Source organism: Acinetobacter haemolyticus CIP 64.3 = MTCC 9819, from assembly GCF_000369065.1.
In the GTDB taxonomy this organism is placed as follows: Bacteria; Pseudomonadota; Gammaproteobacteria; order Pseudomonadales; family Moraxellaceae; genus Acinetobacter; species Acinetobacter haemolyticus.
This window is the reverse complement of sequence record NZ_KB849804.1, coordinates 1-57671: the sequence shown is the minus strand read 5'-3', so window position 1 is coordinate 57671 and position 57671 is coordinate 1. Positions and strand designations below refer to the sequence as shown.

The window sequence follows — 57671 nt, the reverse complement described above, 5'->3', positions numbered from 1 at the left end:
GCAAAATAAAATTGAAAGTGTTAAAAACCAATTAATTGGTAATAATTTGGAGTTACTGCAAGCTTTATCTAATGAGGTTCCTGCAGGTAATTTTATTTTTAGAGATTACGGTATTTGCCCTTTTGCAGCTTCAAGATGTGAGGATGGTGGTGAGTTAATAAAAAGTAGTTCATTCTATACCCCTACACCCCAAGGTTATTTAGGAACTCAGAATTGTATCCGTTGTAGACATTTTATAACTGGGCCTGCCTTTATTGGTGGTTTATTGGCAATTACAAATGAGATCTTACTCCAATCCAATGATCAATCTGAAATATGTTCGAAACTACAAATTAAAATCAATCAGATTAATCAAGATATTGATAATATTGAAAAAGAAGAATATATAGCCAATTTGAAGAAAGAAAAATTTGAAGGCACAGCAAACAGATCCAAGCTTGAGACTGAACTTCGAAATTTCGAATCTGAATATGAAACAGCCGCTAAAAAATTGGATATGCTTTTATGCGATATCCAATCGGCTTATAGTCATATTACGAAATGCCACAAGCTCATCAACAACAATCCCCTTATAGAGAGCGATGAAAAACTTTCCTTAATTACAGCCCCTAATGCTGAATTGATATTAGAAATGGAAGAAGTGAGCCATTATCAACAATTACAAGAAGTCTGTGAAAATGCAGCCATTTATAAATCTTGTAATGCAGATCAAGCTATTTATCCAAGAACTCAGCTCATTGATAAAATGGCAATGTTTAATGAAATTATGCCCGCTTTATTCATGTTATCTAAAGAACAGCAACTTTCAGCAGGCAATCAAATTTTCAAGTTATTGATGAGTCGTCTCAAATCTTGGGATAAAGTGCAAAGTGTTATAGATGGAAAGCTTAAACTAATAGAACTTTCTGAAACTGAACAAATTTCAAAATCAGAGATTGAACTCATTCTACATAATTCACCAAATTTAATTGAGGTAAGTCGTGAATCCTGAAGAGTTATTACATAAGTTAAAACATGGATCATCACTTAAAATCCAACAGTCACTCGATGCAATCTATGAAGTATGTATGGAGCAACAGGAACGTGGAATTCAGGATTTTTCTGTAAGTACGATTGCTAATTTAGGATTTAACAGAGGTGTTCCTAAAGCGCAAAGCATCAGGAATAAGACAGGTGAGAAATATAGAGCATTGATTCAATGTTTTGCAGATGCTTCATCACAGAAACCTAAATTGTCTAAACCATCTCAAACAGACAATGCGTGGATTGAAGAAATTCAAAACCCCAAACATCAGTTGCTTGTCCGTATTATGGCATCTGAGTTAAAGGAAGCTCAACAAATGATCCGTGAAATCATTCCACCTAAACAAAGGATTGATATTTATGATCATAAGAATATGATACCCGATGAATCTTTTAAGCTTTCTGATCAAGAAGTACGGGCATTACAATATTTATTGTCTACAGATTTCCAAAAAAAATGGAATTTAAAGCCTACACATTATGGTGAGCTTGTAGATGAGTCAAATAAGCCTGTTTTTAAAGTGTCAACATTGGATGCCTTACGCAAGGCTTTGGAGTATTTGTCTTGAATCGTAAATTATTAACGGTTGAAGGTTATCAACGTTTACAAGATGAGTTAAATGATTTAGTTCGTAAAGAACGTCCTGAAATTACTAAAATTGTGTCTTGGGCAGCCAGTCTAGGCGATCGATCGGAAAACGCTGATTACATCTATAATAAAAGAAAGTTACGTGAAATTGATCGTAGAATTAGATACTTAACCAAGCTTTTTGAGGTGGCACATAAAGTTGAATATAGCCCTGAACAAGATGGAAAGGCTTATTTTGGTGCTTGGGTTGAATTAGAAAATGATGTAGGTGAAACCATCAAATTTCGTATAGTTGGTGATGAAGAAATTTATGGGCGTAAAGACTATATATCCCTTCAAGCTCCTATAGCAAAAGCTTGTTTAGGGAAGTCAGTAGATGATGAGATTCAAGTACATACGCCTACAGGAAAAAAAACTTGGTATATCTGCAATATTTCGTATATTAAGTAAATAATTTTTAATGAAATTCCTGATTTATCTACTCACACTAACCCTAGTTGACAAAAAACATATATAGCAATAAATATTGGTTGACATAATTTAATTATAGCAATAAATTTAAGTTACCCCAACATTTCACAATTTATCGCGGATTTATTTATGGAATTACGTCATCCTTCACTTTTTGAACCACAATTAACCGATGAAGTTATAAGTTTTTTCGCCAAGCATATGCTAGACATCTATCGAGATATTAATTATCTATTGAGTACTGATGATGACTCAAACTATGGACGTGGAACTAGTATCTTCGATAGATGATGTGTGCTTAAAAAACAGGAGGGTTTAACTTGGTAAACTATACATACTCATTAGGAGTTTACCATGAGCAAGAAACAGAAGACTTACACCGCAGAATTTAAAGCTGAAGCCATAAAAGCCATTGAAGAGAACCAAGGTAATGTATCGGAATCCGCTAGACAACTTGGCATTTCAATGCAAACCCTTTCGAACTGGAATAACAAAGCAAAGGCTGGAACTTTAGCAGGCACAAAACAGTATTCGCCCGATCTAAACGCCTTACTCGAAGAAAATAAGAAGCTTAAACAACAGCTCAAAACAGCTGAAATGGAACGTGAATTTTTAAAAAAGGCAGCAGCGTACTTTGCCAAAGAAAGTCAGTGAGGTACGCCTATATGAAATCGCAAAGCCACTTATTTCCGATTATTTTAATGGCTCGATTACTTCGTGTATCCGTTTCTCGCTTTTATGATTGGCTAAAGCGAGGCATGAGTAAAAGATCAATTCAGCGAAATCAGCAGACAATTTTGGTCAAAATAGCCCATGAAGAAACCAAACAAAGCTATGGCTATGTTCGATTAACCAAGCATTTACAAGCGCAAAGTATCAAAATAAGTATGTATGCTGTGCGCCAAATAAAAAAATCAAATCAGTTGTATTGTAAGCGCCATAAGCGTTTCAAAAGAACCACGGACAGTGATCACAACCGTTCTATTTATGACAATTTACTCAAGCAACAGTTTTCAATGACGAAGCCTAATCTTGCGTGGTCGAGTGACATTACCTACATTTGGACGGCTGAGGGCTGGTTGTACTTGGCAGCTGTCAAAGATCTTTACACGAAACAGGTTGTTGGCTATAGCTTAAATGAGCGCATGACAGCCAAGCTTGTTTGTGATGCATTGAATATGGCTATTCGCAATCAGAAACCTGCTAAAGATCTCATTGTACATTCAGACAGAGGCAGCCAATATTGCAGTAATGAATATCGAAACTTACTTGAGAAATTTGATTTTCAGGGTTCAATGAGCAAAAAAGGCGACTGCTTCGATAATGCACCGATAGAGAGTTTCTGGGGCATACTCAAAAATGAACTAGTCCATCATCGCAACTACAAAACAAGGGAAGAAGCCAAAGCGGATATTACAAAATATATAGAGTTATTTTATAATCAGCGAAGAATTCAAAAAGGCTTGGATTTTAAGACACCAAATCAAATGGCAGAAGACTTTTATCGGTTAGCTGCCTAGAATCTCCCAAGTGAAAGTCTCCTGCTAATTCAGCACACATCAAGAACTCGTAATCGCTTTTTAAATTTAATTGTTAGAAAACAATGTCCGGTAGATGTTCACTTAACTAATGGTTCATTAAAGTTTATTTTTCAAATAGGTAATGCCTCTATACGTTTTTTAAAAGATGATTTTGAAAAACCTAAAAAGAAAAAATTCCTCATGCAACAAATACAAAGTTTTAGCCTATTTCCTTTAGATGATCACCAACCACATTTTTGGCGATTCATTCTAAATGAACCTAAAACTCTTGATGATGAACCACTTGTTGTATTTGCTGGCTATAACTTAGCAAATGATGTTGTTGCATATTGGGATTCAAATAGTATTACTGATATCAACCATATTCATTTGGTTGAGCCAGAAACCCCCGCATCTGTCGAGTTAGGCTCCCCATTGGTCGAAGATCTTGATATCGAAGATAAAGATGATGAAGATTCCATAGCTGTAAATAACTAATTGTACGATGACTAAACATGACAACACAGTTTAATGGCTTGGAACTAAAACTTTTAAGGCAATTCAATGAATTATCACTAGAAGATTTAGGTATCCAGCTAAATTTAACACGTCAATATCTTCATAAAGTTGAAACTGGGCAAACTATACCCAATGATCAATTTATTGATAAAGTGGCGCACTTTTTTAATGTGCCACAGACTTTTTTTATGCAGCTAAAACCTGTTTTACAGGAAGATCAGATTCATTTTAGAAGTAATCGTACCGCTAAAGTTTCGTTTAAGCAGATTGTTATCGCAAGAGGTGAATACATAAAACGATTAATTGAATATTTGGATTCAAAACTCAGATTACCTAAATATGATATTCATACTTTATATGACGAACCAATTGATCAAAATCCAGCAATTGAATCTATAGCTGAGCAATGTCGTGAAAAATGGGGATTAGGTTTAGGCCCTATTAGTAGCATGGTGCGACTCTGTGAAACACATGGAATTATTGTGACCACTTTCTCTAGTATATCAAAAGAAGTGGATGCTTTATCCCTTGCCACAAAACGCCCGATTTTTGTACGCAATGAAGCAAAAGAAAGTGTATGTCGTCAACGTTTTGACTTAGCTCATGAACTTGGCCATCTTGTACTTCATGATGGACTTGTTACCGGTGATAGACTAACAGAGTCACAAGCTAACCATTTTGCATCTGCTTTATTAATTCCACAGGTGATGATGCGTACGCACTTCCACACTTGGCATAAAAATGGACGTTATAACTGGTCTAAATTAAGTGAATTTAAGCAAACTTGGAAAGTTAGTAAAGCTGCAATTTTGTATCGTGCTAGACAATTAGGTTTATTAACTCCCGAACAATATACTAGTGGTGTTATCTACTTGAAAAAAACAGGTGAAGGTCTTACTGAAAAAGAAGATCATTTAATTCCAAGTGAAAAACCTGAATTACTAAAAGTTTGTTTCTCTGCACTCTCCAAAAAGAGAATTTTTGCTGAAGATGTTGCAAACTCTTTGAATATAAATGTCGATTTTTTAGAAAACTTAGTTGGCATGAGTATTCCTAGAAAACCTAGTACATTAAAAATCGTTGAAGAAAGCACCTAAAGGTGCTTTCTTCAACTTTGGAAAAATAGAAACTATGACTAATTTATCTTTTACTTCCTACCCGATCAGAAATAAATACGAATATTATTTACCTGAATTACAACTTTTTAGTTCATATAACGTTGGTGGAATAGCTTTAAAAGATTTAAACATTTATACAGAACCATCTTACCATGATTGTCATTCTGATGATCATAGATTCAATACATTTCATTGTAATAGCATCACAAACCATGATGAAGCTTGGGCAATTGGATTAGAACTTATAAGTCTTTTGAGAGGGCTGGTAACGATTTTTTTTGGTGAAAATGAACAGAGATTTGTTCGGTTGGAAAAAATGAAAATAGAAGGACAGCCTCTTGAATATCCAACATATCAAATGAATCACAATATTAAAATTTTGTTAGGTTTCTACCAAAGATTAGGAAGTAATCTAAATAGTAATTTAACTTTTACAGAGAGAAGAGATTATAAAGAAAGTGCTAAGGCTAATGTATTTGCTAGTTCCTTTTACATAGCACAAACACATATTGGAGTTTATTTGATTTTGAAATATTTTTCCGAACCATTAACGTGGATGAGTCTATATAAAATAATGGAAACATTTATGACTATTGAAGCTCATCATGATACAGGTTGGAAAATACCTTATAGCAAAGCTGACAAAACTAGATTTACCAATCCAGCTAATGATTTCAGCATGGTAGGAATTGATGCTCGTCACGGATTTAAAAAAGATTCGTTAATGCCAAATACTGGACCTAAAATGGAAATTAATGAAGCAAAAGAGATGTTTATTAATTGTGCTAAATCATATTTAAATTTTAAGCTCGACGAATTAAGAAAAGCACCTTAAGGTGCTTTTCTAATAACCAATAAATTAATTGGTTAAAGCTTGATTTATCTGCTCTTCCAAACTACGTCCAACTTCATCCTGATTTTTAGCCATTAAGAAGAGTCGTTTTCCATGACTATCTTTAGCCCATTGCTTACCAATAGCATTCTTGATTCGAGCATCATCAGCTGTATCTAAATGTCCGCCCTTATACTCCAAAACAAAAATTGAACCATCGACTAGCTCTGCAATAAAATCAGGATAAAAGTAATCTTTCTCAGTTGGTAACCAGAATGAAGTATGTGGTTGCTTAGGAATATTACGTATCCAATATTTTACTTTAGGATGCATGTCCAAGAGCTGAGCACATTTAAACTCTTCAGAAATCTTTCCTGATTCTGTCTTTTCTTTTAAATCATCAATCTGAGCATAGAAATGCTTTTTAAACTTATAGCTACCACGATAAGGCTTTCTGACTGGGTAGATTCCACGCTTAAACTCAAAACTATTTTCTAGTTTTGATTCTTCTGCTACCTTCAACTCCGCAAACAAATCACTTTGGAATGCTTGTTTACGAGCAAATTCAAAGAGTCGATCAAGCTCACGAGAAACAGCTAGTGACAATTGGAATTGAGCACGATGTAGTTGCGTCAGTGTAAATCTACGCTCATTCAACAAGTGACTAATCAGCTTGGTTAAATACGCTCTGAGCTGGATTTGCGTTAATCCTGCTCTTCTTGTTTTTCGATCTAACCAATTCAACAAATCATTTTCGGTGATTGGTGTTGGCATATCGTTAAATTGGATCTGTTGGCTATTGAGTAATTCATAACTCAACTGCTCTTTTTCAAGATTTAGATCAATCGCAAAGCTATTCACAGTTTCACGTATGTTAAAACCTTCCAATTGAACTGGATAATCTAATAGATTCCATTCAACCGAATCTTCTATTGTTTCTTTGTCTGCAACTTGCCATTCACCATCAACGAATAAACCTAGCTGCGGAATAAGCACAAATGTTGCATTCCAATTTTCAGGTGCTTGATGTGCTTGTCGCTCAGCACGAGCTTCTTTGAATACTTCTTGTATTTGAGTCTTTTGTTTTGGTGTTGCTTTTTCAATTACAGCTTGTTCAATTTGATCAAACTCTTCGTCAGTCGTCCCTTTATGAATAATCAAGGACGTACCTTGGCTATTTTCTCTCGTTTGAATCGCTGGTTGCAAATTAGTTGGAATAAGTTCAGGTGTAACCACAAATGGAATAGAGACCATGACTTCAGGAGTCTTTGGTTGAGTAGTCGCTTGACATGTAGTACCTAGATCTAACTCAGGTTGTGGATTTGCCACAATCGAGGCTTCAGCTTCCCACTTATCGAAGCCCATATTCTGCACCATACGGTCTTTAAGAAGCATAGTGGCTTGAGCGATTGAACTTGATACAACGTGTGCATATGCTTTATTGAGTTCGTCATTCTTACGTAGTTTCGCATAAGGCATACGTAATACACGTCCTAACAACTGCTCTACATCAGTTGCAGAGTTGATATTTTGCAAACTCGCAAGTACATAGGCAAATGAGCAATCCCAACCTTCTTTCAGTGCTTCGACTGTAATCACTATTTTGACTTTACTTTGAGGACTAAAGAGATTTTCATCTTCAAGCTCTTTGGTTTGTCCTGTAGAGATCGCAATCCAGTCTTCAGTTATATTTTCATATTCGCTTAACAAATGCTGTTTAACAGCTTCTACATTCGCTTCACCATTTTTATCTTGGGCTTGAATCAATAATATTGGGCGAATATATTCTTTTTCACTTTGTGCAAGCACTTCTAAGTTTTGTCGTTGAATCAGCGCATCACTAATACAATCTTGCCAACTATTTGGATGTTCAGTCAGTACGACTGGCAGCTTAATCATGTGATCAACTTTTAACTGTGCAGCAGAAACCGAGTAAAGAACATTATTGTCTTTTGGTGTTGCTGTCAGCTCTACCAAGCAACTTGGGTTGAGACGCTTCAAGGTTGGAAAGAATGTTTTTCCACCACGGTTTTTATGCGCTTCATCCACAACAATAATTGGTCTATGCAAGTTAAAGAAATTGACCAACGAATGCTTCACTCGACCAATATCTTTTTCAGTTAGGAATGGTTGATACTGCAAAGTATCAGCCGTTACTTTATCCATACTTTCGGCTTGGTGTGGAGTCAATTGAGTAAAGTGTTCACTCAAGGATTCATCAAAAGCATAGGCATTGCGCTGATAGGTCTTTTCTTTATCAATATTAAAGATCTGAATAGTGGTCACAATGACAATACATGACCGTCCAACATCATGCTTGTTGAGCGATTGAAGCCCTTCAATGTCACATATTTTGATGCGATCGCCATAATAGCTTTGTAAGGCTTGTCTATAGGGGTGATTTACATTAGCAAGTGCAGCAAGAGTTTGCTGTCGAATCATATCTGTTGGTACAAGCCACAATACAATAGGGCTCTCAGTATTCACATAACTCTGTGCCACTTTAGGAATACTATGTGCTGCAAGCAGTGTTTTACCACCGCCTGTAGGTACACGCAGGCATACACTTGGTATTCCCTCTAATCGGTCGTTATAAGCAATATTTACGCCTACACAGCGTTTAAATGCCTTCTCTGCCCCTAATGATGCTGCCAAAGTAAAGAATTGCTCTAATGCTTTTAAAGAATCTATTTGATACTGTTTTAATTTAAGTGACATACGCAATCCTTACTGAGTTTGGTTGCCATAAAGCGAGTATGGAATTTGTTTAAACTCAATGTCTAGAGCTTCAAGTCGGGCATCCCCAAGTCGTGATGCTTCGCCTATAACGACTCGTTTACCTTCATGTGCATGACATTCATTTAAGTAATTTAAAACAGATAGGGTTAATACATTACCGCCATTCGGACGTCTATCACCTAAAATGCCGTTATAGAGAAGATAGTAAGCAACCCCATCATGTGTGCCTAAATATGGATTATCAAAGCTCTCCGTTTGATTTAGAGCTGTTTTTGTTTCAAGCCACCAAACATAGCTTGCAAGGTCTTTAAATTTCACATCGGCATTTAAAAATCCTTGATCATCAAATACGGGACTACCTAAGCTAAAGAAGCTAAAACCGCCACCACCTTTCCAATTTACAGATTTAGAAATACCTCCTTCTTCACCGCCAATAACATTTCTAAGACGTGGGATTACATGTGTATTTGCTTGTGATCCCATTTCAATACCTATATATCGGCGCCCCATTTTGTGAGCAACAGCAGTAGTTGTTCCTGAGCCCAAAAAGCTATCTAAAACTAGATCATTTTGCTGTGTACAGAGCTCTAAGACTCGCTGTATCAACGCTTCTGGTTTTTTGCCATTCGGAAATCTTACCCCTCCCTCTTTTGTTAAATTATTAAGAGGAAAACCGTCCCAATACGTTCCAAGTTTAGATAGTTTGACTAATCTATTACCTTTTTTATAGGCTATATCACTTAACCATGCTATTTGGTCGTAAGCGTCCGCTGAATCCCATACCTATTTTTTAATTCGATTTAGGTTTCCAGCAGTGCGGCAGCAATTCTTCAATTTGGGTCACTTTGTGTGTCGGTAACCTTTTCAGCACATCACTTAAATAGGCATACGGATCCAAGCCATTCAGCTTTGCTGACTGGATTAAAGTCATGATGTTTGCCGCTCGCTGACCACTGCGCAGCGAACCTGCAAACAGCCAGTTCTTGCGTCCCAACGCCCAGGGACGCATCTGATTCTCTACCCAATTGTTGCATATCGGTAGATTGCCATCATCCAGATAGCGGCTTAAGGCTGGCCAACGCTTCAGAGTGTAATTGATAGCCTTGGCGGTGGGAGAACTCGATGGCACTGTCAGATGATGTTGGTTGAGCCATTCATATAGTTGTTGCATCACTGGTTGACTATGCTGTTGTCGGTATTCGCGGCGGTCTTCCGCTGTACCATCGGTCTTTTTCCTGAGTTCTGCTTCTATCGCATACAGTTTCTGAATCAGCACTAAGGCCTGTTCAGCAACCTGACTTTTCCCAGTTACATGCAGTTCATGGAATTTACGACGTGCATGGGCCATGCACCCCACCTCAATCACCTGGCCTGATTTAAAACGTGCTTTATAACCACTGTAATCATCACAGACTAGATAGCCCTGCCAGCCTTTCAAGAACTCTTCAGCATGCTGGCCTGAACGACTATCCTGAAAGTCATAGATCACCGCCTGAACTGGATTATACTGTGTGGTGGCATAGGCCCAGACATAACCTTTCTTCGGTTTTTTATTATTCTCACCCATCCGCATGATGGTGACCGGTGTTTCATCTGCATGCAGCACCCGCTGTTGCAGCACCACCTCTTTTAAGGCATTGGCCAGAGGTTCCAGTTCTACACCGCAGCGACCTATCCAGTCAGATAAAGTGGATCTGGACAGATCAATGCCAGCCCGCTGATAGATCAGGCGCTGACGGTACAGCGGCAAATGATCGGCATACTTCGATACCAGCACATGGCTGAGCAATTCAGGTGAAGCAATGCCTTTATCAATCACATAGGCGGGCATCGCTTGCTGAGTTAGAGTGTCACACTGATCACAGACCCATTTACCACGCACATGCTGTTCCTTATAGAACTGTGCCGGTCTGAAATGCAGTTTTTCACTGACATCTTCGCCGATACGACGGAGTTGGCAGCCACAAGCACATTGGGTTGATGCAGGTTCATGCTCAATACGGATGGTGTGTAGATGATCTGGCAGTGGTCGACGTTTAGGTTTATTGGTTTTGGCTTTCTGTGTCGCTGCATTGGTTTTATCTGCATTTAGCCGTTCCAGTTCTAGATCAACCGCGGCAATATCTTCTTCAACCGCTTCATCCCACAGATGGATTTGTTTTGCCGTTAAGTGTTCATTCTTTTGGGCGAATTTGTGCTTTTTAAACAGCGCCAGTTCATGCTCGTATTTTTGATTGAGAATAGAAAGATGTTGAACTTTGGCATCCAATTGTTGGTTTGATTGTGCTAGAGACTGATGCTGCAGCGCCAACTGCCTGGTGAATTCCAGCAGTTGTTCATGGGTCAGTTGGCTTAAGTCAGGCAGCGTATTCATGACCGCAGTATGCCTGAGGTCATGAGAAGAATGAAATAGAACGTTTGGAGAATAGCAGAATGGTCGAGCCTGGTTTAAAGCATCGTCACCACCTGCTGTCGTCCAATGCGCTGCCAGGGCAAACCTTGGATCAGTGCCTGTAACTGTTCCGGGCTGAGGGCCACGGTTTCACCTTGGTGAACTTGAGCCCAGTGAAATTTGCCCTGTTCCAGCCGCCGGGCACACAGCCAGATGCCCAATCCATCATGTACCAGCACTTTCATGCGATGGCCACGTTTATTACAGAACAGGTAAGCACAATGCGGTTTGATGTAGCCAAAGGCTCTCACCACCTGAGCCATGGTCGTATCCATACCTGCACGCATGTCCATGGGCTGAGTAGACAACCAGATTTCATCAATGCGGATCATGTTGCAAGTGCCTTGAGTAATTCTGCCAAGGCAGGTATTTCTGATGTCTGCCATTTTAGCTGAATATCATTATTCGTATGAGGCACGGTGATACACAACGTGATCCTCTCATCAATAGGTTGGCTGATTGCAGCAGTGTAAGGCAAAGCAATAAATGCTGGATTCACATGAGTAGGATCCTGCACGGCACCCTCATGATGGCTGAAGATCCTGATCCAACGACTGACAAGGTTGGCATTAATACTATGTTGCAGTGCGACCGAAGCGATCGAGGTATTAGGATTTTTGCAGGCATTGACAATACTGAGTTTGAATTCTTTGCTGTATTTTCGGCGTTTTTTAGCAACAGGAGGTGTTGCTGAATATATATCCATGTTCATGGATTAAGTCCCCACTTGTTTTTAGGTGGGAACTAAATTAAGGCTTATAGGATCGCTTGGTAAGGCTGTGTTAGCCGGATGCTTACATTTGGTCACAATTTCTACCTTTGTAATAAACAGTCGTCATATTCCCTTTAGATCTACCAGATTTAGGTACATACTCAATACTAACTAGATCTTGTTCTACTTCTAAAGACTCCATAACCCTTGTTCTAATTGAACTCTGCGCATTTGTATCTCGAAAAACTTTCTCAAAATACTTAATGTATACTTGCTGTTCAGAAATACCTTCTCTTACAGCTATTACACTAATAGGAGTAAAGATTGCATTAACGTGTTGAAAAACTTTTATTTCATCTCCTTTACCATCATATATAGTCTTATAGAATGATTTTTCACCTGTACTTTCCAGAACCCTGGTGTATTTCCAACTTTTTCCTGATTCCTTCATTTCTTCGATAAAATCGAATAAATTTTCCTCTTCCAGGATTTCATTAAACTTACTAAAAAAGTTTTTATCTTTTGAGTATATTAGTAAATACTCGATATTTTTCTTAAGTCGCTTATCTTCTCCACCACCTGAAGCTCCAGCAGTTTGTTTCATTTTCAAACTAACTTCATTAATAAAATTATTTCTTCCAAAAATTTCATCACATAAAACTTTCATGTAATGCACTTGGTGATCACTTAAAATAACGCAAAAAATGCCTTTGTTTTCTAATAATTCTCTTAGCAAAACTATGCGTGGATACATCATTGACAACCACTGAGCATGCTCTAGATTATCGTCGTAATGTTCAAAAGCCTGTTCTGTATTGTAAGGTGGATCAATAAAGATACATTTTACTTGTCCACCATATAATGGCAATAATGCCTTCAGAGCTTGAAGGTTATCACCTTGAATGATGAGATTCTCTTTCGCTTGCTCTTCATCACCATAGGCTTGTTCGAATTTTAGTAAATGGTACGGAACACTTGTTGCTGTTTCTTCAGCTTGGTTTCGGTTCACCCAATCTAATAGTGGCATAACAATACTGAATATAAGATAAAAATTGACTTTATTTTATCAAAAACTAGCCTTTAAATGTTGATTAGATTTTTTACTGCTAAAAATTAAAAATCAGGTTTTATCGTTACTTTATCACTATTTAACCACTTATGTATTAACTCATCACCACTAAAAGTAGTCCAAGAGAGTCCATCATTTATTATACTTTTACAAACAAAGTACTCTAAGCAAGTATAACTCCAATTAAATCCAATATTTCGTGTATGAGATGGAACTTTATTATTTAACTGATGTGTGCTGAATTAGCAGGAGACTTTCACTTGGGAGATTCTAGGCAGCTAACCGATAAAAGTCTTCTGCCATTTGATTTGGTGTCTTAAAATCCAAGCCTTTTTGAATTCTTCGCTGATTATAAAATAACTCTATATATTTTGTAATATCCGCTTTGGCTTCTTCCCTTGTTTTGTAGTTGCGATGATGGACTAGTTCATTTTTGAGTATGCCCCAGAAACTCTCTATCGGTGCATTATCGAAGCAGTCGCCTTTTTTGCTCATTGAACCCTGAAAATCAAATTTCTCAAGTAAGTTTCGATATTCATTACTGCAATATTGGCTGCCTCTGTCTGAATGTACAATGAGATCTTTAGCAGGTTTCTGATTGCGAATAGCCATATTCAATGCATCACAAACAAGCTTGGCTGTCATGCGCTCATTTAAGCTATAGCCAACAACCTGTTTCGTGTAAAGATCTTTGACAGCTGCCAAGTACAACCAGCCCTCAGCCGTCCAAATGTAGGTAATGTCACTCGACCACGCAAGATTAGGCTTCGTCATTGAAAACTGTTGCTTGAGTAAATTGTCATAAATAGAACGGTTGTGATCACTGTCCGTGGTTCTTTTGAAACGCTTATGGCGCTTACAATACAACTGATTTGATTTTTTTATTTGGCGCACAGCATACATACTTATTTTGATACTTTGCGCTTGTAAATGCTTGGTTAATCGAACATAGCCATAGCTTTGTTTGGTTTCTTCATGGGCTATTTTGACCAAAATTGTCTGCTGATTTCGCTGAATTGATCTTTTACTCATGCCTCGCTTTAGCCAATCATAAAAGCGAGAAACGGATACACGAAGTAATCGAGCCATTAAAATAATCGGAAATAAGTGGCTTTGCGATTTCATATAGGCGTACCTCACTGACTTTCTTTGGCAAAGTACGCTGCTGCCTTTTTTAAAAATTCACGTTCCATTTCAGCTGTTTTGAGCTGTTGTTTAAGCTTCTTATTTTCTTCGAGTAAGGCGTTTAGATCGGGCGAATACTGTTTTGTGCCTGCTAAAGTTCCAGCCTTTGCTTTGTTATTCCAGTTCGAAAGGGTTTGCATTGAAATGCCAAGTTGTCTAGCGGATTCCGATACATTACCTTGGTTCTCTTCAATGGCTTTTATGGCTTCAGCTTTAAATTCTGCGGTGTAAGTCTTCTGTTTCTTGCTCATGGTAAACTCCTAATGAGTATGTATAGTTTACCAAGTTAAACCCTCCTGTTTTTTAAGCACACATCATAACTTACAATGTTCTAAGTAAGATGTGATCCTCGCGATAAACATCTTATTCACAGAATAATATGGCAGAGTAAAACTTGAAGTGCGACATAAACCACCTAATTAATTTAAAGGGTTTATGGAGTATATAAAATTGTCATACCATCATCTTAACTTTGAAGATCGTACTGCATTAATGCTTGAGTCAAGAAAAGAAGGCTTTTCAGCCAGAAAATTTGCTGAACTCATTAAAAGACATCCTAGTACGATCTATCGTGAGCTTAAAAGAAATAGCATCAATGACGTTTATCAAGCTCAATATGCTTCTGATAACACCTTCGCTAGACGTAGACGTGGTCACAGAAAACTCAAAATCGTTTCAATCCTCTGGAAATTTATTGTTGAAGCGATCCGTTGTTTATGGTCTCCTCAGCAAATAGCAAAGCGTTTAAAGACATTTCCTGATTTGGATCAAACAATGAATGTAAGCCATACAACGATTTATTCAACGATACGAGCATTACCCAAGGGTGAGTTGAAAAAAGACTTATTATCCTGTCTACGTCATGAAAATAAAAAGCGAAAAGCTAACGGTGAACCTAAAAAAGATTCTATATTACAGGATATTAAAACTATTCATGAGCGCCCAGCCGAAGTTCAAGAAAGAAAAATACCGGGTCATTGGGAAGCTGATTTAATTAAAGGTAAAGACAATAAAAGTTCGATAGCAACACTTATTGAACGAAATACACGGCTCTGTATCTTGGCAACATTACCTGATGCAAAGGCAGAATCAGTGCGCAAGGCTTTAACTGAAGCTCTGAAATATTTACCTGCAGAACTGCGTAAAACGTTGACCTATGACCGTGGACGCGAGATGGCAGAACATAAAATACTTGAAGAAGATTTAGGCATAGATGTATATTTCTGTGACCCACATTCACCCTGGCAAAAAGGCACATGCGAAAATATGAATGGTTTAATTAGGCAATATTTACCTAAAGGGATTGATTTAAATCAGGCAGATCAGCATTATTTAAATCAAGTTGCCATGTCACTGAATACTCGTCCTAGAAAAGCGTTAGATTGGCTTACACCATTAGAGAAATTTGCTCAGCTTGTTGATTATCATAAGGCTTTTGAAACTGTCGCACCTCATGTTTGAATTCGCCTATCTATCTTTTCTTTCTCCATGCTCTAAGCTATACAAATTTGAAGCAACTTTATCCGCATGATAACTTAACATACTATTTACAACTAAGAGATTATACTTTTCAACTAACTCAATAATTACGTGATCCAATTCAATAGATTTTTCAATTGGGATGGGTTTATATTTTTGTATATTTAAAATTAACTCATATGCATCAATTTTCTTTTGCTCGATAACAAACTCTCTAATTTCTTTAACATCTAAATAATCCAGTTCATAATAGTCTAATTCTATACTTAATTCTTCCAACATTTGGTTAAAACTTCCACTAATTAGATCTAAATTTAAAAAGGTGTTCCCATCAAAAAAAATATACTTGTATTTTTTATATCTACTGGCTAGTTCAGCACGTATTAAATGTGAGTTTTTATAAAAAAATTTATTTGTATCATTAAATACCCCTATAATTTCATCTGTTTTTTTACTATTAAAAATGACTCTTTTTTTATACAATGACTTAATTAAGAAGTTCTTATTAGCTCTTTCAGTAATAAACATATCTTTCCAAATTTCTTTATCCAATTTACCATACTGATTTACTTGGCATTTAAGAGCAATTAGATACAAATAAATTTTTTCTAAATAAGTTAAATTAAATGAATTTTTCATAAATAAAAATGAATAGTCATCTTTTATAACTGATTCAATTTTTTCTATAATTACTTCAGCTTGGTTATTTATATCTTTACTTAAACAATTTTGGCAACTTAATTCATTTTGAAAAAGCTTTTTTAACTCCATACGTGATCTAGCCTTAATTTTTTGATTACAACTAAGACAATTTGAATTTTCAATAGTAGATGTAACAAAACTAAATTTAGCAATGATAGCTTCTAAGTTAGAAATATTATTGAATCCATGTTTTTTTACAAGATTTTTTAATGAATATTCAAAATCATGTGTTTCCCGACTTAATGCCCAATAATCCTTTATAAGTAAATCATAAGTTTTTGATTCATCATCTATAACGTGTATTAAGATATTTTGTTTAGTCATTGTGGAAAATTTTATCAATAATTTCTTAAAGTATTCTATTTTTCAACTAGTTAAACTCTAGATCCATTATTGAATTGTAACTGAAGTATAATAGTACAACTAAATAGCATACATACTATTTATAAGTTTTTGTTTTTTATTAACAATTAATATTTTAGTATGAAATATAGGGTTATTTTTGATAATCAGCGTTCTCAGAGCGATCGCCTAAACTCGCAGCCCAATTCACTTTTTTAGTGATTTCAGGTCGTTCATCATGCCAAAGTTTCTTTAATTCAGCGACCAATAAGTCATGGCCCGTACGGGTAATTAAGTTTGATTTCATAAGAAGAAAATACGTGAAGATAACAATCCGTTTACAAGTTTTTGCATTGTATTCCTTATTTCACCATCACTAAAGTGTATAAATTTTATTCTTTTTTAAATCATGTGTTTGTGATGTATTTATCATTTATTTCTTGCTCAAAATTTGACAATCTGTTTTTGGACGCTTATTATGCGCCCCTAAGTTAGTTTTTTGTTTGTTTTTTATACACTTTGTGAATGATGTGTAACATCTACATCATTTTCCCGATTAACCCAATGTCATTTTGAATGACGTCATGACTTGCCCACCCTTATTGAATTTATCAACTTTTAAAAGTTAAGGCATCGTTTTGCTGAACTTTTAGGGCATAAATTACCTGTAGCGGAGACAACATGCACAGTAATTCAAGTTCTGGGTCTAGGCCTAGCCTTAACTCTTTATCTTCTAAACTCCCGTTTCAAGCTTTAGCATTAGGTGTTGTAATTATTCCCTTCAATAGCTTAAGCGCAGAAAAATCTCACCAGTACAATACTGTTGTAGCAAAAAATGTTTTAACTGTGGTTGCCGTAGAAAACCCAACCATCGTATTTAAAGAAGATCAATTCTTACATGGCTTTGGTTACGATTTAGCGCGTAACTATGCACAAAGCTTAAATGTAAAACTTGATTTTAAAACAGTCCCAGACAATGCAACTGCATTGAAATGGATTGCACAAGGCAAAGCCAATTTCGCAATGACCACTTCAACAATTGCAGATATTGAAAAGAAACAATTGGTTTCATTCTCAGCAAGTTGTGGTGATCAAGCAAGTTTAAGTAGTAATGGTTTAAACCCCCAATTAAATTGGGTATTTAAGCAAGCTGATGATCCTTTAACACTTACTGCCAGTGGTTTTGTGTGCCAAAGTAAACAACTGGGTACGACCCAACAACTTGCTTCCTTTTATAATCGTAATGTGGTTAAGCCAGAGTCATGGTCTATCATTCAAAAAGACTTGAATCAGCGTTTACCTATTTATAAGGCAAGTTTTAAGCAAAGTGCTTCTAAATACAATCTAGACTGGCATTTATTGGCTGCCATTGGTTATCAGGAATCCTATCTAAAACCGACCTCTGTTTCACCAACAGGTGTACGTGGGATTATGATGCTCACCAATAACACGGCGAGAGCAATGGGTGTAACCAATCGCACTGATCCAGTACAGAGCATTCAAGGTGGTGCAAAGTATTATGACTTGATGCTGGATCAGTTTGCACATGTCCCTTATCCCGACCGTAATTGGTATGCGCTTGTAGCGTACAATATGGGACCTGGAGCAGTCGGACAAATTCAGAAGCGTATCCAAGCCCAAGGAAAAGATCCTAACCAATGGGTGAACTTATATGATTATTTACAGCGTAACCAAGCTCGAAATGGTCGTTATAAACAAGCCGTGCAATACGTAAAACGTATTCGTACCTATTTAGAACATATCAAGACCAGTAACTTGATCAATGTCTAAAGCAAAAAAAAGCTTACCAATGGGTAAGCTTTTTTTTTGCTGATCACTTAAGCAGTTTGCTCAAGTACTCTTTTAAATAAATCTTTTTGCTCTTGGCTTGGTTTTGCAGTTTGCAATGCCATTAATTGAGACATATCGCCTTGGACTTTGATTTTACCTGTCATGAATGCTTGCATTGCAGCAGCCATGTCAAACTCTAAGAATACTTTACGTAAAGTCTCAGCATCCATATTTAAAGTTGTTTTAGCATTTGAAGACAAACCTTTTTGGATCTTACCAGCATCAAGAGCTAGCTCAGTATTACCAGCTGCATCTGTTACAACTAAGTTAATCGCTAAATTCGCAAGCGCTGGTGGTAAGTTTAAATCACCTGCTTCAGCAGTAAGTTTATCGACTGTTGCAAACCAATCATCAGTTAAAAATGCAGCCATGATTATTCCTCAAATGTATTTGTTCAATTTCTTGTGTTATCTATCCAGACAACATCACATGAAGCAATTTGCTCGTGCCATGTTATAGCACGTATATTTTATTTTAGGCTATGATTTTTTGTACGTAGGATCCAAATTTTAAAAAAATTATAAAGAAAAGGCACTTAACAAAGTGCCTTTTAAAAATTTTTACATTTTAATCAGCTGCAAAACTTAAATTGACCACATCGAGACGATTTTTCAGCTCTTCAGGATCTTTGAGATCAAACTCACGCTGCCCATCTAAAGCTTCAAAATCAAATAATTCGCGGTCAGCCAATTGTGACGGTGATACGTTCTGTAAAGCACCGAAAATGCTGTGTAGACGTTTTGGATATTGCTTATCCCACTCACGCAACATATCGTTGATTATAGCGCGTTGCAGGTTTTCTTGAGAACCACACAAATTACACGGGATAATTGGGAACTTACGCATTTCTGCGTATTTAATAATATCTTTTTCTTCAACATACGCTAAAGGGCGAATTAAGATATTCTTTTTATCTGATGAAAGAAGCTTAGGCGGCATCGCCTTTAAACTCCCACCATGGAATAAATTTAAGAAAAATGTTGCCATAATGTCATCACGATGATGACCTAATGCCACCTTAGTTGCGCCAATCTCTTGTGCAAAACCATACAGCGAACCACGACGTAAACGAGAACAGACTGCACAATAGGTCTTACCTTCAGGCGTCAATCGCTTGGTAATGGTATAAGTGTCTTTTTCCAATATGTAATATGGAATATTATTTTCTTCCATATAACGTGGAAGAACATCTTCTGGGAAACCAGGTTGTTTTTGGTCAAGATTGACCGCAACAATGTCAAAATTAATCGGTGCGATGCGTTTAAACTGCAACAAAATATCAAGTAAGGTGTAGCTGTCTTTACCACCAGACACACACACCATGACTTTATCGCCATCCTCGATCATTTTATAATCACGAATTGCATGCCCCACTTGGCGACGCAGTTTTTTCAACAGGCGATAATAGGCCGAACTGGTTGGAAGTTCTGGCTTGAAATTAAATCCTTGGTTGGACTCCACTGGCGCGTACATAGACGTGATTAACTCATAAACAAAAACACTGCGAGATTTTATCTGAATTCGAAAAAAACCGCACCAAAAGAATTTTTCAATTTCTTTCTATCGTCATATTCAGATTTCATACTGGTAAAATTCTGATCAAAAATTATAAAAATTGCCTAGATTGCTTATATTTCAAACTTTTCCACAGTTTTCCACAAAAACTGTGGATAAAATTGTGGATTTCTTAGCTATTGACAAACTGTTTTGATCAGATAATAAGGCTTTTGATTAAATTGATCATTTTTTAATCAGTTATTTTAAGCATTAATAATCAATAGCTTATACAAGTCAATACTTCAATTTTAAAAAAAAATTAAATTTTTTTTTGCTGAACATTCGAACAAAATGACTTGATTTTTTGTTAGACAGCAAAATAAAAAAAATTGTATTAAAACTCCATTTTTTGCATTTTTTTGTTACACTGCGCTAAGGAATTAAAGCTCATCTATTTGTGAATATTATAACGATGAACAAAATAACGTATTTGATGACCTTCTGTTTGGGGACAATCGGTTTTTTTTATAACTCTGCACATGTTCATGCAGGGCAAACCATTTATCAATTCAAAGATACTAACGGTACAACCTTACTCACCAACAAGAAGAAAGCAGAATATAGCCATTTGAAAGTCGTTAAAGCGACTTATTATCCTGACAGTAATATTCACACCTATAGCAATTGGGGTAAAACTGAGGCCTCTGTGCTTCCCAGCTATAATCGTAATAGAAATGCTTTTGATCATCTGATTAGACAAGCAGCGCAACAACACGGTGTATCTGAAGGATTAATTAAAGCAGTCATGCATACTGAGTCGGGATTTAACGTCCGCGCGCGTTCCCCAGTAGGTGCCCAAGGCTTAATGCAATTAATGCCTGCAACCGCTCGACGATTTAATGTTAGTGATGCATATGACCCACAACAAAATATTTTTGCTGGTGCTCGCTATTTAAGCTGGTTATTAAAACGTTTTAATGGCAATACCGAACTCGCACTGGCTGGCTATAATGCGGGCGAAGGTAATGTCGATAAGTATGGTGGTATTCCACCTTTTCGTGAAACGCAAGATTATGTACGTCGCGTAACCAGCCGTTATCAAAACTTGTATGCTTCTGGTCTAGGCAGTGTGACGACGAATAATGCATTGATGGCACAATCCGTCAGTTATTCAAATGCTGACTTACCAAGTAATCTATCCACTAGCAGCCCCGCCCCAAAACAATATAACCGTCAAATTATTACACTGGCAGACGGAACATTTACAGATGCACCTGCGGGCACCTATTCGACTGCAAATGCCTCAGCATCTGCACACATACGATTGAGTGATTAAACTGTACATTAAAACAACGATACATCTTCATAATGTGTACTTATTTAGTGCATTAAAATGATTTTAAGTTGTTGTTTCTTCATTCATTCATCGTTTTAATACTGAAATACAATTCCATCCATTTTTTTCTTGAATTTTTAGGGTTCAGCCTGCATATTATGGGGATGATTTATATTTATAAATCAGATCACTTTTTCTTTATAAGAGGGTTTTCTCAATGATGCGGATTGGTTTGTTCTTGCTAACCAACCTCGCGGTACTGGTTGTAGCTGGCATTATTTTGTCACTCTTCGGTGTCGGTAGTTACCGTAGTGCGGGTGGCTTAAATCTAGGCAACCTATTAGTCTTCTGTTTTGTCTTTGGTATGGTGGGTTCATTTATTTCCCTCTTCATGTCAAAGTGGATGGCTAAAAAAACCACTGGGACTGAATTAATCGACCCGAATGCACCTCGTAATCAGGCTGAAGCGTGGTTGTTGCAAGAAGTTTCTCAATTATCTCAACGTGCAGGTATTAAAATGCCTGAAGTGGGGATCTTCCCATCTTATCAATCAAATGCATTTGCAACTGGTTGGAATAAAAATGACGCACTAGTAGCTGTTTCGACAGGTCTATTAGAACGCATGAACAAAGATGAACTTCGTGCCGTACTTGCACACGAAATCGGACACGTTGCGAACGGTGACATGGTTACACTTGCCTTGATTCAAGGTGTAGTCAATGCCTTCGTTATGTTCTTTGCGCGTGTTGCAGGTGACTTTATCGACCGTAATGTCTTTGGTCGTGAGGATGGGGAAGCACCTGGTCTTGCTTATTTCGCTATTACCATCGTATTAGATATTGTGTTTGGTATTTTAGCATCCACAATCGTAATGTGGTTCTCTCGTCAACGTGAATATCGTGCAGATGAAGCTGGTGCTCGTTTAGCAGGTAAAGATGCCATGATTTCTGCATTGCTTCGCTTACAAGCTGAGTCAGAAATGCCAGATCAAATGCCAAAAGAAATGAAAGCATTTGCAATTACGGAAGGTAAGGAACAAGGCTTTAGCTTAGCTGCTTTATTCCAAACTCACCCAAGTATTGAGCAACGTGTTGCTGCGCTCAAACAATTGAATGTTCATTAAATCAAACAGATTCAAAAACAAAGCCTCCTAGATGGAGGCTTTGTTTTTTATGAGTATCTCGCTCAATGAAAGGATTGATACCATTGCCATAAAAAACTAAATCCAGCCCATATAGCAACCACCAATAAAATAAGAATGGCAATGCCCAATAAATCAGGTATCCGCAACCAGATCCAACTCACAATAGGGTTACGCCAAAATGCTGAAGTTTTTTGCTTTTGTTCTAATGCTTCATGTAAAAAAGGATGCACCACATGGATATCACTTCGCACCTGATATTCTTCACGAATATGATCATGTACGATGTCTAAGGTCTTGCGGCTAGGACGGATAAACACATCAAAAATTGTCCCGACGATCGGGACAAAACCAACAAGCATATCCAAGATTGCCAGCTTCACCACTCCATTCAATTTATGTTGTGGAACACCAACCTCTCTCGCTTTTTTAAATGCATAGAGCGTTAAAATAAATCCTGCGATGTCACCTGCAAAGGGAATGGTACTCAACGCTGCATCAGCGCCCACCCCTTGTTTAGTAAATGGGATACGCACCAAACTATCCATAGTGTTGGCAAATTTTGCTAAATCACGCTCTACTGCAATCGCCTGCTGTTGCGTTAGTTTTTTTTGTTGGGTCATTCAGTCAGCCTAAGATACATAGTTCTATTGATGATAAATTAGCATATCAATTTTTTCGGTATATTTTGTTCTGTAATTAGAACAAAATCATCGATGCAATAAAGAGATAGATCAATACTCCCATTGCATCACAAATCGAAGTAACCAAAGGCGCAGATGCGCTAGCAGGGTCAAAACCAAATCGATTTAAAATAAAAGGCAGACTCATACCAATCAAGCATCCCATGAGTACGATTCCAACCATACTAAATGCCAAAACCAATGCAACTAATGCATCACCACGTACATAACCAAGGAGTGAAACAGCAATTGCCATCGTTCCACCTAAGCATAACGCGACTAAACTTTCTCGACCTAATAAATAAAACCAATCTCTAAATTGCACATCACCTGTTGCCAATGCTCGCACCATCAATGTTGATGACTGAGATCCTGCATTTCCCCCACTCCCAACTAAAAGTGGTAAGAAAAACACCAAAACAAGATGTTGCGCAATGACATCTTCATAATGTGCGATTCCAATACCCGATAACAGACTACCAAATACTAAAAAAACCAACCAAAAAACGCGTTTCTGATACAACTGTAAGATAGGTGCGGACTTTATACTTAGTTTAGTGGTTGCATTGACAGCCCCTACTTTTAAGAAATCTTCTGTTGCTTCTTCACTGGCAACATCCATTGCATCATCGTAAGTAATAATCCCCACCAAAGCTTGTTGTGCATCCACAATCGGTAAAGCAAGCAAATCATAACGCGCCATAATTTTAGCAATGTGGTCTTGATCATCATCAACACGCGCACTAATCACATCACGTACCATCAACTGTGCAACTCGTGTTTCTGGTTGTGCCAAAACCAATTCACGCAAAGACACAACACCGATCAGATGCCGTTGTTCATCAATAATATAAGCCTGATAAATCGTTTCCGCGTCTGGGGCATCCTTGCGTAATGCCTCTATTGCTTGAGCAACAGTAAATTCAGGTTTTAGCGTCACATAATCCGAAGACATGATCGCCCCCGCTGTGCCTTCGACATAATCTGCAAGACGGCGGATGTCTTCTCTTTCAGCTTGGGCTAATGCGGGTAATAGAGTTTCCTGTTCACTCGGATCTAAGCGTTTAAACAAGTCAGCACGATCATCGGATGGCATTTCACTTACAATCTTTGCCAGTACTTGACGAGGCATTTCTTGTGCGATCAGCATTTGCTGTTTCGCAGGGAACTCCGCAAAAATATAGGCACGTTGTGGTAAATGCTCAAGCAAATAAGCTGCATAGCTTGGGATCATTTGTTGTAATAATTCAGCCAAGTCGGCAGAGGGAACACCTTTGAGTAAAGCGAGTGCTTGATCGAGGTGATGGTTTGCAACAGTTTCGTTGAGTAGTGTGATTAATTCATTTCTTGACATGCGAATCTCCTAGCCCAAACACATTCGGCTAGGTCGCAGACATAATTAATCGTGCGCGTAAAAACCTAGCGTATTTAGGGAATATTTAAGGTAGTAAGTACTTGATCGAGACCTACAACTCTGTGTGTCCATTTTTTAGATAAACTCTCAATTGAACCGTTTATACGGCGCATGAATAATAAAGGCTTGAACCCAATGGCTCAAGCCCTATCTCTATGAAATATGTCTTATTTTGTTTCAATCTAAACGACGTTCATCAAATATGACATTTTTCGCAATTTAATGTTGAATGACCGTATTCGCTTTGAAGATGGAGCGAATCAGCACATACATTAATGGAATAAAAATAAGTACTAATATCGTACCAAATACAACACCTCCAAAAACGCTATAACCGATTGCTTGGCGGCTCAAAGCCCCGGCTCCCGTTGAAAACATTAATGGAATTACCCCTGCTCCAAAGGCAATCGATGTCATTAAAATTGGACGTAATCTTAACCCCGCAGCACGCAAAGCCGAATCCAATAAAGATTTTCCTTGCTGTTGTAAACTCGCAGCAAACTCAACCATTAAAATGGCGTTTTTACAGGACAGTCCTATGGTCGTCAGCAAAGCAATTTGGAAATAAATATCATTGGCGAAACCAAACCAATAACTAAACAAAATTGTTCCACCGATCCCTAATGGAATTGCAGCCATCACTACAGATGGTATCGACCAGCTTTCATATAAAGCAGCCAAACATAGAAAAATGAAGGCAATAGAAATCACGTATAACCAAATTGCTTGATTACTAGACTGTTGCTCTTGATAAGATAAACCACTCCATGCCAAGTCAATACCAGGCATATTATTTGCAAGTTCTGTCAAGGCTTGCATGCCTTGACCACTACTAAAGCCATTCGCGGAATCAGCTTCTAACTCTATCGAAGGATAGCCCATAAAACGTTGTAAGGATGGCGGCGCACCTTGCCAAGACACTTGACTGAACTGGGTAAATGGAATCATTTGACCTTGTGCATTTTTTACATGCCAAAAGCCCAAATCTTCTGGTTTTGAGCGATATGGTGCGTCACCTTGTAAATAAACACGCTTAATTCGGCCACGATCAATGAAGTCATTAATATAACTGCCACTCCACGCTGTCGAAATCGTTCGATTAATTTCACTCACATTTAAGTCATGCAACATCGCCGCGCGATGATCAATTTGAAGGTTTAAAACCGCCTGATCATCATTGGTTTTTTTATCTAGATTTTCAATACTCTCTAGTGCGTTACCTTGTTGTTGTAACTCTCTAAATGAGGTTAATAAATTATCCCGCCCCATTCCCTGAGTATCTTGTAGCCAAAAATCAATTTTATCGGAATTACCTAAGCCACGAATCACAGCAGGCATAACCACCATGATTCTTGCTTGATTGTTTTGTGCAAAATGTTTCATTGCCCGTGCACGAATCGCTTGTGCACTATTTTCACTTCCCTGACGTTCATCCCAATGTTTTAAAGATACAAAAGCTTGTCCAAGATTTTGCCCTGTACCTGAAAAATTACGACCATGAATCACCATAATGCCATTGAGATTATCTTTTTCCTCACTCAAAAAGTAATCTGAAATCTGCTGACCCACCACTTGGGTCTGGCTCATCGGTGTCCCTTCTGCGAGACGGAATTGTACACCTAAAAGGCCTTGATCTTCTTGTGGTAAAAAGCTGGTCGGTAATTCGCGATAAACCCAAGCAAAGGCACTGATTAACACGATAAATGAAACAATCGCCACCGACTTTACCTGAATTGCTTTTTTTGCAAGCGCTAGATAAGCAGCCCTAACCCGATCTAACCCTCGCTCAAAGCTTTGAGCCCACTTTGCTTTTTGATGCTGCTGTTTTAAAAGAATTGCGCATAAGGCTGGTGTCAAAATTAACGCAACCAATAAGGATAAAGACATCGCTGCGACTAAAGTAATCGAAAACTGACGATAAATAATGCCCGTCGCACCTGTAAAAAACGACATTGGAATAAATACGGCGGTCAACACTAAAGTGATACCAACCAATGCTCCACTGATCTCTTGCATGGATTGAATACTGGCTTGTTTAGCATCCAACTTTTGCTCATGCATGATACGTTCAACGTTTTCAACCACCACTATCGCATCATCGACGAGTAAACCAATCGCCAATACCATGGCAAATAAAGTCAAGGTGTTAATACTCATCCCTAAAACTGCGAGCACAGCAAAGGTTCCTAAAATCACAACAGGAACTGTAACCGCAGGAATCAGCGTTGCTCGCCAATTCTGTAAAAACAGGAACATCACCAAGACCACTAAAATGATCGCTTCAATCAAGGTCGCTAGTACTTGAGACATTGACTCTTTAACAAATGGCGTATCATCCCGAGGATAAACGACGATATATCCCTCGGGTAAATCCTTCTTAATTCGTTCTACTTCTTGATAAATAAGATCAGCCGTTTGCATCACGTTGGCACCCACAGCTAACGATACCGATAATCCAGAAGCTGGGTAGCCATTTAAACGGTTAAACACTTGATAGTTTTCTGCCCCCACTTCAATACGTGCAATATCTTTTAAGTAAACTAAACTGCCATCTCCATGGGCTTTTATAATAATTTGTTCAAATTGCTCAGGTGTTTGTAACAAGGAGCCTGAAGTCACTCTTGCATTTAAATATTGATCTTCGGTACTAGGGAGCTGTCCAATAGCCCCAGCAGCCACTTGCGCATTTTGACTTTCTAAAGCTGTTCTAACTTCACTGACACTTAGTTGGTATTGTTGTAACTTTTTTGGATCTAACCAAATTCTCATCGCATATTGTGAACCAAACACACTGATTTCGCCCACCCCTTCAATACGACTCAAATTTAGTTCAAAATGATTGGTTAAATAGTCTGAAATATCAATATTGGTAGAACGACCAGATGAATCCGCCAATCCAATTACCATAAATGAATCACTAAGAGATTTTCGAACAGTTACCCCTTGTCGTTGTACATCTTCTGGTAGACGGTTAATGGCACCATTAATTGCGTTTTGCACTTGAACCTGTGCTTGATCTGGATCAGTACCTTGTGCAAAAAACAGACTGATCCGGCTATTACCGCTAGCGTCACTACTAGAACTAAAATAAAGTAAGTGATCAATCCCTTTAATTTGTTGTTCTAATACTTGGGTAACACTATCTTCTACAGCTTGTGCATCTGCACCACTATAACTCGTTGCGACAGTGATACGTGGTGGCGCAATATCTGGATATCGCTCTACCGGTAAGTTTAATACCGCGAGTAAACCAACAGCCATGACGATAATTGCTAAAACACCAGCAAAGATGGGACGATGAATAAAAAACTTAGATAACATGGCTGTTCATTCCGTTCCAGAAACAGTCAATTTTTCAAAAAGATAGGTGGAAGATCAATCAAAGTAAGTACAGATTTTAAGCTTGATCATCTCTAAGTCATTCTCAAAATACCATCCCTATTAACATATCATTTCAAAAAGTGCTAATTAAGGAGGAATCGTGGATTTTTACGATTTAATATCGACCAAATCTCCATCGATTTGCTACAGATTATTTTGACTAAAAAGTATTTAATTTAAATCGCTTTGCTATCAATTACTTCATAAATACAGATTGACAGCCACGTAAGTAAATCAGATAGTAGCACGCTTATTGCCACCCCCTATTTTATTCGTCATTTATGAAAACCACGCTGCAAAACTTTAATATTCTTCTATTAATTTTGCTGCCAGCATTAATTACTGGTGGTTTATTAATTTTTTCTGGCAATTTATCTGACGGATTGAGACTTGGTTTTTTATCATTACCAGGCGTTATTTTCCTAGTTCTTGCAGCAACACAACGCAAATTTTATTGGTATCTTCTTTCTATCCTTTGGTGGTTTATTTTCTGGTTCGATTCGTTGCTTCGCTCAAGCACATGGATCTTGTTCAGCAGTGATAATGAAGCTTATTTTATTATTGAGGCGATTGCGAATACCAGTTATGCAGAAACGTGGGAGTTTTTCCAGCTTCATATGCTCACCATTCTATCGGTATTGTTTGGTCTCATCGCATTGACAGTTGGATATAACATTGCGGCATTTAAATACTTAAAAGAAAATAGCTTTAAACAACTTTGGAATAGTCGGTTCTATCGTATTGGTATCATTTTTTTGGTGCTATTAACCTTAACCAGTTATCTCATGAAGCCTTCTCGCAAAGTACATCCCGTTGTATTTTGGACGAATTATCATGAGAAAATTCAAGATTTCCGAGATCGAATCAAACAACATAAGAATGTACATCAACAATGGGATCAAAGTGCACAACAGAACCTGATTATTCAAGATCCAAGCAAACTAAAACAAACCCATGTTTTAGTACTTTCAGAAAGTATCACGAGTCTTGATTTAGGTCTTTGTGGTTATAGCAGAGACACTACGCCAGAACTTAACAAACGAATAGATCAACTTAAAGTCTTCTGTAATGCTTTTTCACCATCGCCTTCGACGATTAATGCTTTGCGTGTGTTACTGACCGAAAGCCCAGCAGCAGAATATAAAACATATTCACCCGAAAGTATCTTGGCTTACGCACGAGCAGCTGGTTATAAAATTTACTGGATCAGTAATCAAGATGATATTTATCTTTCATCTTTATTCGGTGCTTATGCGGATAAAGCCATCTATAAAAACACCCGCTCAGGTCGTAGTAGCACATCTTTAGATGAAAAATTAATCCCTGCTTATGAACAAGCTTTGGCTGATCCTGAACCTAAAAAACTAATTATTCTGCATATGATTGGCACACATCCAAACTATCAAGAACGTTATCCAATTACGTTTAATAAATTTAATAGTAATAGTAATGATGCTGTAGAAATGTTACTCAAGAAAAATGATATTGATCCGTGGATTCGTTCAATGCGCAATCATTATGACAATGCCACTTTATATCAAGATACTTTATTGGCTCAGTTCTTTGATGCCTTAACCACTCAAAAGGATCTAGATCAACGTTCATTTACCGTGGTATCCGATCATGGCAATGAAGTAGGTCACGAGTTAGACTATGCAGGACATAGTCCAAATACTAAAGCAGGTTATCAAGTGCCTGTCATCATGTGGTATGACCATATGCCATCTGTTGGCGTCGATCTCACTACAACTTTAAATACGGCTGAACTAGACAATAATCTGATGAAGATCATGGGTCTGAAGGACAAATATGCGCCGCCTCAATCTTATTGGTTTGATTCCAACTATCACTTTAACCCTGAAGTAAATTGGCCCTACTGGCAAAAGAAGCATTAAGTATCATCGATCTGAGTAGAGCCTAGTGATACTCACAAATACTCTTGATTGATCATTTTTAACAAATGATAAAGCTTGTTGCTTACCCAGCAAGCTTTACACCACAATTTTCTTTTTATTTTCACAAAATAATCATCAAACTGTCATCCATTTGATAAATTTTATTTGCAAACTAATACAATTAATAAAAGCACATGAGTTTTACGATGTTAAAGAAATCCGTTCTTAGTCTCTGCCTTTTTACGCTTGTTGGTTGCAACAACGATAACAACGATCAATCAAATACGAGCAAAACAGAATATCAGCTCCCCCAGATTTTAGTGGTTGGGCATCGAGGCGCGAGTGCACTTCGTCCTGAACATACATTAGAAGCATATCAAAAGGCCATTGATGATGGCGCAGACTTCATCGAACCAGATTTGGTTTCGACTAAAGATGGCGTTTTGGTCGCTCGTCATGAAAACGAAATTAGTGGAACAACGAATGTTGCCAGTCTTCCAGAGTTTGCAAATCGAAAAACAGAAAAAGTGATTGACGGTGTCCGCTATGAAGGCTGGTTCACTGAAGATTTTACCTTGCAAGAATTACAACAACTCAAAGCACGCGAACGTATCCCACAATATCGACCGGCGAATCAACAATATAATGATTTATATACAGTACCGACATTAGAACAAATTATTGAATTGACGGAAGCACACTATAAAAAGACAGGTAAAATTATTGGTCTTTATATTGAAACTAAACACCCAACGTTCTTTCAACAACAAAACCTTGCTATGGAAGATACACTACTTAAAACCCTAGCAAAATATCGCTACACAAGAGATATCGCACCAGTTTATTTGCAGTCGTTTGAAGTGGGAAATCTTAAATATTTAAAACAACAGCTCGACCAACATAAAAGCATCAAACATGCACAACTCATTCAACTCTATGATGAAAAAACAACAAAACCCGCGGATTATGTGGTGCAAAATATTAAAATAACTTATGCAGATATGGCCACCGCTGAAGGTTTAAAAGAGGTTGCAACTTATGCAAATGGTGTTGGCCCTTGGAAGCCATATATTTTTGAAGATGAGGAAATGACCAAAACCACATCGTTTATCACTGATGCTCATCAAGTTGGCTTAAAAGTTCATCCATATACTTTCCGTCCAGAAAATTATTATATGCCCGATACGTTAAAGTGTGCGGATAAAGAAAATGTTTCTGAACGCTGCCCAGATAGTGCGATTAAAGAAATGCAGTTATATTTTAAGGCAGGGGTAGATGGTATTTTTGCTGATGATCCAGCTATTGCCCGTCAAGCAGTCCAAAATTATTTAAGTCAAAGCAAATAAGTTTTATCATTGGTGGGGAGAACCACATGGTGCTCCCCTACACTGTCATTTAATTTTTTAACTGTTTTTGTCGAACTTGTTGCCATTGCCACCAACCATAAGTTGCCAAACCAACAAAAGCTGCATAAAGCCCTGCCGTCAATAATAACTCTTTGTAGAGAAACATTCCCACATAGACAATATCGATGATGATCCAAAGTAACCAAGTAGCAATATACTTTTGGCTGGTCCAATAGGTTGCAAGTAAACTAAAGGCTGCAAGTTGAGAATCCAGCATAGGGAGTGAAGCATCGGTACAATACTTCAAAACCATGCCAAAAATTAGACCACCAGTTGCAGCTAAACATATTTGGGCCAATGCACTCGTTCGATTGATCGGCTCAATCCGAATCTCATGATCTTGACGCTGACCTTTTAACCAATAATAAAAACCATAGAAATTAAACACGATAAAGAAAAATTGTAAGATGGTTTCACCATACAATTTATAGGTGAAAAAAAGGTAAGCATATAATGAACAAGCTAAAATATTGAACCACCAACACAACATATTCCGTTGTATGGTTAATGTTACTCCTATCACGCTAATGATGACGGCAATAATTTCTAATGCAGACAAAAGATAACTTCTTTGAATATTCGATCGTGACATTATGAAAAAATCCTAGATTTAAGCAACAGCTAAATCTCAAAATGCCACACTGATTGTTTTTCTGTTCCTTCGTTTTTATCTAGAATGATTTATTAACTTTTTATATTTTAGTTAAGGGTCGAAATAGAATTGTAGAAAGCATTTTAATTTTTAGAGTGGCTATTTATTCAGCAGCGGTTGTGTTATAAAAATACATAACTATTTTTTATGATCTATCAATGTTCACACTACAAGTTTCCTCAACTCGCACAAATCACATCGTTGATTGCACTCACGTCAGTGCCGCATGGCGACGTGTCTGCATTTTATTGCGAGGAGACTTTATCCATCGATTTCATCTCATGAATATCTATAAATAGAACATCATATGAAATGACAAGGTCACCTCAAACGTGGCCTTTTTTGTTGCCTAAAAATCAAGATGACGTTGTCATCACTGGAGTTTACCCATGTCTCAACTACATGAAAAAAGTTTACTGCCCACCACACAGATACAGCCGACTGTTGTGTCTACATACCCTCGCCTCGCAACAGTCGGTCAATTTATTGCAGTCACTCTGATTTGGTCATTTACCCCCTTAGCGGCGGTATGGACAGTCAATGAACTGCATTGGGCGTGGGGCTTATTTCTACGATTTAGTCTCGCCATTCCTTTAGTTTACATCTGCTTGTTATATTTCAAACTAAAGCTAACATGCAATGCAAAAGCTTTACTTAGCTATGCTGCTGGTGCAATTGGATTATTTGGGTCTATGGCGTTTTGCTATCTGGGCGCAACACGCGTACCTTCGAGTATGATTTCAATCATCTATGCAACGGCTCCACTATGGTCGGGATTAATCGCAGTATTTATTTTAAAACAAGAACGTTTTTTAATCCTGCAATGGGTTGGTCTGCTGTTAGCCATCTTTGGTCTCGTACTGACACTCGGTTTGGCAACTGAAGAAATTCAACTGGATATGCTTGGTGTTGCTTACCAAATTATTGCTGTTTTGCTGTATGTACTGTCCATGTTTGCAGTAAACAAAATTAAAGCCGAAATACATCCAATCGTACAAACGGCTGGATCTACTTTAGTGTCATGGTTAGGTTATCTCGGTCTTATCGCTTTTTTTTACACTGAAGCACCAACACAGTTACCGAACTTACAAACATCGTTAGCTTTAATATATAGTGCTTTGTTTTCCTCTGTTCTTGCGATGATGTTTTATTTTCATTTGATACAGAAGCTCAAACCCACAACAGTAATGCTCACCACAATTTTAACCCCAGCTTTGGCAACACTCTGGGGAATAACGCTAAATCAGGAACCTTTTAGCTCGCACTTATTTATGGGTTTGGTTTGCTTAGCAATCGGGTTAATCATGTATGTCTATCCCAAACAATGGTCTAGATAAGATATAAAAACTGCTGAGTCTGATAAATGATCAGAACATTTGTATTATATTATGCAATGACTCACGGAAAGGAACTGAAATGATGCTTAAACAGATCAGTTCCTTTTGATTTATAGCGTGACTTCCCAAAGATTTATTCAAGGATGAAAAATCGATGCGTACTTACGTTTTGTGGTTTATTTTAAGTTTTGCTTTGGTTTTACAAGGCTGTGCTTATCATACCCATCAATCTGCCTTGCATCCACAGAAAACAGCCGTTTTAAAACAACGCTTTTATCAAGCTAAAACAATCACTGCCGACGGCACGGTGCTGGCATTTACGGTATACCAGCCTAAGTTAGAGGCCAATCAAACAGCACCGTTGCTATTGCATACGCATGGTTTCGGTTTAACGCGCATGAAACGTCCTGAGCTGAGCTTATACGGTTTTTTATTACCCACTGGACAAGTCGCCAAATCGGCATGGAAACAAGGCTATTGGGTCATCAGTTACGACCAACGTGGTCATGGTAATAGCCAAGGAAAAATCCGTCTAACTGATCCTGAAAAAGAAGCTCAAGACATCATTACCATCATGGACTGGGCAGAAAAGAATTTACCTCAGTTAGCAATCAATCAAAACGGCGTGCGTACGGGCATGATCGGTGAATCCTATGCTGGTGGCGTACAATATCTAGCCTCAGCCTTGGATCCGCGCTTGCAAGCGATTGTTCCTATTACGACGTGGTACGACATTGTAAACAGTCTGGCCCCAAATGGCGTCCCTAAAAGTAACTGGATCAGTTTTCTAAACTTAATTGGGGATTGGTGGAATTGGAATAAATTTGATCCAGAACTCAAACAGGCCTATAGATCCACTCAACAAGGACAACTAGATCCTTCTTCTTACCACTTCTTACAACGACATCAGGCAAAATGGTTTTGCGAACACAATCAAAAACCACAGGCCAATGCATTGATTATTCAAGGTTTTAGGGATGTATTATTTCCATTTAATGAAGGTGTAAAAGCAGCAAAATGTATTAAAAATGCGCAAAAAGATGTGCATCTGATCGGTGTTGAAGGCGGACATTTACAACCTTTTGCACAAAGTTCACCATCAGGTCAAACACCGTTTTGGTATATTGGCAAAACAGTACAATGTGGCAATAAGCAGAAATATAATTTACAAGACACGATCCTTGCTTGGTTGAATCATCAGCTCAAAGATCGAAGTGAAAAACCAAATCTCGATGAACTGTGTGTGGATAACAGTCCAGTCCGTTCTTTGCAAGATCTAATGGCAAATACAGCATATACAATCACACCAACAAAAATTACTGCAACAAAAACCCAAGCCGTATTTGTACCTATTCAAATTGCTGAACATGCACAATATATTACAGGTAACCCATTATTAAAATTAAAAGTTGAAGCTGAGGAAAGTACATCACCTACCCTATTTATTTCTCTTGCCATCAAATCTAAACAAACGGGCAAATATCAAATTGTGAATGAACAAACCACACCATTTAACCTTGATAAAAAGCATCAATACGACCAGATTGTGTTGGGTTCAGCTCAACACGGAGTAACCCAAGATATTGAACTATCAAGTATCAATACAAGATTAGAGGTCGGTGACACTTTAGGATTATTCATAAATACTGAAAGTATCTATTATAAAAGAATTAAACAGCCAAAATTTGAAGTGGGGATTTCAGGAGAAATCATTTTACCAAAACTTTGGTCGATAGAAAATTCAGTACAATAATGACTTAGCCAAGTCGTCGAGAGTGGTTTATCACCACTCTCGATTGGCAATTAATTCTTCCATTTCAATTTCTAAATGCCCAACATCTTGCACCACCATCATCATAGCTTCAGCAATATAATCCGCTGCCGTATCATCCAAACTCGAGTCTAGATCTTCAAATTGCGGCTTCATTTCATTAATTTCAATCATGGTTTGATGAGCAAAACGATAGATTTCAGACTCAGATAAATCTGTGCGCCCCACTTTTTTTGCAAACTGTTGAATATGTTGTTTGACTTCCGCAACCAAAATATCGGGATAATATTCGTCGTCAAACATCGGGAGAAGTAAATTTTCAAACATAAAAAATCATATGCCAATAAAACGCCTTGCTTATAACATACTCCAGCATAAATCACGATATTTAGGCATAAAAAAAGCGGTCTTTCCGACCGCCTTCTATAAATAAATACTAATCTTTGTTTACACTTAAACTCTTAGCGATTTTAGCAAGTTCAATAAACTCTTCTCTCATCTGATAAGGATCTGGTTTTGACGATTGTTGCGCCAACTGAATAATTTGATCCCACCCCATTGAACCATTATATTGTCCACCTTTTAATTGTTGAGCATACGCTGCTACAGCTACGGCAAAGCGAGTATCGCCATGCGCTTGAGCAAGTGTTTTACTCCCCACTTTTATTGGCTGATTCAACAAAATACTCTTTTCTTGATTCGGCAACTTATAACGTAGATTCACAAAGGCATATTCGGATTTTTTCGTACTGTCCATTTTAACTGAGGTTTGATAACGTGAATCATTGAGCCAACCTTGCTGCCCGACAGGAATGATTTCATATAGTGCTGTGACATTATGTCCAGCCCCAATATCTCCCGCATCAACCTGATCATTATTAAAATCTTCTTGCTTCAACATTCGATTTTCATAACCCACTAAACGATATTCTTTTACGGTCGCAGGGTTAAACTCCACTTGAATTTTGACATCTTGTGCAACAGTGGCAAGCGTAGAAGAAAGTTGCCGTTGTACCACTTTCTTTGCTTCATTTTTATTATCAATATAGCTGTAGTTCCCATCTCCGGCATCGGCTAGTTGTTCCATGAGCTGTTCATTATAATTGCCCGTGCCAAAACCCAATGTCGTTAGAGAAATCCCACTTTTACGTTTTTCAGCGACCATCCCTTTCAGGGTACTGAAATCAGTAATACCAACATTAAAATCACCATCTGTCGCCAATAAAATTCGATTAATTCCATTTTTGACAAAAGCTTTTTCAGCCTGTTTATATGCCAATTGAATTGCTTGTTCACCTGCTGTTGCTCCACCAGCACGTAAACCGTTAATCACAGCCAAGATCTTTTCTTTTTGTTCGCCAGACGTCGGTTCAAGTACCAACTTTTCACCACTTGCATAGGTAATGATCGTGACTTTATCTTGTGCTCTTAATTGTTCAGTCAATATTCGCAAAGTTTGTTTCACTAAGGGTAATTTATCTGCAGCACTCATACTGCCAGAAACATCCACCAAAAAAACCAAATTCGCAGGTGGTAATTGTTGAAGTGCAAGATCTTTTGCTTGAATACCAATTCGAATCAGTTTTGCATTTTCTTTCCAAGGGGAATCAACAGTCTCGGTGGTGACAGAAAATGGATGTACACCATTTGGCTGTGGATATTGATAATCAAAATAATTAATCATCTCTTCAATTCGTACCGCATCAACAGGTGGTAATCGACCATCGTTTAAGAATCGACGCGTATTGGTGTAACTTCCAGTATCGACATCAATACTAAAGGTTGAAATTGCTTGGTCTGCAACACGATGGACTGGATTCACCTCATTTTTTTGATATTTTTCGGTGTTTTGTTCCAATTGTAGTCTTTCTGGACTTGGTCGTATCCCAACATATGATGCCGGTACAATCATTTTACGTGCGTTATCTACTGCTCGACTTGGTGCTGGCATTGCTAATTCAGCCACAACAACTCCACGCTCTTTGGCAGGGTTACTACATGCCATCAGCATACAACTAAGTACGGTGAAGCTGAATATTCTTTTCTTTTGGCGCATCTGATAATCCCTAAGTTTTATTTTGTCTTTTCAAATAAATGGTTTTATACACATTATTGTATGCAAAAAAATAAAGATACATCGTATTCGAATGTATCTTTATCTTCATCATTTCTCTACTATTATTTAGGCTAAGCGCATTGTATTCCACACTTTCACTGCATCACTGGTCGCTTTGACATCATGTGCCCGAACAATACTTGCACCCTGTTGAATACTCAACATATGTCCCATCACGCTTCCTACCGCACGATCTGGTGCAGGTACACCATTTAATGCCTCACCAATAAAACGTTTACGAGATAGCCCAGATAAGATGGGATAGCCCATTTGATTAAGCTTCCAAAACTCATTCAACAGTTGAAAGTTCTGTTGGGCATTTTTAGCAAAACCAAAACCTGGATCAATAATAATATTTTCTTTTCTTATTCCAACTGCTAAGGCTTGATCAAGTCGTTGTTGTAACTCAAGCATCACATCTTCAGTTACATCATGATATTGATCTAATTGGTTCATATTGGTTGGTTCACCGCGCATATGCATCAATATCACAGGAATATTAAGTTCAGCGGCCGTTTCCAATGCATGAGGGCGTGTTAAGGCACGAACATCATTCCAGATGTGGGCACCTGCTTGGACAGCGGCCTTTATGACTTCGGGCTGACTGGTATCAATCGACATGATCACTTTATATTGAGATAGTGCCTCAACAACAGGTATTACACGGCGAATTTCCTCTTCGACTGCAACAGGGGATGCATTTGGACGTGTTGACTCTCCTCCAATATCGATGATACCTGCACCATCTTCCATCATTTGTATAGCACGTTGAATCGCTTGGTCTTTTTGATAATGCAATCCACCATCACTAAATGAATCAGGTGTAACATTCAAAATACCCATAATCTGTGGCTGGGATAAATCTAAAGTAAAACGTCCACAGCTTAATTGAGATTGTGGTAATGGCATTAACTGCATCAAAACTCTCCACATTTTAATCAGACTATCTTAGCAAGACAGCCACCCACTCAGAGTTGATTTATTTTCAGCTTCATCGAAAAGTTAAACAAAAAAAGAGCGACCGAAGTCGCTCTTATATTGGATCGCTACATTAGCTCATCGCTGGCAATGGTGGTGGTGTAGATGGACCATCTTTCGGTGGTTCAAAATCAGCCACAGGATTTTCAGCGACATAGACTTTTGGTGGTTGTGGTTCACGACCTTCCATGATGTCACGGATTTGGTCACGATCAATAGTTTCCCATTCCATCAACGCTTTTACCATCGCATGTGCAATTTCTTGGTTGTTTTCTAAGATATCACGTGCAACTTTGTATTGCTGATCAAGAATACGACGAACCTCTTCGTCCACTTTCTGTTGAGTTGCTTCAGAAATAGTACGACTACCAACGTTACCAAAGAAGCCATTGTGATTCTCATCTTCATAAACCATGACACCAAGCGCATCAGACATACCGTACTTAGTGACCATTGCTCGTGCCATTTTTGTCGCACGCTCAAAGTCATTTGATGCACCAGTTGACATTTGATTAATGAAAATTTCTTCAGCAATACGTCCACCAAACAAGATAGATAGTTCATTTAACATCTTGTCTTTATAGTGGCTGGTTTGATCCTGTTCAGGAAGCTGCCAAGTGACACCCAGTGCCCAACCACGTGGCATAATCGTTACTTTATGCACAGGATCAGTACCCGGTAAGATCTCAGCAACAATCGCATGCCCTGCTTCATGATAAGCTGTCGCTCGACGCTCTTCTTCACGAATCACCATCGATTTACGCTCAGGTCCCATGTAGATCTTGTCTTTTGCATCTTCAAAATCATGCATATCGACCGTGTTTTTATTACGGCGAGCAGCAAATAATGCAGCTTCATTCACTAAGTTTGCCAATTGTGCACCAGAAAACCCTGGTGTACCTCGTGCAAGAATCTTAACGTCCACACCAGTGACTGAAGGTAACTTTTTCAAGTGCACGTTGAGGATTTGCTCACGACCACGAATGTCTGGCAATCCAACCATCACTTGACGGTCAAAACGTCCTGGGCGAAGTAAAGCTTTGTCTAATACATCAACACGGTTGGTTGCTGCAATCACGATCACGCCTTCATTGCCTTCAAAACCGTCCATTTCAACAAGCATTTGGTTTAAGGTTTGCTCACGCTCATCATGACCACCACCTGTACCTGAACCACGGTGACGACCAACAGCATCAATCTCATCGATGAAGATGATACACGGCGCATTGCGCTTAGCTTGTTCAAACATATCACGAACACGCGAAGCACCTACACCAACGAACATTTCAACAAAGTCTGAACCTGAGATACTAAAGAAAGGAACTTTAGCTTCACCAGCAATTGCTTTGGCCAATAAGGTTTTACCAGTACCTGGTGGACCAACCATTAACACGCCACGCGGAATCGTTGCACCAAGACGCTTAAACTTAGAAGGGTCTTTTAAGAAGTCTACGATTTCAACCACTTCTTGTTTGGCTTCATCGCAGCCTGCAACATCAGTAAAGGTCACTTTGATTTGGTCTTCAGAGAGCATCTTCGCTTTTGATTTACCAAAACTCATCGGACCATTTTTACCACCGGCTCCCCCACCCATATTGCGCATAAAGAACATGAACAACAGAATAATTAATAAAATAGGGAAACTTGCAATGAGAAGTTGCATCAAAATGCCTTGGCGTTGTGGTGCAATACCTTCAACTACGACATTGTGCTTATTCAAGCTTGGTAGCAACTGAGTGTCTTCTACTTGTGGACGAACAGTCTCGAATGAAGAGTTATCTGTTTTCTCACCACTGATATTTAAACCATCAATTGTAACTTGTTTAATTTGTCCAGCATTCACCGCCGCAACGAAATCAGAATATTTCATCGCCGCAGGCTTATTTCGGTCACTGACGTTGCTAAAAATCAAAATCAGAACACCGAGTATGACGAGCCACAATACGGCATTCTTGAAGTAATCGCTCAAGGCTTTATTCCCATATCAATCTAATTTGATCATACCTAATCTTGGCTGACCTTCACAAAAACAGCAATGGATTTGCGTTACAAAAAACTTAAAAGGTACAAAATGCACAATTTTTAGCAACTTGGCAAGTATACTTTTTATCGCAACGCTTTCTTGCGGCCTTGACCAATCAAAAAAACCTCTTTTGATCGAGCACGGGATGCCGCAGGTTTTGCTGTCTTTAACACATCAAAACTATCGACCACTTGCTTTCTAAACTCATCAAAGCCAGAACCTTGGAACACTTTAACCACAAACTGCCCATTCGGTCCAAGCACTTTTTGAGCAAAGTCCAAAGCCAATTCACACAAATAAATTTGACGTGGTTGATCAACAGCCCTATTACCTGATGTATTGGGGGCCATATCCGAAATTACAACGTCTACTTGACGTCCATTTAAAATATTTAACAATTTTTCGAAAACTTCTTCCTCTCGAAAATCACCTTGTAAAAAAGTGACATCTGGAAGTGCATCCATTTCTAGGATATCAGATGCAATTACAAGACCATTTGATCCGACCAGTTTACCTGCAATTTGAGACCAACTTCCGGGTGCTGCACCTAAGTCAACGACCGTCATTCCCGGCTTAATCATTTTATATTTTTCTTGGATTTCAAGCAGCTTGTACGCTGCACGTGCACGATAACCTTCCTTTTGTGCTTTTTTTACAAAAGGATCATCTAAGTGCTCTCTCATCCATGCACGACTGCTTTTCGACAATTTTTGGTTGGTAATGCGTATTGCCATAACTCACTAAATTTCAAAAAACTTCTGATTGGTCATTGTACGTTAAATTTGGGCTGAATACAGTACAAACACTCATGGATAATACGATCTTTTGTAGATTTTTCTGATTATCATGATCGATGAAATCAACACCAATTCGGGTATTCAAACACATTTAAAACAAAACACCTTCGCATTTTACATGGTAACAAAGCATCAATTAAAATTCCGCAAGCACACCTAAGTTTTGTTATACTAGGTCGTTTTTCGAATCAGGTATTTTTAATGGCGGCTTTATCTATCCATGAACGTAAACGTTTACGTCAAATTGGTCATGCACTTAACCCTGTGGTTATGATTGGCGGTCAAGGTCTTACTGAAAGCGTCATTGAGGAAGCTCAACGTGCACTGAATGACCATGAGTTGATTAAAGTTAAAATTGCTGGCGAAGATCGTGATGCGCGCGCGGCCGTCATTGATGCAATTGTTGAAGCAACAGGTGCTGAAGCTGTTCAGAAAATCGGTAAAATCGTTTTGCTTTATAAAAAAGCAGCGAAACAAAATCAACACCTTTCAAACTTAGTTCGTTTTGCTCATTTAAGTAATAAGTAATCATTATGGCAAGTTATGAACTGTCAGCATTTGATCGCTTTAGTGCCATTACGGTGGTTGGAGCGATTGAGCAACAAACGCCAGCAACATTGAATGTTGGTTTTTGGGTTCGTGACCCAAATCAATTTTTAATTTACCCAGATCAAGTTACTGCGCACCCACGCCATGACTTTTTGTGGGAAAAAACATGTTTTGAAATTTTTGTGGGTGTGAAAGATGAAGATTTCTATAGAGAAATTAATCTTTCCCCTTCTCAAGCTTGGCAAGTTTATCAATTTGAAGAATATCGCTTTCCAGAAGATATGCCACCTATCGCTGCCTATGATATTGAGCTAAATCATTTACAGCGCACACATTATGGTTTGAATGTCAGTCTAGATCTGTCTCAGTTTATGCGACAGCATAAACTCAAATGGTCTGATCTCTATATCGGTCTTACAGCGGTGCTCAATACCACTCAAGGTATGCATTATTTTGCAATGCAACATAGTAGCCCTCAGGCTGACTTTCATAACAAACGTGATTGGTTGCATCAATTTTAAATAAAAAAAAGCGAGAAAAATTCTCGCTTTTTTTATCACTCTGCTCTATTAATTAGCTAGCACGAACTTTATTCCAAGCTTCAACTGCTTGTTCTTTAGTGCGCTTCAAACTGCCCACTAGAGTTTCTTTATGTTTCACAGAAATCTGGCTAATGTCATCTTTCAATTCTTTACTTACTTTCGTTAAATCTTCAATTAAAGCATTTAACTCAGTTTTAAGCGCATTTTTTAACTCAAGCAAGTTACCTTGAGATGAGTTAAGTTGGGTTTTGATCACTTCAATGCGTTCTAGAAGATCTTGTTTAATTTGCGCAAGTTGGTTTTGAATATTTTGATTCAACTCTTTTGCTTCTGTCTCAATCTTTTCTTGAGTTTCTGCAATCACTTCTTTCACTTGCTCTTGAGTCTCTGCAATAACTTCTTTCGCTTGTTCCTGAGTTTCTGCAATCACTTCTTTCGCTTTGGTCGCTTTCACAGCAACAGCTTCTTTGACTTCTGCAGTTTTCTCAGTCACAGTTTCTTTTGCTTTAGCAGTTTTAGCAGCAACGGTTTCTTTAACTTCTTCAACAGTTGTCGCAGTTTGATTTTCAGCCATTTTGATTCCCCTCTATATTGATTGTTGATTTTTTGGCTAGATATAAGATAAATCGCTTTAAGTAAGAATCACCAAAAAATTGTTAGACAATTTGCATAATATCTCACCAGACCGTCATCAAAATGACAGATTTAGCAATAGACCTTTATCCGCTTACAACGTTATTGGAGAGCGAACATTTCTCTATTTAATAATTAAAACACATAGACTTCTGACTTACTCATGCGTATAATGCGCTGTTAAGTTACAAGCGAGCAGACTGGAAGGAGGGGCATGTTTTTGAAAGACAGCCTGCCTTTTTTTATGTCTACTCGCTTTTTTACAGCCCTATTTTTGTGGTCTTAGTTCAGGAGCTTTGGTTTGAGCACCCCCGCCATTTTAGCCCTCGCAGATGGAACGATCTTTAAAGGAACGTCTATCGGTGCATCGGGTAGTACGACTGGTGAAGTCGTTTTTAACACTGCCATGACTGGTTATCAAGAAATTTTGACTGACCCGAGTTACGCACAGCAGCTTGTGACGTTGACTTATCCTCATATTGGAAATACTGGCTGTAATAGTGAAGACGTTGAATCAGGTCGCATCCATAAAGTATGGGCGAATGGTCTGATTATCCGCGATCTTCCTTTATTGCATAGCAACTTCCGTTCTGAACAATCATTAAGTGAATATCTAGAGCAACACAATGTTGTTGCAATTGCAGATATTGACACACGTAAACTCACTCGAATTTTGCGTGACAAAGGCGCGCAAAATGGTTGTATCCTTGCTGGCGAAAATATTACAGAAGAAGAAGCTATTGCAAAAGCACGTGCATTCGGCGGTTTAAACGGTTTAGATCTTGCAAAAGAATGTTGTGATCCAGCAGGTTTTGAATGGACTGAAGGTTCTTGGACTCTAGGTCAAGGTTTCACCCAACCAGAACTTAAATATCATGTTGTTGCATACGATTATGGTGTCAAAACCAACATCTTACGTATGCTCGCAGACCGTGGTTGTAAACTCACTGTCGTTCCAGCACAAACACCAATTGAAAAAGTTTTGGCTTTAAATCCAGACGGCGTGTTCTTGTCAAATGGTCCTGGTGACCCAGCGGCTTGTGACTACGCAATTGAGGCTGTAAAAACACTTGTTGACACCACCAACTTACCAGTATTTGGTATTTGTTTAGGTCACCAAATTTTAGCGCTTGCTTCTGGCGCAAAGACGATGAAAATGAATCATGGTCATCATGGTGCCAACCATCCTGTACAAAATCTTGAGAATGGTACAGTGATGATTACTTCTCAAAACCATGGCTTTGCAGTTGATGAAAGCACCTTACCTTCAAACTTAAAAGTAACGCATCGTTCATTGTTTGATGGTACAAACCAAGGTATTCATCGTACTGACAAACCAGCATTCAGCTTCCAAGGTCACCCAGAAGCGAGTCCTGGTCCACATGATTGCGCGCCATTGTTCGATCATTTTATCGAACTCATCGAAGCAGCTAAGAAGTAATTAAGGAGCGAATAATGCCTAAACGTACGGATATTAAAAGCATCTTAATTATTGGTGCTGGTCCTATTGTCATCGGTCAAGCCTGCGAGTTTGACTATTCAGGTGCGCAAGCTTGTAAAGCATTACGCGAAGAAGGCTATCGCGTTATTTTGGTGAACTCTAACCCAGCAACCATTATGACTGATCCTTCAATGGCGGATGCAACCTATATTGAGCCAATTACTTGGCAAACTGTTGCACAAATCATTGAAAAAGAACGTCCAGATGCAGTTCTTCCAACGATGGGCGGACAAACTGCATTGAACTGTGCCCTTGCCTTAGATGAGCATGGCGTTCTTGAAAAATATAATGTTGAATTAATCGGTGCATCAAAAGAAGCAATTGAAAAAGCTGAAGACCGTAAACTGTTTGACATTGCAATGCGTAAAATCGGCTTAGAATGTCCACGTGCGGATGTTGCTGAAAGCATGGAACATGCATTAGAAATTCAGTCACGTTTTGGCTTCCCTGTCATCATTCGCCCATCGTTTACAATGGGTGGTTCTGGCGGCGGTATTGCGTATAACAAAGAAGAATTTATCGAAATCTGTGAGCGCGGTTTTGACCTTTCGCCGACCAAACAATTATTGATTGATGAATCATTAATTGGCTGGAAAGAATACGAAATGGAAGTTGTTCGTGACAAAAACGACAACTGTATTATCGTATGTGCAATTGAAAACTTTGATCCAATGGGCGTACATACAGGTGACTCAATCACTGTTGCTCCTGCTCAAACATTGACTGACAAAGAATATCAAATCATGCGTAATGCATCGGTTGCTGTTCTTCGTGAGATCGGTGTAGAAACAGGTGGTTCGAACGTTCAATTCGGTATTAACCCGAAAGACGGTCGTATGGTTGTGATCGAGATGAACCCTCGTGTTTCTCGTTCATCTGCACTTGCTTCTAAAGCAACAGGTTTCCCAATTGCAAAAATCGCTGCAAAACTTGCAGTGGGTTATACCCTTGATGAATTGAAAAATGACATCACGGGCGGTGTAACTCCAGCAAGCTTTGAGCCTGCAATTGACTATGTTGTTACTAAGATTCCACGTTTCAATTTCGAGAAATTCCCTCAAGCTGAGCCAGTATTAACCACTCAGATGAAATCTGTGGGTGAAGTCATGGCAATTGGCCGTAACTTCCAAGAATCAGTACAAAAAGCACTCCGTGGCCTAGAAGTAGGCGTAAGTGGTTTTGATGAGAAAGTCGAAGCAGGTACTGCCAACGCGAAAGACATCATCCTAAAAGAACTTAAAGTGCCTGGTCCAGAGCGTATCTGGTATGTTGCTGATGCATTCCGTCATGGTTTCTCACTTGATGAGGTTTTTGAAGCAACCAAGATCGATCGTTGGTTCTTGATTCAAATCGAAGACATCATCAAGACTGAAGCTCAAGTGAAAACTTTAGGCTTTGGTGATTTGAATGCTGACAATATCCGCTCATTCAAACGTAAAGGTTTATCAGACCTACGTATTGCCAACTTGATGGGTATTTCACAGAAACAATTCCGTAAGCAGCGTTGGAACTTGGGTGTTTATCCAGTTTACAAACGTGTTGATACCTGTGCTGCCGAATTCGAATCTGGCACAGCATACATGTATTCAACTTACGATGAAGAATGTGAAGCAAATCCATCAAATCGTGACAAAATCATGGTGATCGGTGGTGGTCCAAACCGTATCGGTCAAGGAATCGAGTTTGACTACTGTTGCGTTCACGCTGCCCTAGCTATGCGTGAAGACGGTTACGAAACCATCATGGTAAACTGTAACCCTGAAACAGTTTCTACAGATTATGATACATCTGACCGTTTATACTTCGAACCAGTAACACTTGAAGATGTACTGGAAATCGTACGTACCGAAAAACCGAAAGGCGTAATCGTACAGTACGGTGGTCAAACTCCTTTGAAATTGGCACGTGCTTTAGAAGAAGCAGGTACGCCAATAATCGGTACATCTCCTGATGCGATTGACCGTGCAGAAGACCGTGAACGTTTCCAACAAATGATTCAACGTCTACAGCTTCGTCAACCAAACAACAGCATTGTAAAATCTGCTGAAGAAGGTATCTCAGAAGCTGCTAAAGTTGGTTATCCACTTGTTGTTCGTCCATCTTATGTATTAGGTGGTCGCGCTATGGAAATCGTATATAACGAAGAAGAACTAAAACGTTATCTTCGTGAAGCAGTACAAGCGTCTAATGAAGCGCCTGTTCTGCTAGACCGTTTCCTCGATGATGCAACTGAAGTTGATGTAGACTGCGTATCTGACGGTAAAGATGTTGTGATTGGCGGTATCATGCAACACATTGAACAAGCCGGTATTCACTCAGGTGACTCAGCATGTTCAATTCCTCCTTACTCTCTTTCACAAGAAGTTCAGGATGAAATGCGTCGTCAAACTGTTGCGATGGCGAAAGAACTTGGCGTTGTTGGTTTGATGAACGTTCAGTTTGCAGTGAAAGGTAACGACATTTATGTACTTGAAGTGAATCCACGTGCATCACGTACGGTTCCTTTCGTATCTAAATGTATCGGTGAATCTTTAGCGAAAGTTGCTGCTCGTTGTATGGCTGGTCAATCTTTGGAATCTCAAGGATTCACTAAAGAGATCATCCCGACTCACTTTGCGGTAAAAGAAGCGGTATTCCCGTTTGCTAAATTCCAAGGTGTTGACCCAATGCTTGGGCCTGAGATGAAATCTACAGGCGAAGTCATGGGTGTAGGTGAAACTTTTGGCGAAGCATTCTACAAAGCTGTGCTTGGTTCAAATGAACGCTTACCAGGTTTGCCAACTGAGGGCGAAGTGAAATATGCATTCTTATCTGTTCGTGAGTCAGATAAGAAATATATTGCGAACATCGCTCAGCAGCTAATTGCTTATGGTTTCAAGCTTGTAGCAACTAATGGTACCTACCAAGTTCTGCAAGAAGCTGGTTTGGAATGCGAAGCTGTGAACAAAGTCACAGAAGGTCGTCCACATATTGTTGACCGCTTGAAAAATGGTGAAATTCATCTTATTGTCAACACAACTGAAGGCAAACAAGCTCAATATGATTCTGCTATGATTCGTCGTGCTGCTCTCCAAGGCAAAGTGTATTACACCACGACCATCAACGGTGCAGAAGCAGTTTGCCAAGCATTTGCTGTGAAATTGCCAATGGATGTATACCGCTTGCAAGATTTACAAACTGTAGGTTAATTCTCTACCGATAAAGTCCCGTCACCTTATCGGTGGCGGGCTTTTTCTTTTTTTAATCCTGTATTTTCCCAACCAATTTAGAGGGGACCAGAATGCAACGTTATCCTATGACTCCCGAAGGCAAGGTTGCCTTAGAGAAAGAATTACAACAGCTAAAAACAGTCGATCGCCCACGTATTACGCAGGCTATTGCTGAGGCACGTGAGCATGGTGACCTCAAAGAAAATGCTGAATATCATGCAGCTCGTGAGCAACAAGGTTTTTGCGAAGGCCGTATTCAAGATATCGAAGGCAAACTCGGTGCTTGCCAAGTAATCGATGTTAAAGATCTTGAGAAAAATGGTCGTGTTGTATTCGGCGTCACGGTAACAATTGAAAATCTTGATACCGAAGAACGTAAAACCTATAAAATCGTTGGTGATGACGAAGCAGATTTTAAAATCAATAAAATCTCAGTGAACTCACCAATCGCTCGCGGTTTATTAGGGAAAAGCGAAGGCGATGAAGCCAAAATTCAAACACCACAAGGTGAGGTTGAATATGAAATCGTGAGCGTGGAATATCTCTAATCCAGCGATAGACTCATTTACAAAAGAACTCTTCATTGGTTGAAGAGTTCTTTTGTTTCAGGCATCTTGTTTATAAATAGAATAAAAATGAGAGATAGCAATGCAAGATCGGCTGATAAGTGCATTGATCTACACCTTTGCAGGAGTTATTCTTGGTATTGGTGTTGCCATCACATGGGCATTTCATGTTAATCCCGCTACCAGTTCTATACTTATTATTGTAAATACAGCCTTGCTCTGTGCTGTTCTCGGTTTTGTATTTCCCAATCAAATTCAACGTCTGTTTAGTTGGCTATGGAAATTTTTCTCCAATTAGCATTCTCTCCCACTTTAAAAGCTATAATGATCCAAGCTTTCATTTAATATTTTATCTCAGTCATGGATCCATTAATCAACTCTCCTGTTAAACACTGGTGTGAGTTCGAGTTTATTTCTAAAACAGTGAAAAACCCCAATATCCATATCAAAGGCAACTACTCCTATTATTCTGCTTTTTGGGATCAAGGTTTTGAACGGTGTGTGGTGCGTTATCTTCATGATAAAGCTTCAACAGCAGAGAAACCGATTGATCAACTTTATATTGGTAATTTTGTCTGCTTTGGTGCTGAGTGCGTGATCATGATGGGTGGTAATCAACTGCACCGTTCTGATTGGATATCGACTTTCCCCTTTGATACGCGTAGCTTTCTTCCAGCAGGAGATACAATCATTGGCGATGGTTGTTGGATCGGCAGTCGTGCTATGATTATGCAAGGTGTCACACTCGGTGAAGGTGCTATAGTTGCAACAGGTGCCATTGTCACTCAAAACGTCCCTCCCTACACCATTGTCGGTGGTGTTCCAGCCAAAGTAATCAAATCTCGTTTCACAGAAACTGAAATTGAAAAACTCCTTTCACTTAAACTCTATGAGCGAGATGAAAAACAAATTTTAAAAATGCGTGAGCAATTGCAAACCAATAATATTGATTCACTGTTAGATTTTTTTGAAAAAAATTCATTTTAACTTATGTAAGTCACTGATAAACAAAACTCTATTTTTTGAAGAAAATTCATTTATTTTTAGTCGTAAAGATTATTTCGCCTATAACTCGAAATAAACACTATCCCTATAAATTTACTAGGTTTTATTTCATAAAAAATAAGTTTAATATGGAAATAAGATAATATTTTAAACAAAATTTTTATAAGCCAATTCAATAGAACATCGTAAAAACAAGGAGTAACAAATATGAGCTATCAAAAAATCTTAGTCGCTATCGATGACTCAGAAACTGCGGATAAAGTCATTCGTGAAGCAGCTCAACTAGCAAAAGCTTTAGACAGTCAAATCACGGTAGTTGGGGTGGTCACTCTAGATCCTTACTTAGCTGATACTTATATCCGCTTTGGACAAAGCAATGAACTTATTGAGCGTGTGAAAGGCTATGTACAGGACAATCTAGACAAAGCAGAACAAAAGTTTGAAAATTTAGGTTTGAGTGTTGCATCTCAAACACTTGAAGGCCTTTCAGTACACCAAGAAATCATTAAAGCTGCACAAAATCTTGGAAGTGATTTAATTATTATGGGCTCTCATGGTCGTACAGGATTTAAACAATTTGTTCTAGGAAGCGTTGCACAGAAAGTTTTGGCAGAAAGCCAACTCCCCGTGCTTATAGTTCGTTAATTACTTTTTAAGTTTAGCGATTAATAACTCAAAAGCATGGTAACTACCATGCTTTTTATTCCAATAAAACAACTTAATTCATTTGAAATCCAAAACTTATGCGTAACGTTATGTATAAGCATTGCAAATAAATAGTAAATTCCCTTCAATCTATTCAATATACATTTGGACTTTTTTTATCAAATGGTCCAACCAAAAATTTTAAAATCAACCTTTCCATTCTCGAAGTAAACGCCCTCTGCTTCTAATAAACACTGCTGAACATTTTCCCCTTTATCATTGATTCTATTAACACTGATTCGTCCTTGTGCATTTATGACACGATACCAAGGCACTTTACTTTCTTGATCCAAATGTTTTAGCACAAATCCAACTAGCCGTGCATGTTTAGGTAAACCTGCTAATTTTGCAATCTGACCATAACTTGCCACTTTTCCATAAGGAATGAGATCAATAACCTCAAGGATTTGGCGATGTAACTCTTGTTCATTCAACGTGATAAAACCTCAAAAAATTGCTATTATGAGCAAAAAATCACACAAACCAATTCAATATTAAAATATTAGAGATCTGGAAATGGCATATAAGAAAATTACGACACTATTGATGATCAGCCTAGTCTGTGTAGCATGCAGTACTAAAGAAAAAAGTTATGTTGAGTTAGAAAAACATCCGATCAAATTACACAAAGAAGAAGAAAGTACCCTACCAGTCGTTTATGTAAGTTTTGTTTATACAACCAATACACCTAAAGCACGCGAGTACGACAACCGAAATCAAATGCTGAAAGAGATTAATATCCTAAACCAATACTTTGTGGATGAAAATAATCAAAAAATCTTTCGGTTCAAGCCTTACCGTTATTTTTCTTATGAAAACTTTAGCAAACGTAACTGTGATTTAGCTTATCAGCTTAATCAACCTCGAAAAATAATTACTGAAAATATTCCTGCTGCTGTAAAACGTTGCTTTCCAGAGCGTAGATCGAAAGAAGTTTTCTTCATTATATACGACTCATATAGTGACAGATTAAAATTTAGGGATGTCACCAGTTGGGGATTCCGTAACACAGGCCAACCATTTATTTTAATTGACTGGCAGAGGTTAAATTATAATATTCAAGCAGCTACACCACACGAAATGGGTCATGCTTTTGGCTTAAAGCATGTCTGTGCACCAGGTGCAAAATTAAAAGATTCAACCAATATCATGACCAGCGCTGATTGTAAGCTCGGCAGTGGTGGTCAACGTAATATCGGATTTAATCGTGAACAACTCTCGACGATAATGGATTATTATCATCGAGCTAAATAGTATTTTGCTTGGAATATAAATTATAGGTTTCATCCTCGACAAACCAATCAATATTTTTTTGGACTGAAATGGCTTCTTTGTCAAAAAAGTTTCTCAACTTATATAAATTGATGCCATGAGAAGCCTTTAACACCAATAAACAACCATCAGAAATATAATCATTTATAGATCCTATAAACTGGTCAACATTTAAAAAAGATTGCATCGCATCACTTTTTTCACATTGAGAAAAAATCTCACCAATGAGAATGATTTTACTAAATTGATTCAATAATTGGTTTTCTAGAATGCTCTGATGTAACTTTACACTATCCATTCCTAACTCTAGCATATCACCTAAGATTAGAATTTTTTCTTGAACCTCTCTAATTTCAATTGATTCCAATAATGATTGAATAGAGATAGGTGAAGAATTATATGCATCATCGATGAGTGGCTTTGTTGCACAAACCTATCTGTAAAAGCTTTTTCAGCGATATAATTTTCAAATGAAGAAGCCTACACACAAAATCTACCGCACAACCAATTGGCCCGCATATAACCGAGCACTCATGAGTCGCGGAAATATTGCCATTTGGTTTGATCCTGCTACGCAATGGTATGCTCCATCAAAAGGCAAACAAGGGCGAAATCAAACCTACTCCGACGCAGCTATCCAATGCTGCTTAATGATTAAATCCTTATTCCGTCTATCTTTACGTATGGTCACTGGCTTTGTGCAAAGTCTGATTAAACTTTGTGGATTAAATTGGACCGCACCAGATTACAGTACGCTTTGTAGAAGACAAAAGCATATTGATATTGCAATCAGCTACCAAAAAAGTAGCGATGGGCTGCATCTACTCATAGACTCTACAGGCATGAAGTTTCTAGGTGAGGGCGAATGGAAACGCAAGAAACATGGACCTGAATATCGTCGCCAATGGCGTAAACTACATATTGGTATAGATGCTGAAACCCTTCAAATACGCGCTATTCAACTCACTACAAATAATGTCAGTGATTCACAAGTGCTTGGTGATTTACTCGATCAGATTCCACAAGATGAGCAGATTGACTCTGTTTATACCGATGGAGCTTATGACACCAAGCAATGCCGTCAGGTCATTGCAGATCGGCAAGCGCATGCGGTGATTCCACCTAGAAAAAATGCGAAACCATGGAAAGATACAAAGATCAGCTCGCTAGAACGAAATGAATTACTTCGAACAGTTAAACGTTTAGGCAGGAGACTATGGAAAAAATGGTCAGGCTATCATCGACGAAGTTTGGTGGAAACCAAGATGCATTGCATTAAATTATTAGGCGATAAATTAATGGCAAGAAGCTTTCCTAGTCAGGTGAATGAAATTCATGCACGTGTAGCAGTCCTCAACAGGTTTACGGAATTAGGTCGACCACTTACCCAAGTTACGCCTTAAATTTGGCTCAATTAGGGGCGCTTTGCATTTCAAATCTTTGTGCAACAAAACCCTATATCGATGTACGTAGGCTAAGAGTTGATCATAATTCTTTATATCTCGATTTAAAATTACTTGACCATCTACACTTAGACCATTTGCAATTCGGCTTTTAAAATCTGCAGTTTGATTTTCATCATATCCCTTTTGACCGACTCCTATTTCAGTAATAATTGCAATATCAGGACGTATTAATTGACTAATCCCCCCATCTTTCATCCAGAGTGCTGACATTGCTGTTTCTAGAATTAAGTAATTGGGCTCAACCATCGCATTGGATAACGTCAACTTTACCCCTGTACGAGAATTATGATTTCCATAAGTTGCATAGGTTGACCCATAGTTTTGCAAGAGTAAATTAAGATAGTTTTTAGTGCTCGTTTTTCCAACTGTTCCTGTAATCGCAATTGTTTTACTCTTAATATTTTCTCTCATATATTCAGCACATTGATGAATGAACTGATAAGAATCCTCTACGATATATTGTGGCAGATGTGAAGGTAAGTCTGGTATAGGTCGCTGTACAACAACTCCTTTTACCTGATCATGAAACGTATGTAAAAGATCATGTGTATCCTCCCATTTTGCATATACACCTGTATTACCAGTCCCTTTTAACCATGTCTCCTTGTCCATCGCTACAAATAATGTTTCATCTTTTTTACAATTCAACTTATTTTCAGAAATATGCTGAACAAACCAGTCTTCTTTAGGCTCGATATACCATTTTCCAGACATTATTTCTTTGATATTATTCTTATTTATAATCATTTTTTCACCATTTAGAAATAATTCACGTATGCCACATATCCAGATAAATTATGTTCTTGATCATCTATTCGTGTTCTAAAACGGTCATGTCGTACATAAAAAGCATTTAAGATTTTATCTGGCCTTGCCATATACATTGCAACTTCTGGATAAAAGAAGCCACTTCTTTGAAACTCACTTCTGATTTCAATCAATTCTTTTAATTTGTCAAATTCAGCTTTGGCATAAAGATCATCATAACCTTGTTCTTTTAATCGATTTACCATTTTATATGCAGACATTAACATTTCTAAAAATGTTGCATATGCTGTCTTTCTATTTTTAATAAAGTTCATATGTTTTAAATAGTTGTTTAAGCCGAACTGAAAATATTGTTCTTCAGGACAAATTTTCGTGAGTTCATTGGTACAATAACTTAACCAATGATCATGATATTTTTCATACTTTTTCTCAATAAAATGCTCAAACATACGTTTTACTGTTATTAGGAGCTTTTCATCATGATTAATTTGATAAAGTCTTAGCAATGCTAATGCTGCTTCTCCATCATAGTACACGATGCGGAATTTTTCTTTGACGTCTAAACTAGGATAATGCAAGACATGTGTTGTTTCCCCCTTGTCATCAACCATTTCCATAATCCCATTTGCAATCGCTTCAGCATATTTTAAATAGCGGTCATCTTGGGTAAGTTCTTGATATTTTGTAAGCATGAGAATAGCCGCAGCGTTTGATCCTAGCTTAATTTCTGGGTCTTTTTCTCCATCTATCATAAATGCAGTATTACTTTGTTTTTCTTTATAAAAAGTATCAATAGCATACTGAATTGCACTATAAACCTTTGGCCAATAGGCTTGTTTTTCTTTAACTTCAAAACTTTCGATTAATGCATATACCGATGTGCAATGGCGAACCGTATTGTAGCTTTTTAATTCACGGTCAAATGCTGGAAAATAACCATAAATGAATCGCCCATCTTCTTGGATTTGTTGCGCTAAAAACTCCGCATTTTTTTCAATCAAATGCTCTAAATGTTCTTTTTTATCGTCTATAAGTTTCCTAACACCATTTTGACAACCACCACTTTGCAATTCGATAAATTGATTACCTTCATATATTGCGCCATGTGTTTCGAAAGTCCATACAAACTGAAGCTGATCTAAAATTATATTTTTTTGAATATTAGGATATTTTTTCTTAATCGCATTATTTAAATTTTGCTCATCAAAAAAGTTAGGCTGATCATATCGCAAGCCTCTTATTATTGCTCGTCCATAAATTTCTTGCTCAAGAAATGCAATATTAAAATTTTCATCTAAACTAATACCTTTGCGGTAATGATTATTATGTTCTTGATTCATAACTTGATAAACAACACTTGGCCATGCCTGTTGTTCAATTTGATAAGCAATATCTATTTTTATAAAGTTAAGCTGAGTTTTATTTTTTTCAAAAATTTTATCAACAAAGCTAAATAACCTTTTCTTAATCAAATGTACATTTTTATCAGCATTATTCCATACATTGCATCTCTGATCTTTTGTTCCATAAGATAAGAAAATGCAAAACACGTTTTCATTTATTTTTTTATCTTCAATTTCTTTATCTATCCAACTCTCTAATTTCTTTTTAAAGTCTAATAATTCATTATAAATTTGAACGCCCATATCTTCCACTTTATTGATTATAAACATTATCCTGTCTCAAAATATAGCATAGAACTTTTGTTTGAATATATGAATTTACTTATTTAAATAAAAAAGAGAGCTCGAAAGCCCTCTTTTTTATCAATCTAGATTAGAACAACAGTTGGTTGTTTTGTAATAGCTCTTCTAAAGAAGTATCTACATTTTTCAGTGTAAGAAGTTCTGTAGAACTATGTACTCCAGCACCACCATCACGATCAATGCTAATGATTGTATCTGTACCATCAAAGTCTACGCTTACATAAGCACTCAGAGAAGCAGCACTACCATCTCCTGCGTAGCCAACTAACAGATCACTAATGTCGATCTTATCGGCTTCGCTATCTATAGCTGTATCTCCGACATGGAAGTTGAACCATGTGTCATGACCATTTCCACCAGTACCATTTGCAGCATTTAACAGATCAAAGATTAGGGTATCTGAGCCACCATTTGCAGTATTGATCGTATCATTACCTGCACCAGCATAGATCAGATCATCTCCAGCACTGTCAGTAATAATATCATTACCTGTACTGCCTTGGATCGTGTAGCCGACATTGATATTCAAGGTCGCAGTTATAGTATCACCATTCAAATGAGTTACTGTATAAGTGAAGCTCTCACTACCGCCTCCAGTCGTCGATGATGGTGTATAACTGTAGTCACCATTTGCACTAATCACCAGATTACCATGTAGGCCTTGGATGATCGTGCCATATGAGACATCAATTACATTACCATTTGCATCTGTTACTTGAAGTTGAGTGAATGTAGAGCCAGTTGCATCATTTCCGAAGATATTACCTTCTGCTTCAATCGTATTCGATACCACATATTGATCAAGATAAGTAACATTTACATCTGTATTGATACCAACTAGCGCCGCCAATCCACCTAATAATGGTTGTTGTAAGGTTGTTTGAATACGGTATGTTCCAGCTGCTAGATCTAAAGTAGATAGGTCTAGTGATGCCAATGTACCAAGCAATGAGATAATTCCTGAGTAACTATCATTCGCTACAGTTGTCCAAACCCCGCCTACATTCATTTGTAGATTTAAATTAAGGTTTACTGTTCCAGCAGTTGCCAAAGAGTTAACCGTAATCAATCCATACGCATCCATATTGGAACCTAATGTGAATGTGCCTGAAGTGTAAGTTTGAGTCGTTGCTAAAATACCTAGCAATGACGCTGAGGCATTGAAGTAATCCTCATCCACTTCATTCACCATCACTAGTGATGATGTATCAACATCATCTGTTGCGACAAATGTGAATGTTGCAGGCTCTGATGGATCAGCAGGATTCCATGTCATATCTACAACGCTACTGTCAAGATGGAAGTACAGCGTCGCTGTCGCAGCATTTGGTCCACCGATAGGATCAGACAAGGTATAAGTGAACTGATCCACTTGACCTAAACCTGTTACATTACTATATGGTGTGTAGGTATAACTACCATTTGGATGAATTACTAAAGTACCATAGGTACCTTCTATAGTCGTTCCACCAGCAACAACTGCTTCGCCATTGACACTACTTACTGTTGTAAATACTGTCGCTGTATCCGCACTACCATCGATACCAGCATCGGTGATTACGTTACCTGATGCTGCTACAACCTCATAACCTCCAACTTGTGATAAGTCATAAAGATCCATGGTCGCGGATAAAGTTCCAACCAATCCAACTCCAAGTAATCCATCAAAGGCCATAAAGGCACGGTATTGTCCAGCTTCTAAACCATCCACAGTAATTGTGGTTCCACCGAACAATGACAAGCTTAATAGATCAGCTTGACCTGGACCTGAAATCGCTGTCCATTGTCCTGTTGCTTCATCAAATTTCTGAAGAACAAGTACATAGTCAGCCAACGCATCCGCACTAATCAGTGCACTATAGTTGAACGTCATATCTCCTGTATGACCTTCATCAATGTTGAAGCCAATGCCTGCCGAGCCGAGCTGTAGATCAAGCCCTGCTAGAGAAGCGAGTAACAAGTAAGTATGACTACCAGATGGAATATCATCACCGACAAGCAAGGCTTGTGGATTGATTTCTGCAACATTCAGATCATCTGTTGCAACAATATCTACTGTTGCAGGTTGAGATGGATCTGCTGGGTTCCATGTCATATCGACATCATCACTATCTATATGTAGATAGAGAGTTGCACTTGCAGTTTGACCTGTTACTGGATCAAGCAAGGTATAAACGAATGGATCCACTTGTCCCAAACCTGCATCACCACTAAATGGTGTGTAGGTATAACTGCCATCTGGATTAATCACCAAGGTACCATAGAGTCCATCAATGGTTGTTCCACCATCTACTACGGCTACACCATTTACCATACTGACAACGGTGGTGTCTGTAATAACATCAACATCACCATCAATGCCAGCATCAGTAATGACGTTACCTTCAGCGGCTATAACTTCATAACCACCAATTTGCGATTGATCGTAAAGATCTGCGGTTCCTGATAAAGTACCTAGTAATCCTACGCCAAGTAATCCATCAAAGGCCATGAAGGCACGGTATTGACCAGCCTCAAGTCCATCAACCGTTACTGTAGTACCACCGAACAATGACAAGCTCAATAGATCAGCTTGACCTGGACCAGTCACTGCAGTCCATTGTCCTGTTTCTTCATCAAATTTTTGAAGAACAAGTACATAGTCAGCCAACGCATCCGCACTAATCAGTGCACTATAGTTGAACGTCATATCTCCTGTATGACCTTCATCAATGTTGAA

The 57671-nt window shown here is 38.2% G+C and carries 49 protein-coding genes and 2 pseudogenes (1 of these 51 running past the window's edge); 25 read left to right on the top strand and 26 right to left on the bottom strand.

Annotated elements, in window-relative coordinates; genetic code table 11:
• The 7 genes from gmtZ to F927_RS10215 form a co-directional block, all read left to right on the top strand.
• Positions 1 to 991 carry the 3' end of a gamma-mobile-trio integrase GmtZ gene (gmtZ, locus tag F927_RS10250; RefSeq protein ID WP_005084421.1) on the top strand. It extends 1778 nt beyond the left edge of the window, so only the last 991 of its 2769 coding nucleotides appear in the window; its start codon lies off the left edge, out of view; it ends in the stop codon at positions 989 to 991.
• Positions 981 to 1592, top strand: coding sequence for a gamma-mobile-trio protein GmtX (gene gmtX, locus F927_RS10245; protein WP_005084418.1), 612 nt, complete (start codon positions 981 to 983; stop codon positions 1590 to 1592). The genes gmtZ and gmtX overlap by 11 nt, the downstream gene beginning before the upstream one ends.
• Positions 1589 to 2062, top strand: coding sequence for a transcription elongation factor GreB (gene greB, locus F927_RS10240; RefSeq protein ID WP_005084416.1), 474 nt, complete (start codon positions 1589 to 1591; stop codon positions 2060 to 2062). Before gmtX ends, greB begins: the two co-directional genes overlap by 4 nt.
• Positions 2063 to 2437: 375 nt before the next feature.
• Positions 2438 to 3603 (top strand): IS3 family transposase gene (locus F927_RS10230; RefSeq protein WP_100223926.1). Its coding sequence is split into 2 segments (ribosomal slippage): positions 2438 to 2696 and positions 2696 to 3603, totalling 1167 coding nucleotides; the frame shifts between segments, so codons are not numbered across the junction.
• A 201-nt stretch (positions 3604 to 3804) separates the two neighbouring features.
• Positions 3805 to 4101 (top strand): hypothetical protein, encoded by a 297-nt coding sequence (locus F927_RS10225; RefSeq protein WP_005084411.1) that lies wholly within the window; start codon positions 3805 to 3807, stop codon positions 4099 to 4101.
• 17 nt (positions 4102 to 4118) lie between these two features.
• Positions 4119 to 5219, top strand: coding sequence for an XRE family transcriptional regulator (locus F927_RS10220; RefSeq protein ID WP_005084408.1), 1101 nt, complete (start codon positions 4119 to 4121; stop codon positions 5217 to 5219).
• A gap of 34 nt (positions 5220 to 5253) precedes the next feature.
• Complete coding sequence (locus tag F927_RS10215) at positions 5254 to 6075, top strand: hypothetical protein (RefSeq protein WP_005084406.1); 822 nt, start codon at positions 5254 to 5256, stop codon at positions 6073 to 6075.
• A gap of 24 nt (positions 6076 to 6099) precedes the next feature.
• Here the strand turns inward: F927_RS10215 and F927_RS10210 are convergent, their stop codons facing one another.
• From F927_RS10210 to F927_RS10175, 7 genes and pseudogenes are all read right to left on the bottom strand, one after another.
• The gene (locus F927_RS10210) at positions 6100 to 8790 is read right to left on the bottom strand and encodes a DEAD/DEAH box helicase (protein WP_005084403.1); all 2691 of its coding nucleotides are present in this window, start codon (positions 8788 to 8790) and stop codon (positions 6100 to 6102) included.
• A 9-nt stretch (positions 8791 to 8799) separates the two neighbouring features.
• Positions 8800 to 9570, bottom strand: a pseudogene (locus tag F927_RS10205) (DNA methyltransferase); the annotation flags it as partial.
• Between the two features lie 31 nt (positions 9571 to 9601).
• Positions 9602 to 11185, bottom strand: a complete 1584-nt coding sequence (locus F927_RS10195; protein WP_005080957.1) for an IS66-like element ISAba25 family transposase — start codon at positions 11183 to 11185, stop codon at positions 9602 to 9604.
• A gap of 74 nt (positions 11186 to 11259) precedes the next feature.
• Positions 11260 to 11595 (bottom strand): IS66 family insertion sequence element accessory protein TnpB, encoded by a 336-nt coding sequence (gene tnpB / locus F927_RS10190; RefSeq protein WP_000618091.1) that lies wholly within the window; start codon positions 11593 to 11595, stop codon positions 11260 to 11262.
• Positions 11592 to 11975 (bottom strand): transposase, encoded by a 384-nt coding sequence (locus tag F927_RS10185; RefSeq protein ID WP_001055585.1) that lies wholly within the window; start codon positions 11973 to 11975, stop codon positions 11592 to 11594. The genes tnpB and F927_RS10185 overlap by 4 nt, the downstream gene beginning before the upstream one ends.
• Before the next feature lie 82 nt (positions 11976 to 12057).
• On the bottom strand, positions 12058 to 13002 hold the full coding sequence (locus F927_RS10180) for a DNA methyltransferase (protein ID WP_005084399.1): 945 nt from the start codon (positions 13000 to 13002) through the stop codon (positions 12058 to 12060).
• 312 nt (positions 13003 to 13314) lie between these two features.
• A protein-coding gene (locus F927_RS10175) for an IS3 family transposase (protein WP_100223926.1) occupies positions 13315 to 14480 on the bottom strand; the annotation gives its coding sequence in 2 pieces (ribosomal slippage) (positions 13315 to 14222 and positions 14222 to 14480; 1167 coding nt in all).
• Positions 14481 to 14664: 184 nt separating this feature from the next.
• On the opposite strand from F927_RS10175, the gene F927_RS10165 reads away from it, so the two are divergent.
• Positions 14665 to 15690 carry an IS30-like element ISAba125 family transposase gene (locus F927_RS10165; RefSeq protein ID WP_080631714.1) on the top strand — a complete coding sequence of 342 codons (1026 nt, stop codon included), beginning with the start codon at positions 14665 to 14667 and terminating at the stop codon, positions 15688 to 15690.
• Between the two features lie 6 nt (positions 15691 to 15696).
• Here the strand turns inward: F927_RS10165 and F927_RS10160 are convergent, their stop codons facing one another.
• Both F927_RS10160 and F927_RS16865 read right to left on the bottom strand, forming a co-directional pair.
• Complete coding sequence (locus F927_RS10160) at positions 15697 to 16734, bottom strand: hypothetical protein (protein ID WP_005084396.1); 1038 nt, start codon at positions 16732 to 16734, stop codon at positions 15697 to 15699.
• 178 nt (positions 16735 to 16912) lie between these two features.
• Positions 16913 to 17059: pseudogene (locus F927_RS16865) on the bottom strand (transcription elongation factor GreB); the annotation flags it as partial.
• 374 nt (positions 17060 to 17433) lie between these two features.
• Between F927_RS16865 and F927_RS10155 the strand changes: the two are divergent.
• A complete protein-coding gene (locus F927_RS10155; protein ID WP_005084391.1) occupies positions 17434 to 18543 on the top strand; it encodes an MltF family protein in 1110 nt (369 codons plus the stop codon).
• Between the two features lie 47 nt (positions 18544 to 18590).
• On the opposite strand, the gene F927_RS10150 is transcribed toward F927_RS10155, so the two are convergent.
• Together F927_RS10150 and ttcA are read right to left on the bottom strand one after the other, a co-directional pair.
• Positions 18591 to 18974: an SCP2 sterol-binding domain-containing protein gene (locus F927_RS10150; protein WP_004640249.1), complete on the bottom strand. Its 384-nt coding sequence runs from the start codon at positions 18972 to 18974 to the stop codon at positions 18591 to 18593.
• Positions 18975 to 19170: 196 nt separating this feature from the next.
• Positions 19171 to 20076 (bottom strand): tRNA 2-thiocytidine(32) synthetase TtcA, encoded by a 906-nt coding sequence (ttcA, locus tag F927_RS10145; protein ID WP_004640251.1) that lies wholly within the window; start codon positions 20074 to 20076, stop codon positions 19171 to 19173.
• A gap of 496 nt (positions 20077 to 20572) precedes the next feature.
• Between ttcA and F927_RS10140 the strand changes: the two genes are divergently transcribed.
• On the top strand, positions 20573 to 21436 hold the full coding sequence (locus F927_RS10140) for a lytic transglycosylase domain-containing protein (RefSeq protein ID WP_004640252.1): 864 nt from the start codon (positions 20573 to 20575) through the stop codon (positions 21434 to 21436).
• A gap of 217 nt (positions 21437 to 21653) precedes the next feature.
• Entirely contained in the window at positions 21654 to 22559 is a 906-nt protein-coding gene (gene htpX, locus F927_RS10135) for a protease HtpX (protein ID WP_004640254.1), read from the top strand.
• 62 nt (positions 22560 to 22621) lie between these two features.
• Here the strand turns inward: htpX and F927_RS10130 are convergent, their stop codons facing one another.
• The 3 genes from F927_RS10130 to F927_RS10120 all read right to left on the bottom strand — a co-directional run bounded on the left by F927_RS10130 (position 22622) and on the right by F927_RS10120 (position 27995).
• Positions 22622 to 23200 carry a DUF4112 domain-containing protein gene (locus F927_RS10130; RefSeq protein WP_005084386.1) on the bottom strand — a complete coding sequence of 193 codons (579 nt, stop codon included), beginning with the start codon at positions 23198 to 23200 and terminating at the stop codon, positions 22622 to 22624.
• A gap of 76 nt (positions 23201 to 23276) precedes the next feature.
• Complete coding sequence (gene mgtE / locus F927_RS10125) at positions 23277 to 24614, bottom strand: magnesium transporter (protein WP_004640257.1); 1338 nt, start codon at positions 24612 to 24614, stop codon at positions 23277 to 23279.
• A gap of 279 nt (positions 24615 to 24893) precedes the next feature.
• Positions 24894 to 27995 carry an efflux RND transporter permease subunit gene (locus F927_RS10120; RefSeq protein WP_005084384.1) on the bottom strand — a complete coding sequence of 1034 codons (3102 nt, stop codon included), beginning with the start codon at positions 27993 to 27995 and terminating at the stop codon, positions 24894 to 24896.
• Between the two features lie 341 nt (positions 27996 to 28336).
• Here F927_RS10120 and F927_RS10115 point away from each other — a divergent pair, with 341 nt between their 5' ends.
• Together F927_RS10115 and F927_RS10110 are read left to right on the top strand one after the other, a co-directional pair.
• Entirely contained in the window at positions 28337 to 29950 is a 1614-nt protein-coding gene (locus tag F927_RS10115; protein WP_005084382.1) for a phosphoethanolamine transferase, read from the top strand.
• Between the two features lie 206 nt (positions 29951 to 30156).
• A complete protein-coding gene (locus F927_RS10110) occupies positions 30157 to 31296 on the top strand; it encodes a glycerophosphodiester phosphodiesterase (protein WP_005084380.1) in 1140 nt (379 codons plus the stop codon).
• Between the two features lie 49 nt (positions 31297 to 31345).
• On the opposite strand, the gene pnuC is transcribed toward F927_RS10110, so the two are convergent.
• Positions 31346 to 31948, bottom strand: coding sequence for a nicotinamide riboside transporter PnuC (gene pnuC, locus F927_RS10105; protein ID WP_005084378.1), 603 nt, complete (start codon positions 31946 to 31948; stop codon positions 31346 to 31348).
• A 449-nt stretch (positions 31949 to 32397) separates the two neighbouring features.
• Here pnuC and F927_RS10100 point away from each other — a divergent pair, with 449 nt between their 5' ends.
• Both F927_RS10100 and F927_RS10095 read left to right on the top strand, forming a co-directional pair.
• Positions 32398 to 33345, top strand: coding sequence for a DMT family transporter (locus tag F927_RS10100; RefSeq protein ID WP_005084376.1), 948 nt, complete (start codon positions 32398 to 32400; stop codon positions 33343 to 33345).
• 154 nt (positions 33346 to 33499) lie between these two features.
• Positions 33500 to 35098, top strand: a complete 1599-nt coding sequence (locus F927_RS10095; protein ID WP_005084373.1) for an alpha/beta hydrolase family protein — start codon at positions 33500 to 33502, stop codon at positions 35096 to 35098.
• Between the two features lie 30 nt (positions 35099 to 35128).
• On the opposite strand, the gene F927_RS10090 is transcribed toward F927_RS10095, so the two are convergent.
• From F927_RS10090 to rlmE, 5 genes are all read right to left on the bottom strand, one after another.
• Positions 35129 to 35443: a DUF5713 family protein gene (locus tag F927_RS10090; protein WP_005084371.1), complete on the bottom strand. Its 315-nt coding sequence runs from the start codon at positions 35441 to 35443 to the stop codon at positions 35129 to 35131.
• Between the two features lie 109 nt (positions 35444 to 35552).
• Positions 35553 to 37172, bottom strand: coding sequence for a vWA domain-containing protein (locus F927_RS10085; RefSeq protein WP_005084369.1), 1620 nt, complete (start codon positions 37170 to 37172; stop codon positions 35553 to 35555).
• Between the two features lie 126 nt (positions 37173 to 37298).
• A complete protein-coding gene (gene folP / locus F927_RS10080; protein ID WP_005084367.1) occupies positions 37299 to 38150 on the bottom strand; it encodes a dihydropteroate synthase in 852 nt (283 codons plus the stop codon).
• Between the two features lie 133 nt (positions 38151 to 38283).
• Positions 38284 to 40179, bottom strand: a complete 1896-nt coding sequence (gene ftsH / locus F927_RS10075; protein ID WP_004640283.1) for an ATP-dependent zinc metalloprotease FtsH — start codon at positions 40177 to 40179, stop codon at positions 38284 to 38286.
• A 137-nt stretch (positions 40180 to 40316) separates the two neighbouring features.
• Entirely contained in the window at positions 40317 to 40967 is a 651-nt protein-coding gene (gene rlmE, locus F927_RS10070) for a 23S rRNA (uridine(2552)-2'-O)-methyltransferase RlmE (RefSeq protein WP_004640284.1), read from the bottom strand.
• 264 nt (positions 40968 to 41231) lie between these two features.
• Between rlmE and yhbY the strand changes: the two genes are divergently transcribed.
• Positions 41232 to 41558: a ribosome assembly RNA-binding protein YhbY gene (gene yhbY, locus F927_RS10065; protein ID WP_004640287.1), complete on the top strand. Its 327-nt coding sequence runs from the start codon at positions 41232 to 41234 to the stop codon at positions 41556 to 41558.
• A gap of 5 nt (positions 41559 to 41563) precedes the next feature.
• Entirely contained in the window at positions 41564 to 42100 is a 537-nt protein-coding gene (locus F927_RS10060; RefSeq protein ID WP_005084362.1) for a DOMON-like domain-containing protein, read from the top strand.
• Between the two features lie 52 nt (positions 42101 to 42152).
• Here the strand turns inward: F927_RS10060 and F927_RS10055 are convergent, their stop codons facing one another.
• Positions 42153 to 42695: a hypothetical protein gene (locus F927_RS10055; protein ID WP_004640291.1), complete on the bottom strand. Its 543-nt coding sequence runs from the start codon at positions 42693 to 42695 to the stop codon at positions 42153 to 42155.
• Between the two features lie 360 nt (positions 42696 to 43055).
• On the opposite strand from F927_RS10055, the gene carA reads away from it, so the two are divergent.
• The 6 genes from carA (at position 43056) to F927_RS10025 (ending at position 49680) form a co-directional block, all read left to right on the top strand.
• Positions 43056 to 44195 carry a glutamine-hydrolyzing carbamoyl-phosphate synthase small subunit gene (gene carA, locus F927_RS10050; RefSeq protein ID WP_004640293.1) on the top strand — a complete coding sequence of 380 codons (1140 nt, stop codon included), beginning with the start codon at positions 43056 to 43058 and terminating at the stop codon, positions 44193 to 44195.
• A 14-nt stretch (positions 44196 to 44209) separates the two neighbouring features.
• On the top strand, positions 44210 to 47443 hold the full coding sequence (gene carB, locus F927_RS10045; RefSeq protein WP_005084359.1) for a carbamoyl-phosphate synthase large subunit: 3234 nt from the start codon (positions 44210 to 44212) through the stop codon (positions 47441 to 47443).
• A gap of 92 nt (positions 47444 to 47535) precedes the next feature.
• Positions 47536 to 48012, top strand: coding sequence for a transcription elongation factor GreA (greA, locus tag F927_RS10040; protein WP_004640296.1), 477 nt, complete (start codon positions 47536 to 47538; stop codon positions 48010 to 48012).
• A gap of 100 nt (positions 48013 to 48112) precedes the next feature.
• The gene (locus F927_RS10035; RefSeq protein ID WP_004640299.1) at positions 48113 to 48328 is read left to right on the top strand and encodes a hypothetical protein; all 216 of its coding nucleotides are present in this window, start codon (positions 48113 to 48115) and stop codon (positions 48326 to 48328) included.
• Between the two features lie 62 nt (positions 48329 to 48390).
• A complete protein-coding gene (locus F927_RS10030) occupies positions 48391 to 49017 on the top strand; it encodes a CatB-related O-acetyltransferase (RefSeq protein WP_004640300.1) in 627 nt (208 codons plus the stop codon).
• A 225-nt stretch (positions 49018 to 49242) separates the two neighbouring features.
• The gene (locus F927_RS10025) at positions 49243 to 49680 is read left to right on the top strand and encodes a universal stress protein (protein ID WP_004640302.1); all 438 of its coding nucleotides are present in this window, start codon (positions 49243 to 49245) and stop codon (positions 49678 to 49680) included.
• Between the two features lie 179 nt (positions 49681 to 49859).
• Here the strand turns inward: F927_RS10025 and F927_RS10020 are convergent, their stop codons facing one another.
• Positions 49860 to 50174: an MGMT family protein gene (locus tag F927_RS10020; RefSeq protein ID WP_005084354.1), complete on the bottom strand. Its 315-nt coding sequence runs from the start codon at positions 50172 to 50174 to the stop codon at positions 49860 to 49862.
• Positions 50175 to 50256: 82 nt separating this feature from the next.
• On the opposite strand from F927_RS10020, the gene F927_RS10015 reads away from it, so the two are divergent.
• Positions 50257 to 50994: a hypothetical protein gene (locus tag F927_RS10015; protein WP_005084352.1), complete on the top strand. Its 738-nt coding sequence runs from the start codon at positions 50257 to 50259 to the stop codon at positions 50992 to 50994.
• Here the strand turns inward: F927_RS10015 and F927_RS10010 are convergent.
• The gene (locus F927_RS10010) at positions 50987 to 51424 is read right to left on the bottom strand and encodes a UDP-N-acetylmuramoyl-tripeptide--D-alanyl-D-alanine ligase (protein WP_111841924.1); all 438 of its coding nucleotides are present in this window, start codon (positions 51422 to 51424) and stop codon (positions 50987 to 50989) included. The genes F927_RS10015 and F927_RS10010 overlap by 8 nt on opposite strands.
• Positions 51425 to 51482: 58 nt before the next feature.
• On the opposite strand from F927_RS10010, the gene F927_RS10005 reads away from it, so the two are divergent.
• Positions 51483 to 52415 (top strand): IS5-like element IS17 family transposase, encoded by a 933-nt coding sequence (locus F927_RS10005; RefSeq protein WP_020846310.1) that lies wholly within the window; start codon positions 51483 to 51485, stop codon positions 52413 to 52415.
• On the opposite strand, the gene F927_RS10000 is transcribed toward F927_RS10005, so the two are convergent.
• The 3 genes from F927_RS10000 to F927_RS09990 all read right to left on the bottom strand — a co-directional run.
• Complete coding sequence (locus tag F927_RS10000; protein ID WP_020846311.1) at positions 52383 to 53225, bottom strand: Mur ligase family protein; 843 nt, start codon at positions 53223 to 53225, stop codon at positions 52383 to 52385. The two genes, F927_RS10005 and F927_RS10000, sit on opposite strands and share 33 nt — an antisense overlap.
• A gap of 11 nt (positions 53226 to 53236) precedes the next feature.
• Positions 53237 to 54892, bottom strand: a complete 1656-nt coding sequence (locus F927_RS09995; RefSeq protein WP_020846312.1) for a glycoside hydrolase family protein — start codon at positions 54890 to 54892, stop codon at positions 53237 to 53239.
• Positions 54893 to 55022: 130 nt separating this feature from the next.
• A partial coding sequence (locus tag F927_RS09990) for a BapA/Bap/LapF family large adhesin (RefSeq protein ID WP_005084343.1) occupies positions 55023 to 57671 on the bottom strand: 2649 nt, incomplete at its 5' end.

Coding starts and splice junctions, on each gene's coding strand:
- F927_RS10180 (WP_005084399.1), bottom strand. CDS start 13,002: ATGCCACTATTAGATTGGGTGAACCGAAACCAAGCTGAAGAAACAGCA.
- F927_RS10215 (WP_005084406.1), top strand. CDS start 5,254: ATGACTAATTTATCTTTTACTTCCTACCCGATCAGAAATAAATACGAA.
- F927_RS10115 (WP_005084382.1), top strand. CDS start 28,337: ATGAAAACCACGCTGCAAAACTTTAATATTCTTCTATTAATTTTGCTG.
- F927_RS10110 (WP_005084380.1), top strand. CDS start 30,157: ATGTTAAAGAAATCCGTTCTTAGTCTCTGCCTTTTTACGCTTGTTGGT.
- F927_RS10015 (WP_005084352.1), top strand. CDS start 50,257: ATGGCATATAAGAAAATTACGACACTATTGATGATCAGCCTAGTCTGT.
- folP (WP_005084367.1), bottom strand. CDS start 38,150: ATGCAGTTAATGCCATTACCACAATCTCAATTAAGCTGTGGACGTTTT.
- F927_RS10095 (WP_005084373.1), top strand. CDS start 33,500: ATGCGTACTTACGTTTTGTGGTTTATTTTAAGTTTTGCTTTGGTTTTA.
- F927_RS10195 (WP_005080957.1), bottom strand. CDS start 11,185: ATGAATACGCTGCCTGACTTAAGCCAACTGACCCATGAACAACTGCTG.
- F927_RS10150 (WP_004640249.1), bottom strand. CDS start 18,974: ATGGCTGCATTTTTAACTGATGATTGGTTTGCAACAGTCGATAAACTT.
- carB (WP_005084359.1), top strand. CDS start 44,210: ATGCCTAAACGTACGGATATTAAAAGCATCTTAATTATTGGTGCTGGT.
- F927_RS10060 (WP_005084362.1), top strand. CDS start 41,564: ATGGCAAGTTATGAACTGTCAGCATTTGATCGCTTTAGTGCCATTACG.
- tnpB (WP_000618091.1), bottom strand. CDS start 11,595: ATGATCCGCATTGATGAAATCTGGTTGTCTACTCAGCCCATGGACATG.
- F927_RS10025 (WP_004640302.1), top strand. CDS start 49,243: ATGAGCTATCAAAAAATCTTAGTCGCTATCGATGACTCAGAAACTGCG.
- greA (WP_004640296.1), top strand. CDS start 47,536: ATGCAACGTTATCCTATGACTCCCGAAGGCAAGGTTGCCTTAGAGAAA.
- F927_RS10160 (WP_005084396.1), bottom strand. CDS start 16,734: ATGACTAAACAAAATATCTTAATACACGTTATAGATGATGAATCAAAA.
- F927_RS09995 (WP_020846312.1), bottom strand. CDS start 54,892: ATGGGCGTTCAAATTTATAATGAATTATTAGACTTTAAAAAGAAATTA.
- F927_RS10030 (WP_004640300.1), top strand. CDS start 48,391: ATGGATCCATTAATCAACTCTCCTGTTAAACACTGGTGTGAGTTCGAG.
- F927_RS10155 (WP_005084391.1), top strand. CDS start 17,434: ATGCACAGTAATTCAAGTTCTGGGTCTAGGCCTAGCCTTAACTCTTTA.
- F927_RS10100 (WP_005084376.1), top strand. CDS start 32,398: ATGTCTCAACTACATGAAAAAAGTTTACTGCCCACCACACAGATACAG.
- F927_RS10005 (WP_020846310.1), top strand. CDS start 51,483: ATGAAGAAGCCTACACACAAAATCTACCGCACAACCAATTGGCCCGCA.
- yhbY (WP_004640287.1), top strand. CDS start 41,232: ATGGCGGCTTTATCTATCCATGAACGTAAACGTTTACGTCAAATTGGT.
- F927_RS10210 (WP_005084403.1), bottom strand. CDS start 8,790: ATGTCACTTAAATTAAAACAGTATCAAATAGATTCTTTAAAAGCATTA.
- F927_RS10000 (WP_020846311.1), bottom strand. CDS start 53,225: ATGATTATAAATAAGAATAATATCAAAGAAATAATGTCTGGAAAATGG.
- F927_RS10055 (WP_004640291.1), bottom strand. CDS start 42,695: ATGGCTGAAAATCAAACTGCGACAACTGTTGAAGAAGTTAAAGAAACC.
- F927_RS10220 (WP_005084408.1), top strand. CDS start 4,119: ATGACAACACAGTTTAATGGCTTGGAACTAAAACTTTTAAGGCAATTC.
- F927_RS10225 (WP_005084411.1), top strand. CDS start 3,805: ATGCAACAAATACAAAGTTTTAGCCTATTTCCTTTAGATGATCACCAA.
- F927_RS10085 (WP_005084369.1), bottom strand. CDS start 37,172: ATGCGCCAAAAGAAAAGAATATTCAGCTTCACCGTACTTAGTTGTATG.
- htpX (WP_004640254.1), top strand. CDS start 21,654: ATGATGCGGATTGGTTTGTTCTTGCTAACCAACCTCGCGGTACTGGTT.
- F927_RS10035 (WP_004640299.1), top strand. CDS start 48,113: ATGCAAGATCGGCTGATAAGTGCATTGATCTACACCTTTGCAGGAGTT.
- F927_RS10120 (WP_005084384.1), bottom strand. CDS start 27,995: ATGTTATCTAAGTTTTTTATTCATCGTCCCATCTTTGCTGGTGTTTTA.
- F927_RS10090 (WP_005084371.1), bottom strand. CDS start 35,443: ATGTTTGAAAATTTACTTCTCCCGATGTTTGACGACGAATATTATCCC.
- F927_RS10165 (WP_080631714.1), top strand. CDS start 14,665: ATGGAGTATATAAAATTGTCATACCATCATCTTAACTTTGAAGATCGT.
- pnuC (WP_005084378.1), bottom strand. CDS start 31,948: ATGTCACGATCGAATATTCAAAGAAGTTATCTTTTGTCTGCATTAGAA.
- F927_RS10140 (WP_004640252.1), top strand. CDS start 20,573: ATGAACAAAATAACGTATTTGATGACCTTCTGTTTGGGGACAATCGGT.
- rlmE (WP_004640284.1), bottom strand. CDS start 40,967: ATGGCAATACGCATTACCAACCAAAAATTGTCGAAAAGCAGTCGTGCA.
- F927_RS10130 (WP_005084386.1), bottom strand. CDS start 23,200: ATGACCCAACAAAAAAAACTAACGCAACAGCAGGCGATTGCAGTAGAG.
- mgtE (WP_004640257.1), bottom strand. CDS start 24,614: ATGTCAAGAAATGAATTAATCACACTACTCAACGAAACTGTTGCAAAC.
- F927_RS10185 (WP_001055585.1), bottom strand. CDS start 11,975: ATGAACATGGATATATATTCAGCAACACCTCCTGTTGCTAAAAAACGC.
- ttcA (WP_004640251.1), bottom strand. CDS start 20,076: ATGTACGCGCCAGTGGAGTCCAACCAAGGATTTAATTTCAAGCCAGAA.